At 48.7% G+C, this 57,671-nt stretch carries 50 protein-coding genes, 1 rRNA gene, 1 pseudogene, 1 CRISPR repeat array and 2 riboswitches (1 of these 55 running past the window's edge); of the genes and pseudogenes, 15 read left to right on the forward strand and 37 right to left on the reverse strand.

Annotated elements, in window-relative coordinates:
- Window positions 1-71 (reverse strand): 16S ribosomal RNA (locus KNP85_RS13265); the annotation flags it as partial.
- Window positions 72-417: 346 nt separating this feature from the next.
- Here KNP85_RS13265 and KNP85_RS13270 point away from each other — a divergent pair.
- Entirely contained in the window at window positions 418-1,251 is an 834-nt protein-coding gene (locus tag KNP85_RS13270) for a VanW family protein (RefSeq protein ID WP_029596119.1), read from the forward strand.
- 20 nt (window positions 1,252-1,271) lie between these two features.
- On the opposite strand, the gene KNP85_RS13275 is transcribed toward KNP85_RS13270, so the two are convergent.
- The 6 genes from KNP85_RS13275 to KNP85_RS13300 all read right to left on the reverse strand — a co-directional run bounded on the left by KNP85_RS13275 (window position 1,272) and on the right by KNP85_RS13300 (window position 9,624).
- A complete protein-coding gene (locus KNP85_RS13275) occupies window positions 1,272-2,633 on the reverse strand; it encodes an NCS2 family permease (RefSeq protein ID WP_251128759.1) in 1,362 nt (453 codons plus the stop codon).
- A gap of 88 nt (window positions 2,634-2,721) precedes the next feature.
- A riboswitch (purine riboswitch) is annotated at window positions 2,722-2,823 on the reverse strand.
- A 137-nt stretch (window positions 2,824-2,960) separates the two neighbouring features.
- Window positions 2,961-4,484 (reverse strand): glutamine-hydrolyzing GMP synthase, encoded by a 1,524-nt coding sequence (gene guaA / locus KNP85_RS13280; protein WP_251128761.1) that lies wholly within the window; start codon window positions 4,482-4,484, stop codon window positions 2,961-2,963.
- Between the two features lie 111 nt (window positions 4,485-4,595).
- Window positions 4,596-4,696: riboswitch (purine riboswitch) on the reverse strand.
- A 39-nt stretch (window positions 4,697-4,735) separates the two neighbouring features.
- Complete coding sequence (locus KNP85_RS13285) at window positions 4,736-6,832, reverse strand: transglutaminase domain-containing protein (RefSeq protein WP_029596122.1); 2,097 nt, start codon at window positions 6,830-6,832, stop codon at window positions 4,736-4,738.
- Window positions 6,829-7,896, reverse strand: a complete 1,068-nt coding sequence (locus KNP85_RS13290) for a DUF58 domain-containing protein (protein WP_021065164.1) — start codon at window positions 7,894-7,896, stop codon at window positions 6,829-6,831. The genes KNP85_RS13285 and KNP85_RS13290 overlap by 4 nt, the downstream gene beginning before the upstream one ends.
- Window positions 7,893-8,846 (reverse strand): AAA family ATPase, encoded by a 954-nt coding sequence (locus KNP85_RS13295; protein ID WP_021065165.1) that lies wholly within the window; start codon window positions 8,844-8,846, stop codon window positions 7,893-7,895. Before KNP85_RS13295 ends, KNP85_RS13290 begins: the two co-directional genes overlap by 4 nt.
- A gap of 172 nt (window positions 8,847-9,018) precedes the next feature.
- Window positions 9,019-9,624 carry a flavin reductase family protein gene (locus tag KNP85_RS13300; RefSeq protein ID WP_214803418.1) on the reverse strand — a complete coding sequence of 202 codons (606 nt, stop codon included), beginning with the start codon at window positions 9,622-9,624 and terminating at the stop codon, window positions 9,019-9,021.
- A gap of 261 nt (window positions 9,625-9,885) precedes the next feature.
- Between KNP85_RS13300 and KNP85_RS13305 the strand changes: the two genes are divergently transcribed.
- The 4 genes from KNP85_RS13305 to KNP85_RS13320 all read left to right on the forward strand — a co-directional run bounded on the left by KNP85_RS13305 (window position 9,886) and on the right by KNP85_RS13320 (window position 14,724).
- A complete protein-coding gene (locus KNP85_RS13305) occupies window positions 9,886-11,724 on the forward strand; it encodes an ATP-binding protein (protein ID WP_241764612.1) in 1,839 nt (612 codons plus the stop codon).
- Window positions 11,725-11,972: 248 nt separating this feature from the next.
- Entirely contained in the window at window positions 11,973-13,514 is a 1,542-nt protein-coding gene (istA, locus tag KNP85_RS13310; RefSeq protein WP_131473021.1) for an IS21 family transposase, read from the forward strand.
- Window positions 13,511-14,269 carry an IS21-like element helper ATPase IstB gene (istB, locus tag KNP85_RS13315; RefSeq protein WP_214756978.1) on the forward strand — a complete coding sequence of 253 codons (759 nt, stop codon included), beginning with the start codon at window positions 13,511-13,513 and terminating at the stop codon, window positions 14,267-14,269. Before istA ends, istB begins: the two co-directional genes overlap by 4 nt.
- 137 nt (window positions 14,270-14,406) lie before the next feature.
- Window positions 14,407-14,724: a hypothetical protein gene (locus tag KNP85_RS13320; protein ID WP_125318027.1), complete on the forward strand. Its 318-nt coding sequence runs from the start codon at window positions 14,407-14,409 to the stop codon at window positions 14,722-14,724.
- A gap of 61 nt (window positions 14,725-14,785) precedes the next feature.
- Here the strand turns inward: KNP85_RS13320 and KNP85_RS13325 are convergent, their stop codons facing one another.
- Window positions 14,786-16,048 carry a helix-turn-helix domain-containing protein gene (locus KNP85_RS13325; RefSeq protein WP_214803421.1) on the reverse strand — a complete coding sequence of 421 codons (1,263 nt, stop codon included), beginning with the start codon at window positions 16,046-16,048 and terminating at the stop codon, window positions 14,786-14,788.
- A gap of 264 nt (window positions 16,049-16,312) precedes the next feature.
- Between KNP85_RS13325 and KNP85_RS13330 the strand changes: the two genes are divergently transcribed.
- The 3 genes from KNP85_RS13330 (at window position 16,313) to KNP85_RS13340 (ending at window position 18,834) form a co-directional block, all read left to right on the forward strand.
- Entirely contained in the window at window positions 16,313-16,990 is a 678-nt protein-coding gene (locus tag KNP85_RS13330; RefSeq protein WP_214803424.1) for a hypothetical protein, read from the forward strand.
- A 67-nt stretch (window positions 16,991-17,057) separates the two neighbouring features.
- Complete coding sequence (locus KNP85_RS13335) at window positions 17,058-17,309, forward strand: hypothetical protein (protein ID WP_214803427.1); 252 nt, start codon at window positions 17,058-17,060, stop codon at window positions 17,307-17,309.
- A gap of 196 nt (window positions 17,310-17,505) precedes the next feature.
- Window positions 17,506-18,834 (forward strand): N-acetylmuramoyl-L-alanine amidase family protein, encoded by a 1,329-nt coding sequence (locus KNP85_RS13340; protein ID WP_214803430.1) that lies wholly within the window; start codon window positions 17,506-17,508, stop codon window positions 18,832-18,834.
- 23 nt (window positions 18,835-18,857) lie between these two features.
- On the opposite strand, the gene KNP85_RS13345 is transcribed toward KNP85_RS13340, so the two are convergent.
- Both KNP85_RS13345 and KNP85_RS13350 read right to left on the reverse strand, forming a co-directional pair.
- On the reverse strand, window positions 18,858-19,382 hold the full coding sequence (locus KNP85_RS13345; RefSeq protein ID WP_214803432.1) for a GNAT family N-acetyltransferase: 525 nt from the start codon (window positions 19,380-19,382) through the stop codon (window positions 18,858-18,860).
- A gap of 35 nt (window positions 19,383-19,417) precedes the next feature.
- Window positions 19,418-20,260 (reverse strand): CPBP family intramembrane glutamic endopeptidase, encoded by an 843-nt coding sequence (locus KNP85_RS13350; RefSeq protein WP_214803435.1) that lies wholly within the window; start codon window positions 20,258-20,260, stop codon window positions 19,418-19,420.
- Between the two features lie 161 nt (window positions 20,261-20,421).
- Between KNP85_RS13350 and KNP85_RS13355 the strand changes: the two genes are divergently transcribed.
- Entirely contained in the window at window positions 20,422-22,779 is a 2,358-nt protein-coding gene (locus KNP85_RS13355) for a bifunctional diguanylate cyclase/phosphodiesterase (RefSeq protein WP_251136299.1), read from the forward strand.
- Between the two features lie 69 nt (window positions 22,780-22,848).
- Here the strand turns inward: KNP85_RS13355 and KNP85_RS13360 are convergent, their stop codons facing one another.
- From KNP85_RS13360 to glmS, 8 genes and pseudogenes are all read right to left on the reverse strand, one after another.
- A complete protein-coding gene (locus KNP85_RS13360; protein ID WP_214803437.1) occupies window positions 22,849-23,730 on the reverse strand; it encodes a helix-turn-helix transcriptional regulator in 882 nt (293 codons plus the stop codon).
- A gap of 131 nt (window positions 23,731-23,861) precedes the next feature.
- Window positions 23,862-25,007 (reverse strand): annotated as a pseudogene (locus KNP85_RS13365) (IS3 family transposase).
- Between the two features lie 87 nt (window positions 25,008-25,094).
- Entirely contained in the window at window positions 25,095-26,240 is a 1,146-nt protein-coding gene (locus KNP85_RS13370; protein ID WP_214803440.1) for a mannitol-1-phosphate 5-dehydrogenase, read from the reverse strand.
- Complete coding sequence (locus tag KNP85_RS13375) at window positions 26,240-26,671, reverse strand: PTS mannitol transporter subunit IIA (RefSeq protein WP_214803443.1); 432 nt, start codon at window positions 26,669-26,671, stop codon at window positions 26,240-26,242. The genes KNP85_RS13370 and KNP85_RS13375 overlap by 1 nt, the downstream gene beginning before the upstream one ends.
- A 44-nt stretch (window positions 26,672-26,715) precedes the next feature.
- A complete protein-coding gene (locus KNP85_RS13380; protein ID WP_214803446.1) occupies window positions 26,716-28,137 on the reverse strand; it encodes a PTS mannitol transporter subunit IIBC in 1,422 nt (473 codons plus the stop codon).
- Window positions 28,138-28,303: 166 nt separating this feature from the next.
- Window positions 28,304-30,331, reverse strand: a complete 2,028-nt coding sequence (locus KNP85_RS13385; RefSeq protein ID WP_214803449.1) for a BglG family transcription antiterminator — start codon at window positions 30,329-30,331, stop codon at window positions 28,304-28,306.
- Entirely contained in the window at window positions 30,321-30,590 is a 270-nt protein-coding gene (locus tag KNP85_RS13390; RefSeq protein ID WP_214803452.1) for a PTS sugar transporter subunit IIB, read from the reverse strand. Before KNP85_RS13390 ends, KNP85_RS13385 begins: the two co-directional genes overlap by 11 nt.
- A 144-nt stretch (window positions 30,591-30,734) precedes the next feature.
- The gene (gene glmS / locus KNP85_RS13395) at window positions 30,735-32,531 is read right to left on the reverse strand and encodes a glutamine--fructose-6-phosphate transaminase (isomerizing) (RefSeq protein WP_214803455.1); all 1,797 of its coding nucleotides are present in this window, start codon (window positions 32,529-32,531) and stop codon (window positions 30,735-30,737) included.
- A 414-nt stretch (window positions 32,532-32,945) separates the two neighbouring features.
- Between glmS and KNP85_RS13400 the strand changes: the two genes are divergently transcribed.
- Window positions 32,946-33,281 (forward strand): hypothetical protein, encoded by a 336-nt coding sequence (locus tag KNP85_RS13400; RefSeq protein WP_021065292.1) that lies wholly within the window; start codon window positions 32,946-32,948, stop codon window positions 33,279-33,281.
- 32 nt (window positions 33,282-33,313) lie between these two features.
- On the opposite strand, the gene KNP85_RS13405 is transcribed toward KNP85_RS13400, so the two are convergent.
- Genes KNP85_RS13405 through KNP85_RS13435 form a run of 7 tightly spaced genes read right to left on the reverse strand, consistent with a single transcriptional unit; the run spans window position 33,314 to window position 36,936 of the window.
- Window positions 33,314-34,072 (reverse strand): endonuclease/exonuclease/phosphatase family protein, encoded by a 759-nt coding sequence (locus tag KNP85_RS13405; RefSeq protein WP_214803460.1) that lies wholly within the window; start codon window positions 34,070-34,072, stop codon window positions 33,314-33,316.
- The gene (locus tag KNP85_RS13410) at window positions 34,069-34,614 is read right to left on the reverse strand and encodes a P-loop nucleotide/nucleoside kinase family protein (RefSeq protein WP_251136300.1); all 546 of its coding nucleotides are present in this window, start codon (window positions 34,612-34,614) and stop codon (window positions 34,069-34,071) included. Before KNP85_RS13410 ends, KNP85_RS13405 begins: the two co-directional genes overlap by 4 nt.
- 32 nt (window positions 34,615-34,646) lie before the next feature.
- The gene (locus tag KNP85_RS13415) at window positions 34,647-35,117 is read right to left on the reverse strand and encodes a hypothetical protein (protein WP_214803466.1); all 471 of its coding nucleotides are present in this window, start codon (window positions 35,115-35,117) and stop codon (window positions 34,647-34,649) included.
- Window positions 35,110-35,619, reverse strand: coding sequence for a hypothetical protein (locus tag KNP85_RS13420; RefSeq protein WP_214803468.1), 510 nt, complete (start codon window positions 35,617-35,619; stop codon window positions 35,110-35,112). Before KNP85_RS13420 ends, KNP85_RS13415 begins: the two co-directional genes overlap by 8 nt.
- Window positions 35,620-36,063 (reverse strand): hypothetical protein, encoded by a 444-nt coding sequence (locus KNP85_RS13425; protein ID WP_214803472.1) that lies wholly within the window; start codon window positions 36,061-36,063, stop codon window positions 35,620-35,622. It abuts the gene before it with no gap.
- Between the two features lie 4 nt (window positions 36,064-36,067).
- Window positions 36,068-36,496 carry a hypothetical protein gene (locus KNP85_RS13430; protein WP_214803474.1) on the reverse strand — a complete coding sequence of 143 codons (429 nt, stop codon included), beginning with the start codon at window positions 36,494-36,496 and terminating at the stop codon, window positions 36,068-36,070.
- Window positions 36,493-36,936, reverse strand: a complete 444-nt coding sequence (locus KNP85_RS13435; protein WP_214803477.1) for a hypothetical protein — start codon at window positions 36,934-36,936, stop codon at window positions 36,493-36,495. Before KNP85_RS13435 ends, KNP85_RS13430 begins: the two co-directional genes overlap by 4 nt.
- 199 nt (window positions 36,937-37,135) lie before the next feature.
- On the opposite strand from KNP85_RS13435, the gene KNP85_RS13440 reads away from it, so the two are divergent.
- From KNP85_RS13440 to KNP85_RS13455, 4 genes are all read left to right on the forward strand, one after another.
- On the forward strand, window positions 37,136-37,846 hold the full coding sequence (locus tag KNP85_RS13440; RefSeq protein ID WP_214803480.1) for a GntR family transcriptional regulator: 711 nt from the start codon (window positions 37,136-37,138) through the stop codon (window positions 37,844-37,846).
- A gap of 151 nt (window positions 37,847-37,997) precedes the next feature.
- Window positions 37,998-38,345: a PTS lactose/cellobiose transporter subunit IIA gene (locus KNP85_RS13445; protein ID WP_214803485.1), complete on the forward strand. Its 348-nt coding sequence runs from the start codon at window positions 37,998-38,000 to the stop codon at window positions 38,343-38,345.
- Window positions 38,342-39,130 (forward strand): PTS transporter subunit EIIC, encoded by a 789-nt coding sequence (locus KNP85_RS13450; RefSeq protein WP_214803488.1) that lies wholly within the window; start codon window positions 38,342-38,344, stop codon window positions 39,128-39,130. The genes KNP85_RS13445 and KNP85_RS13450 overlap by 4 nt, the downstream gene beginning before the upstream one ends.
- A gap of 339 nt (window positions 39,131-39,469) precedes the next feature.
- Window positions 39,470-39,652 carry a hypothetical protein gene (locus KNP85_RS13455; RefSeq protein ID WP_211779991.1) on the forward strand — a complete coding sequence of 61 codons (183 nt, stop codon included), beginning with the start codon at window positions 39,470-39,472 and terminating at the stop codon, window positions 39,650-39,652.
- A 48-nt stretch (window positions 39,653-39,700) separates the two neighbouring features.
- Here the strand turns inward: KNP85_RS13455 and KNP85_RS13460 are convergent, their stop codons facing one another.
- The 5 genes from KNP85_RS13460 to KNP85_RS13480 form a co-directional block, all read right to left on the reverse strand.
- Window positions 39,701-40,162, reverse strand: a complete 462-nt coding sequence (locus KNP85_RS13460; protein WP_211779992.1) for a WapI family immunity protein — start codon at window positions 40,160-40,162, stop codon at window positions 39,701-39,703.
- Window positions 40,162-40,665 (reverse strand): hypothetical protein, encoded by a 504-nt coding sequence (locus KNP85_RS13465; RefSeq protein WP_214803491.1) that lies wholly within the window; start codon window positions 40,663-40,665, stop codon window positions 40,162-40,164. Before KNP85_RS13465 ends, KNP85_RS13460 begins: the two co-directional genes overlap by 1 nt.
- A gap of 92 nt (window positions 40,666-40,757) precedes the next feature.
- Window positions 40,758-41,663, reverse strand: coding sequence for an ABC transporter substrate-binding protein (locus tag KNP85_RS13470; protein ID WP_353048943.1), 906 nt, complete (start codon window positions 41,661-41,663; stop codon window positions 40,758-40,760).
- A gap of 193 nt (window positions 41,664-41,856) precedes the next feature.
- Entirely contained in the window at window positions 41,857-42,870 is a 1,014-nt protein-coding gene (locus KNP85_RS13475; RefSeq protein ID WP_214756890.1) for a LacI family DNA-binding transcriptional regulator, read from the reverse strand.
- Between the two features lie 146 nt (window positions 42,871-43,016).
- Window positions 43,017-43,889, reverse strand: coding sequence for a TetR/AcrR family transcriptional regulator (locus KNP85_RS13480; RefSeq protein WP_131472853.1), 873 nt, complete (start codon window positions 43,887-43,889; stop codon window positions 43,017-43,019).
- Window positions 43,890-44,043: 154 nt separating this feature from the next.
- On the opposite strand from KNP85_RS13480, the gene KNP85_RS13485 reads away from it, so the two are divergent.
- Window positions 44,044-45,543 carry an MDR family MFS transporter gene (locus tag KNP85_RS13485; RefSeq protein ID WP_214803494.1) on the forward strand — a complete coding sequence of 500 codons (1,500 nt, stop codon included), beginning with the start codon at window positions 44,044-44,046 and terminating at the stop codon, window positions 45,541-45,543.
- Window positions 45,544-45,726: 183 nt separating this feature from the next.
- A CRISPR array of direct repeats spans window positions 45,727-50,307; the repeat unit is 32 nt; unit sequence ATTTCAATCCACGCACCTACGTGAGGTGCGAT.
- A 180-nt stretch (window positions 50,308-50,487) separates the two neighbouring features.
- Here KNP85_RS13485 and cas2 read toward each other — a convergent pair.
- The 7 genes in view from cas2 to cas3 are tightly spaced (at most 15 nt apart) and all read right to left on the reverse strand, a layout consistent with a single transcriptional unit that may run on beyond the window.
- The gene (cas2, locus tag KNP85_RS13490; RefSeq protein ID WP_214803497.1) at window positions 50,488-50,778 is read right to left on the reverse strand and encodes a CRISPR-associated endonuclease Cas2; all 291 of its coding nucleotides are present in this window, start codon (window positions 50,776-50,778) and stop codon (window positions 50,488-50,490) included.
- 9 nt (window positions 50,779-50,787) lie between these two features.
- On the reverse strand, window positions 50,788-51,819 hold the full coding sequence (gene cas1c, locus KNP85_RS13495; protein ID WP_214803500.1) for a type I-C CRISPR-associated endonuclease Cas1c: 1,032 nt from the start codon (window positions 51,817-51,819) through the stop codon (window positions 50,788-50,790).
- Window positions 51,816-52,475, reverse strand: coding sequence for a CRISPR-associated protein Cas4 (gene cas4, locus KNP85_RS13500; RefSeq protein ID WP_214803503.1), 660 nt, complete (start codon window positions 52,473-52,475; stop codon window positions 51,816-51,818). The genes cas1c and cas4 overlap by 4 nt, the downstream gene beginning before the upstream one ends.
- Window positions 52,465-53,319: a type I-C CRISPR-associated protein Cas7/Csd2 gene (gene cas7c / locus KNP85_RS13505; RefSeq protein WP_214803505.1), complete on the reverse strand. Its 855-nt coding sequence runs from the start codon at window positions 53,317-53,319 to the stop codon at window positions 52,465-52,467. Before cas7c ends, cas4 begins: the two co-directional genes overlap by 11 nt.
- The gene (gene cas8c / locus KNP85_RS13510; protein ID WP_214803508.1) at window positions 53,316-55,190 is read right to left on the reverse strand and encodes a type I-C CRISPR-associated protein Cas8c/Csd1; all 1,875 of its coding nucleotides are present in this window, start codon (window positions 55,188-55,190) and stop codon (window positions 53,316-53,318) included. Before cas8c ends, cas7c begins: the two co-directional genes overlap by 4 nt.
- 11 nt (window positions 55,191-55,201) lie before the next feature.
- Window positions 55,202-55,900, reverse strand: coding sequence for a type I-C CRISPR-associated protein Cas5c (gene cas5c / locus KNP85_RS13515; RefSeq protein ID WP_214803511.1), 699 nt, complete (start codon window positions 55,898-55,900; stop codon window positions 55,202-55,204).
- 15 nt (window positions 55,901-55,915) lie between these two features.
- Window positions 55,916-57,671 carry the 3' portion of a CRISPR-associated helicase Cas3' gene (gene cas3, locus KNP85_RS13520; RefSeq protein WP_214803514.1) on the reverse strand. Its footprint extends 593 nt past the window's final position, so only the last 1,756 of its 2,349 coding nucleotides appear in the window; its start codon lies beyond the right edge, outside the window — the gene reads right to left on this strand; its stop codon occupies window positions 55,916-55,918.

Here is a 57,671-nt window from a genome sequence, read left to right on the forward strand (position 1 = left end):
CTGCGCTCGACTTGCATGTATTAGGCACGCCGCCAGCGTTCGTCCTGAGCCAGGATCAAACTCTCCAAAGAATTTGATATAGCTCTTTAAAAATGACGAAGCTTGCGCTTCATTCAAAAATTGTAAATCGTTTTTGCCTCATCGTTCAGTTTTCAAAGTTCGTCTGTCGCTCTTGGCGACTAAATGATAATAACATTTATCATTATTGTGTGTCAACCAGTTTGTTTACTAAGTTGTAAGCAGCGCTGGCAACAGAGATAACTATAGCATCCCTTTCTATCACATGGCAAGCATTATTCTAAAAAAACTTTAAAAGATTTTTCTCGTCCCCTTACTCGCATCTATTGTATTGGAGAAGGGAATTTTTCCCTGTCGACGAATACTCATCAATACCAACTTATAAGAAGGTGACACTTGATGCTCCAACTGCAGCCAAAGAAACGATCGAACCTGCGCATCTGGGCAGGAACACAGTATTACATATTAAAACGCCGAACACAATGGATGACGGATAAGAAGCGGTACACTTCTAAACGAGATACTGCACCACTGCCCCACCTCATCTATGAGCACCGCACCCCACTCTACCGAAAATTACGAGATATCGATCTCAAAATGCAACAGAATAAAGTCATTAATCTTAATATCGCCATTAAACAGTTAAATGGCATCATCGTTTCTCCAAATGAAGTGCTCTCATATTGGAAAGCCATCGGGCGACCTACAAAACGAAAGGGCTATGTGGACGGAATGATTTTGCATTACGGAAAGGTCACGACTGGAACCGGGGGCGGATTGTGTCAATTATCCAACTTGATTTATTGGATCACGCTCCATAGCCCACTCACAGTGACCGAGCGTTACCGCCACAGTTATGATGTCTTCCCTGATTCACGAAGGGACCAACCTTTTGGGAGTGGCGCCACATGTTCCTACAACTATTTAGACCTTCAAATCACCAATCGGACGGCACAGACGTTTCAACTCCTTCTATATATAGAGGGGGATTATCTCGTAGGGCAATGGCGGTCCAATATCCCACCAACCGTTCAATATGAGATATATGAAGAAAACCACCACTTCACGAATGAATGGTGGGGTGGAACAGTTCGGCATAACCAAATATTTAGAAGCGTCTTCTCCCAAGATGGCACATTCATCCGAAATGAGTTCATCACAGAAAACCATGCTTTAACCATGTACGACCCCTTCTTACCTGAAAACACTGCATACAAAAAAGCCGACTCATAAATCGAGTCGGCTTCATTTCATTACGCGTGCGGCAAGAATATAAAGTAAGCCAAGAAGATCACTAACATGCCGTACATGATTGGATGAATCTCTTTCGTCTTCCCTTTCGCGATCATCATGAGCGGATACAAGATGAATCCGAGCCCAATCCCCGTCGCAATCGACGAAGTGAGGGGCATCATCAGAATCGTCATGAATGAAGGAATCGCGATTTCTAGCTTTCTCCAGTCGATATCGAGTAAAGCCGAAGCCATGAGTACTCCTACGATAATCAATGCAGGGGCTGTGACCGCCGATGTGACGACTGCCAAGAGTGGCGAGAAGAAGAGCGCCAATCCGAAGAACAAACCTGCGAATACAGCCGTCAAGCCCGAACGACCACCGGCCGCTACACCAGCCGACGATTCTACATATGACGTCGCAGTCGATGTCCCAAAGATTGCACCTGCCACTGTTGCTGTTGAGTCAGCCATGAGCGCTTTACTCGCACGTGGCACTTTGTTGTCTTTCATGATTCCTGCTTGACGAGCTACCGCTACGAGCGTACCCGCTGTATCAAAGAAATCAATGAAGAAGAACGTCAAGATGACGACTAGCATTTGGACCGTGAAGACTTCTGAGAAATTGATGAACGCTTGTCCGAACGTCGATGACATGCTCGGTGGTGCCGAGATGATGTCTGAAATGGCAGTCGGTGTCGGTACAAGATTGAAGATCATCCCGACAATTGCCGTGAGAAGCATCCCAATGAAGATACCACCTTTTACATTTCGAACCATTAACAATGCTGTCACTACAAGACCGAACACTGAAAGGAGTGTCGTCCCTGTTCCGAGTGAACCGAGACCGACGAGCGTCGCTTCGTTGGCGACGACGATACCTGCATTTTTCAAACCGATAAAGGCGATAAAGAAACCAATCCCTGCCGCGACCGCCATTTTGAGTGGTCCCGGAATTGCGTTGACGACTGTCTCACGAATACCTGACAGTGTTAAAACGATAAAGAACAAACCAGAAACGAGAACCCCTGATAGTGCCGTTTGCCATGGAATACCCATGCCGAGAACTACACTGTACGCGAAGAAGGCGTTAAGCCCCATACCCGGAGCGATCGCAATCGGATAGTTGGCGAACAAGCCCATCATGACAGAACCGACGAGGGCGACAAGACCGGTTGCCACGAAAACAGCGCCCATGTCCATTCCTGCTGCGCCTAACACGTTCGGGTTAACGAACAAGATGTAAGCCATCGCTAGGAACGTAGTGAACCCTGCGACCAATTCCGTTTTGACGTTCGTTCCAAGTTCGTTCAATTGGAAGTAACGTTCAATCCGGTTTCCTGATGGTTGGTGATTTGGTTCTTGCTTGAGCTGTGTGCTCATTGATTTTCCTCCTTGGCTCGCCGTAAAACGAGAAAAGGTCCCCGATTGATAACCGGAGACCCCACGCGAAACATATAGGGACATACGTCCCCCATCTATGTCTCGCCGTAGTGAAATCATTTAAGGTGATTTCGTAGAGACTCTCGGGCCATATTCCCGATATTATACGGCAAAATAATTTTTAATTGTTCGGATATGATAAGAACGTTTTTATCTTAACAACGACGAAATCGTATGTCAACACAAATAACGGATTTTAATCTTTTATTACGCTTTAATGTTCGGATTTTCCAAATAAAAACAGAGGGGATTATTCCCCTCTGGTGGTTATTCCCACTCGATCGTTGCTGGTGGCTTCGATGTGATGTCGTACAGGACACGGTTGACGTGACTGACTTCATTGACGATACGAACCGAGATTTTCTCGAGTACATCCCATGGAATGCGGGCCCAATCTGAAGTCATTCCATCAATCGAGGTGACGGCACGTACGCCGACCGCATAGTCATACGTCCGCTCGTCGCCCATGACACCAACTGAACGAATTGGTGTAAGGACCGTGAAATATTGCCAAATATCACGTTCGAGACCGGCTTTCTTCACTTCTTCGCGCAGAATCGCATCTGACTCACGCACGATTTCAAGTTTCTCTTCTGTGATTTCACCGAGAACACGAATGCCAAGACCTGGTCCCGGGAACGGTTGGCGCCAAACGATATAGTCCGGTAACCCGAGTTCAGTCCCGAGTTCACGCACTTCGTCTTTAAAGAGCGTGTTAAGTGGCTCAATCAACGTGAAGTTCATGTCTTCCGGTAGTCCACCAACGTTATGGTGCGACTTGATTGTTTGTGCCGTGTCCGTTCCACTCTCGATGATATCGGTATAAAGCGTACCTTGGGCAAGGAAGTCCATATCCACAAGTTTAGACGCTTCTTCGTCAAACACGTAAATGAACTCATTGCCGATGATTTTTCGTTTTTGTTCCGGATCTGAAACGCCGGCAAGTTTCGCCATGAAACGCTCCTGCGCGTCAATCTTGATGACTTTCATATTGAAACCGTCCGCGAACGTCTTCATGACGCTGTCCGCTTCATTTTTACGAAGCAAACCATGGTCGACGAACATACATGTCAATTGGTCGCCGATGGCACGATGAACGAGCGCTGCGACAACCGATGAGTCGACGCCACCTGACAACGCGCAAAGAACTTGCTTGTCACCGACAATCTCGCGAATCTTCTCGACTTCGATATCGATGAAGTTCTCCATCGACCACTCACCTTTGGCACCACACACTTCATAGATGAAGTTTTTCAAGATGTCGTTGCCGTACTCAGAGTGACGGACTTCCGGGTGATACTGGACGCCGTACATTTTGAGTTCATCGTTCTTGATTGAAGCGACCGGACATGACGGGTTCGTCCCATCGACGATAAATCCTGGCGGTGCTTCCATGACGAGGTCGCCGTGGCTCATCCAAACCGTATGTTCCACCGGGAGACCTTTGTAGAGCGCCGACGCTTCCGGTGTCGAGAAGAGCGTCGCTTTTCCGTATTCGCGATGTGCCGCTCGTTCGACACGTCCACCGAAGTGATGCGTCATGAGTTGCATGCCGTAGCAGATTCCGAAAATCGGAATGCCAAGTTCGAAAATTTCCGGGTCACAGCGATATGCGCCTTCCGCGTACACACTGTTCGGTCCACCCGAGAAAATAATCCCGGCCGGAGCCAATTCACGAATCTCAGCAGCGGTCATCTTGTGGGAATGAAGCTCACTATATACGCCAAGGTCACGTACACGACGTGTGATCAACTGGTTGTACTGGCCTCCAAAGTCGAGCACCAAAATCATCTCTTGTTCTATTTTCACAAAACCTCCACCTTTCTGCCTTCTTCTCAAAAAAAGAGCGAGCTTCTCCCACGGATTCACTAAACCGAAGAAGAAGCACGCCCTTTTCTGTGTATACGAAACGTGCTCCTTCATAGTCGGTCCATTTACGGTGGTCCGGTAGAGACTCTCGCGCCAATTCGCGAGTATATACGAAGGATTGCTGTTCAATTATCTAACTAATGCGTCTATCTTACTGTATGCATCCGCCTACTTCAACTCATAATTCGACGAATCATGATTTTCCAATATTCTTTATATTTTGAATTCGGCGTTTTTTCGGCATAGATACTTTGTTCAAACAAACGGGTCAATCTCGTCATTTCCGTCGATTCATAATAAGCATCGACCTCTGCGGCGAGTTCGGACGGCGTGCGCCCGTCGACTTTGAAACCTGCTCCGCGGAGTCGTTTCACTAGATATCGATGCATGGCGACAAGTCGATTTTCATTCAATGGACGCCGTGTCCACCAAAGCATCATGACGAGGCGTTCAATCGATTTTCGGTTCCATACGAGAACGGCGACCGTAAAGACAATCACAATCCAACCCCACACCGGCATATTCCAGTTCTCCGTTGCCGCCTCTCCCGACGTCACATCATCGAGTGCCAAATCTTCTTGCGGACGATTCGTCGGCTCGTCGTCTTGCGACGCTTGTGGATCATTGGCCGCTGGATCGTCTGCATTCGCTTCGTCCTCCGTCTCGACTTGAAGCAAGTTGGCGTCCGAGAAACTGATGGTCGCCTCGAGCGGGACCCAGCCTGCGCCTTCCACGAAATATTCTACCCATGAGTGAGCGTGACGGTTCCGGACCGTGTATTCTTCTTCCCCTTGGATAATCCCGCGAGCATCACCCATCGTGAAACCTTTGACCCAACGCGTCGGCACTCCGCTCGCCCGGAGAAGGACGGCAGCCGAGGTCGAGAAGTTGTCACAGTACCCGATTAACGTATCGAACAAAAATTGATCGACGTAATCCGTATCACCTTCCGGGACGGCTACATCTTCCGTATTGTATTGGAAATCTCCAGATTGGAAGTAGGCTTGGACTGCTTGGGCTTGGTCGTAAGGTGTCTCACTGTCGCCCGTGATATCGGCCGACAAGTCGCGGACCCGATCCGGAAGTGAATCCGGCAATTGTAAGTACGCCTGCCGCTCTTCTTCCGTCAACGTCGTCACCGGCTCATTCAACGCCAGTTGCTCTTCTGTGAAGGAAGGGACACTGTAGCGAAGTTGAATCGTCTGAGGCGTCGTTTGCCCGTCATTGTCGAACACGATTTTCCCGGACGGTCGGATGTGAATCGTCTCGTTCGGAAACGGTTCTTCGATATTCCCGACTCGGAATTCGGTGCCATTGTCCGTCTCCGTCGCCTGTGGGTATTCTCCACCATACGGGACGAACGTTTGGCGCCGGTCAAATCGGAGCAACGCCTGTTCCGGTGTCGTATCGACAGCTTGGTCGACGAGTTGTCCGCGGTTATATTCGGAATCGAGGACCGGGGACTCGACCCAGCCTTTCCCCGTATAAATCTCTTTTGACTCGATGCGCCAATAGCGCGCCGGCACACCACGGGCGATGAAGACGATGCCGTCATCTTGCTCAAACGGTCCGCCGAGTTGTTCATCGTTCACCCCATAGCCGACTCGACCGCTGCCTGAACCTTCATCGTTCCCAGCATTTTGGAAACTCGTCGTCAACCGATCGGACCAATCCCCTTCAATTGTCGGCGACACGCTCGCGAGCGCCAACACGACCGAAGCGAGGAGCGCGATACTGACATAGCGGACGAGCGATTTGCTCGGTCGTTTCGCCAGGTCGGTGACGAAGAGCAATAAGAGCGATGCTAAAATTGCGAGTAAAATCTTCCCTTCCCCGTCATAAAGCGTCCACGTGTCAAAGTAAGCCATCAGTCCGAGCGTCGAAACGATCATCCCGAGAACGAAGCCATAGCTCGGATACGTGCGTCCGACCAGGATGGCGAACAGTACCCCGATGAGTGCCATCGCCGAGAAGAAAATCGCCTCTTCCGGCAAAGCCCCGCTCAGTACCCCGCTCAAATCCTCTAACCATAGACCGAACCAATCCAGGATACTCCCGTGGTACACGTACAAGACGATAAAGAAATTGAAGACGACCACACCAATGAAACCATACCAAGGCAACAAGCTTGCAAACATCGGAACGAGAAGCAGGAACAAGAACGGCCAATTGACATCAAATGTCGTACTGCCCACAATCGGCTCGACCCAAAATGACAACAAGTAGGCGGCAAGCGCCGTATAGACGATTCGTTTCAACCATGTCGTCATGTCGTCACCTCGTTCGCCGTGTACAAATGATAGCTGCCTTGTGTCTCATTCATGATCTCACGCACCCATTTCGTCTCGAGTGGGCTAATCAAAATCAAGTTCCCCACTTCTTGCGGCAGGTTGCGCTTCACTCGTTCGACAAGGCGCCCTTCCGGCTCCGGTGTCGCTGTCAGCAAGTAATGGCCGACCTCTGCGCTTTGGTCCGGCAAATGGAACAGACGGACCTGCTCTTCGATGACATACAGTTCGAACGGCAGATTTTTCCGCTCGAGTTGTCGGATTGCACCGACGAGAAGCGACAATGAACGTTCGAACGCTTCTTCATGCCCAGCCGTTGTCGATGGGACAAAGACAAGCGACAGTTTCTTCTCCTGCTCTTGGTCGAACGTTTTCGTCATTAAGTTTCCGCGTCGAGCCGAGGCTTTCCAATCGATTCGACCGATGCGGTCCCCGGCCGCATACTCACGGACACCACTCGTCGTATTGGCAACCTCGGTATATGTGCGCGTGCGGCGATACTGTTCGCCTCGCCCACCGACTTGCTCGTCACGCGGTAAGTCGAACGGAAGTTCAGCAGGTGAGACTTCAACGACCGTCTCGAGTCGCAACGTCCGTTTGCGGTCGAACAGTCCGAACACGTCTCGCACGTGAAGGACGGTCCGATCGAACACGTGGATGCCGCGTCGAATCTGTTCGATTTCGTAATGGACCGTCTCTGTCCGTCGAAAGAAACGATCGACCGTGGTAATGATGACATCAGTGGATGTCGCGAGTCGCGGCGGCGGTGTCTCTTCTAACGTGACGACCCCGACAAGAAACGGGTATTTCCGCTCCACTTGCAGTTCCACGTCCATCGTTTGGCCCGAGACGAGTCGTTTCGTCGTCACACGGCGCGACACGTTCGCGGCTGTGACCGGATAAATCATGAAAATCGTCCAATAGGCGGCCAGGACGAAAAATGACCACCAGAGCGTCGACGCGACGATACTCCCTTCAATCCGGGCGAATGCGTAAAGTCCGAATGCCGCCGCCCACACAAGGAACAGCTTCATCCAATTTTTCATACTTCTTTGACCTCACGATCCATCGGGACCGGAAGTGTGTCGAGCCAACCTTTGACGAGCTGTTCGGCCGTCTTCCCTTTATAGCGCGCTTCTGCCGTCAGTAAGATGCGATGACCGAGCACACTACCGGCGAGCGCCTTCACGTCATCCGGTAGCACGAAGTCACGGTTGTGGATATACGCCCACGCCTGTGCCGCCTTCATCAAAGCGAGTGTCGCCCGTGGACTGCCCCCGAGATACGTGTTCGGGTCGTTGCGCGACTCGTGAATCAAGCGGACGATATACTGTTTGACGGCACTCGAAACGTGTACATCGCGCACTTCGCGTTGCATCTGTTCGACTTCATGTTTCGTAATGACACTCTGTAACGCCTCAAGCGGTTCTGCTTTCTCAAACCGCGTCAGCAGTGCAATCTCTTCATTGAAAGATGGATAGCCCATCTCGATTTTAAGGAGGAATCGATCCAATTGAGCTTCCGGGAGCGGATACGTCCCTTCATGTTCAATCGGGTTTTGCGTCGCCATGACGAAGAACGGGGACGGTAAAATTTTGACTTCACCGTCGACCGTCACGCTGCGCTCCGCCATCGCCTCGAGCAAGGCCGATTGGGTTTTAGGAGAGGTCCGGTTGATTTCATCGGCCAAGACGATATTACCCATCAATGGACCCGGCCGATATTCGAACTCTTTCGTTTTTTGATTGTACATCGAGATTCCGGTCAAATCAGATGGCAACATGTCCGGTGTGAATTGGACACGTTTGAAATCCAAATCAATGGCTCGACTGAACGTCCGGACGAGCATCGTTTTCCCGACGCCCGGGACATCTTCTAATAACACGTGCCCTCCGGCAAGTAAAGCAGTCAAACTCTTTGCGATGACATCTTCTTTTCCGACGATCACCGTCTCAATGGCATTGATGATCGATTGAATGGCTGGACGATATGACATAGCCGACTCCCCTTTTTTCTCTGATCGCTGACGCGTTAGAAATTAGAATGTTCTGACTTTATTGTGACACATTCGAGCGCTCGTGTGAAAGAAAACCATTATGCCAATGGGCTCTCCATTCTTTACCCGAAAAAAGGTGCCTTGTCTCCGATTCGAGCAGGCACCATGGCATTTATTTCGGTCGTTCGATTTCGAACGTTTCGCCGAGCGTGGCATAGAAGTTTCCAGCGAGTCGACTTACCGGTGCCAATCGTTCGGCGTCGATACGTCCGGCTTCATAAAGCGCCGGGTCAATATGGAAGCGCACGACTCGCGCGATCAATAAGTCAGCCGTCACTTTCCCGTCATGCTCAATCGGAACGTGATGGTGCAGTTTACATTCCATTCGGATTTTGGCTTCTTTCACGCCTGGCGTCTCGATGATATCACTTGGTGCGGTCGTGAACGTCGTCCGATCGAGCTCACTCTCCGCTGGCCCTAAATTGGCCGCGGTCTCGTTGACGAGAGCCACGTTCGTCTCATCGACGATATGGATGACGAGTTCTTCTGTCGCGACCGCATTACGGGCTGTGTCTTTCATGACACCGTTCTTACGTTGAACCGATACCGATAGCAGCGGCGGCTCGGACGCAACGATGTTAAAGTAACTAAACGGCGCAGCATTGATTGTGTCGCCGTTTCGAGTCGTCACGAAAGCGATTGGCCGCGGAACGATACTCCCGATTATAAATTTGTACGTGTCTCGCTCGGTTAACGCTGAAGGTTCAATCGATAGCATAAGAGCACCTCTTCCATAGTCATGTCTTCTCTTTCAAGCTATCCTGTTCCCTTCGCATGTGTCAATCGGAAGCACATTTGAATGTGTAAGATGCTGAAATCCGGGGTATATCCGTCTAGATATGATATTTAAACAGAGAATGCTTGATGGCACATTGTTTGAGCAATTCGGTGTTCATCTAATTTTTCTTTTTGTATATTTCCGTTATACGACAATGGAATTGGAGTTGGTTTTTAGTTAAGGAAGGAAGTAGAGTGTATTATGGGCAAGTGGATTGAACAATTGAACAGTCGTCAAATTCTCGGCATCCTTTATGGTGTTTGTATCACCAGCCTCGTTTTAACAGCAATCGGTGCTTGGTTCGTTCGGGACGATACCGTCTCACCGACCGAACTTCTGACGTTGCGTTGGATCTGGATGACCGGGCTAGTCATGTTTATCACTGCTATTTTATTAATTGGACGTCCTTTGATTACACGAATGGTCAGTCAAAACGAAAATATGCGCGCGAAGCAAACAGAGATGCAGTCCGTGCTCGAGGCGTCGAAACAAAACGAGACCAAACTGCAGTATCGTAACGAATTGATTGAAGTACTCGCTTCGAAGGAATCGTTACTCGACTATTCGGCTGTCATCGAAAAAATCGTCTGGTTGACCGAGGCCGAGTTCGGGGCCGTATTGCTCGTCAAAGACGATGAAATCACGTCCGTCGTACCGAAAGGGATGACCACTGAACAACAAGAAGATTTGAAAGTACAGTCGCTCTTACTCAAACGCGTTATGATTTCAAGAACGCTAGAGGCGAGTTCAAAAAAAGTGGCCGACCAGCTTCACGGCTACCCGTACTATATCCATGAGACCGTCATCCCGGTAAAAGATCCATCAGACGGAACGATGATCGGTTGTTTATATTTGGCCTGTTACGATAAGCCGTTCGATGCGAGTGAAACATCAGAGTTGAACGCGTTCGCGAACCAGTTGGCCATTTCGCTCTTACGGACGCGGCTTTATCGCCAGATGCAACAGGATCGTAAAGAGACGGCACAATTAATCAACTCGGTCCGTGAAGCGATTCTTTATTTCAACTATGAAGAAGACACGATTGTCGGCAACCGCGCCTTTATCCGCATGTTCGATGAACTTCAATTCGAATACGCCGGTTATGAGGAACTGACAACGTTATCGATTGATATCGAACCGTTTGCCGAACGTGTCGATCAACAAGACCTTTTCATCAGTTATATCGAACGTGTCTTCGACCAAGAGCCGCCGGAAGACGGTTTATCGATTTCATTGGATCAAGGCGATTGCTTCCTCCAAGTCTATGCAGAGAGTATTTACCGAGACGGGAAGATTCACGGCACGATGCTCGTCTTGCGCGATGTGACGGCCGAAACTGAAATTGACCGAATGAAATCAGAGCTTGTCTCGACGGTATCTCACGAATTGAGAACGCCGCTGTCATCGATCTATGGATTCACAGAGTTGATGCTCGAGCGTGATTTGAAGGCAACCCGCCGCGAATTGTACTTGAAGACGATTCACGATGAGGCGAAACGTCTCTCGTACTTGGTCAACGACTTCCTCGACCTTCAAAAGATGGAGGCCGGAAAACAGACGTTCGAGTGGGAGACGGTCGATTTGCTCGAGCTCGCCCGCGACAGTATCAGCTTTTATCAAGAGACGACCGATTCGCATCATCTACACCTTGATGCCGATGTCGGACAAGACTTTAAAATCGAGGCCGACTTGGAAGGGATGCGACAGTTGCTCGGTAACTTGCTCAGTAACGCCATCAAGTATTCCCCAGAAGGCGGCAACGTGCTCGTCTCGTTGGAACGACTCGAAGGACAAGTCGTCATGAAAGTCCGCGACAACGGGATGGGTATCCCTTCTTCCGCCTTGCCGAACTTGTTCGGCAAATTTTACCGGGTCGATAACTCAGACCGTCGTAAAATCGGAGGGACAGGACTCGGTCTCGCCATCTGTAAAGAAATCGCGAAAGCGCACGACGGACATTTACACGTTGAATCGATTTACGGGGAAGGTAGCACATTTATTTGTGAATTGCCGACATCGAAAGAAGCGATTCATCAATGAACACGACCGGAGTCGTTCCGGTCGTGTTTTTTACGCCTTAGCTTCTATTTTTAGCAGGAATGTTTTGGGATAATCTAGAAAAAGAGTAACATCGAGAAACGAAGGCAACATCGATTGTGAACGCTAAAATAAAATTGACAGTTTTTGCTCGATACGATTTTACACTATTGCCGAAAAATCAGAACAGAACTCCGATAGAGTAGTTGAGGCTATTTTATCTGGAGGGAATGGATTTGGAGGAAAAGTTAGTGCTACACATCAAGATTCATCAAATGTATCAGCAAAACATGAAAGTGGCTCAAATCGCCACAGCACTGAAGGTATCGAGACCGACGGTATATAAGTACCTGAAGATGACATATGAAGATGCCCTACATGAATTTGACGAGAAAGCCTGCTCACGAAAGAAGAAGCTCGATGCCTACCGAGACTGGATCATTGCATGGTTGGAGGAGTATCCGCATTTGAGCAGCGCACAAGTACATGACTGGTTACTTGAAAGATATCCCGGCCTGTCGGTCGGATCGAGCACGGTCAGGACATACGTGAAGGAAATCCGAGAAATCTATCAGATTGAAAAGAAAAGGATTGTCCGCCATTACGAGGCTATCCCAGAACAACCAATGGGCAAGCAAATACAGGTAGACTGGGGTGAGACCAGACAACGGACTAAAGATGGAAAAATGATAAAGCTTTATTTCATTGCGTTCGTACTTGCGCACTCTCGGATGAAGTATGTCGAATGGAGAGAACGACCGTTCACCACCAAGGACACTATTCACTGCCACGAAAATGCATTCCAATTCTATGGTGGGCGTCCTTCTGAAATCGTCTATGACCAGGATCACCTCATCGCAATCAACGAGAACGCAGGTGACGTCCTATTGACCAATGAGTTTCAAGCCTACGTGAACGAACGAAAGTTTAGAATCCACTTATGTCGTCGGGCTGACCCGGAGTCAAAGGGTATGATCGAGAACGTCGTGAAGTACATCAAACGGAACTTCGCGGACAGCCGAGTGTACCGGCATATCGAGGATTGGAACGACCGTTCCATGAGATGGTTGGAGAGGACAGGAAATCATAACGTCCATCAGACAACGAAAAAAAGACCAGCTGAAGTGTTCTCCGTCGAAAAACAACACTTACAACCGGTCTTATCGCTACTCTCTTTCGAAAGTATCCGTACCGAAAGTATAGCAAGGAACGTCAGCAAGGACAACACAATCCGTTATCGCTCAAACCGTTACACCGTCCCAATCGGGACCTACTCATCGGTCAAGAAGAAAGTGGTGTTCCTCGAAGTGACCGAACAGGAACGGTTATTGATTCGCGAATCTCCCGAGGGAGAAGTGATTGCAGACCACCGGGTCAGCAAAGAGAGCGGAAAACTGATTCAAAGCCGTGACCACCTTCGGGATCGTTCCAAAGGAATCGAAGAACTGAAGCAACAGGTCCTCACCTATTTCGAGGACAGAGAGGCGGCGTCCGATTATCTGGGTGAGCTCTCAAAGCGTTACCCGAGATACCGACGTGACCAGTTCAACATCATCAGGGACGTCGCGATCATGTATCCCAATCACTTAACGAACGCACTGGAAAAGTGTTCGCAAGAGAGTCTGTTCAGCGCCAACGATTTCCGAGACGTGGTCCACTATCTTGCGATCCTCGCGGACGATGGGTGTGATCCAAAACCCGATACCGAACGTCCGAAGAAATCCGGGATACAGGTCGCAACGAGGTCACTCCAAGCCTACACCGACATCCTGAAAGGGGTGGCGACAAAATGAGTCAAAGCGTTTCCGAGTTACAACAGGACTTTCGGCAGCTTCGTCTCGCCGAGACGGCTGACGCCCTCCCACAGATTTTGAGAGAGGCCGAAATGGCCTCCTGGACGTATATCGAATTTCTAAGTGCCATCACGAACCATGAACGCGCCAAACGAGACGCTAAAAGTTTGGAGAGACGAATGAAGTGGGCCCGATTCCCGTTCATCAAATCCCTCTCGGAGTTCAATTTGGAGGAACAGACCGCACTAACCGCCCGACAGCTGAAGCAGTTGAAACAGCTCAACTGGCTCGAACAACAGTACAACCTGATCCTCTTGGGCCCTCCGGGCGTCGGAAAGACGTTTTTGGCCGTGGGACTCGGAATCGAGGCGGTCAACCACGGGTTCAAGGTATACTTCGTCACGATGGGCGAACTCGTCCAACTATTAAAAAGTGAAGAGTTCTCAAGCAAGTCGAAGATCCAGTTAAAAAGGTTGCGAGATTCGGACCTGGTCATCATCGATGACCTGATGTATATGGCCATGGACCAACGAGAAGCCAATCTCTTCTTCCATCTCGTCAACCACCTTTATGAGCGCAGCTCGATCATCCTGACCTCGAACAAAAGCCCCGAACAATGGGGCGAATTGATCGGGGACCAGGGCATCACGACTGCGATACTGGACCGCTTACTCCATCGCGTCGAAATCATACATAGTGATGACGACAGTCATCGGATGAGAAACCGGAAATCATTGTTTTCGGCAGAAGTGTAAAAGGCAAACGAGCAAAAAGTGTCAAAATCAACTTGACGTCTACAATCGATTTACCCTTCCCATTTTTCTCGCAGGTTAAGTCTAGAAAAAGAGCTATACTAGTAAGGAAGAGACAGACAAGATTGGAGGTCATGAAGTTGGATCACCGCGACCCACCGTTTTCAGAACTAGGCGACTTTAAACAATGGGGACGTTTTGATATAAACGTGCCACTTCAAGGCGGGCAAGCCGAACTGCAAGCTGCCGTATCGATTGTTAGACATCATATTCCTTTGCGGTTGGGTGGGTTTTATATCATCGCGAGTGAAGATGGGATTTTGCGAAGCGGCTCTCACGATGCCAATTTGCAAAAACATATCATTCACCTGCTCCAACAAGTTCAAACGGGCCATGTGGAAGACGAAGCATTGATGAACGAACCGATTTGGACGATTCATTATTTCACCACTCCATAAACGACAAGAGACGATTCGGGCGTCTCTTTTTTTGTGCAAAAAAAGAACGCCTGAGGAGGCGTTAATCAATGTGAGACATGATATCAATGACTTTTTCATAGTACTCAGTGGCCAATTTATATTTCCCATTACTTCGAAGTTCTCTAGCTAACCATAAAGAGTATTTTTGCATATACACATAATCATTATTCATCTCAAAATAGTGAACTGCGTCTTTCAGTGATTTAATCAACTCAAGCTTGTCTGGGACTTGATAACAGTTTTTATAAATTTCAAAATGATGATCGAATTCTTCTAATCCCGTTCGATCACCTTTAATCTCGTATCCTTTGGCCAACCAATTTAAGATTTCTTCTGTGTTGTTGTAGTTTGTATATCCTTCAATCAACGACACGACACTATACAATTTACTTTTCACTTCTACTTTGTAATCGAAACTCTGCATAAAATATTCAAGTGCCCGCTCTTGATCGCCTAGTGAAGAATAAATCTCACCCATGTTATTGTAGAGCATTCCATAATAGTTATTTAGACTTGTCGCACTTATTACTTTGACCGCTCTATGGTAATGAGCCAAAGCTTCCGTAAAGCGTCTTCGACGTTTAAAGGCTAGTCCAATGATAATATGACATTCAACGATTCTTTCTAAGAAAAAATGTTCCTGGAAATAATCGAGCGCGAATTTTACATTCTCGATTGCTTGTAGATAATCTGTGAATTTGTAATACAATCCACCCATGATATACCTCATATCCGCCATTTCCCACGTAGGTAAATTTGAATGGGGAAGTTGTTCGTTCAGATCTTCAAGTAACTCTAAGGATTTTTCTTTCTCATTTTGGTTAATCAGTCTAATACATTTTATCAAAGTATATCTTAGTTTATCTTCTCGATTTAACTGTTCTTCAATCCAACCAATCTCAGTGAAGTATTTCCCCTCACCATCGGGCATGATTTCAAACCTAGCCAACGCTATTAACAATGTTATATATAACTCTTTTGATTGATTGACCACAGGATTAGTTAAATATTTGTTGATTTCAATTCGCTTATCTTGATCTTTCCTTGTTAAAATAGCATCTTTCAAAATCTCTTCAATTTCGCTCTTTACTTTCTCGACTTGTTCGCTGAAATCATAGTACAGAGGCACTTCAATTTCAAGCCTCTTAAAAATCATCTCTAGTACTTCTTCACTAGGAGATGTTTGGTTATTTTCAATTTTACTCAAGTAAGATATTGAACAAATCCCTCTAGCTAAGACAGACTGCTTCATATTCCTACGCATTCTCTCAATTTTTATAAGGTTTCCGTAGTTGTATTCCATCCCAAGAAATAGCCCCTTCGCCCTAATTATTAGCGTTTTTTAAAATAAATATAGTCTGGAAACGTGCATATCAGGAAACTTTTAACCTAAAAACGATATTTTTGATGTTTTTCTGCTATGATTTTCCCAACCTATAGCAGTTCGTTAGACTGTTTAATCATGATAAAATTTAACTAGTAAATATAAAACTTTATATTTTTATAGGTAAAATGATTCACTTTAAAACCAGTTGTAGGATTTATATTTCGGAGGTGAATACATCAGATGGGAAAACTAAGTTTTTTACTGGCTGAAGATTATATTAAACCTAAAATCTATTTCCAATCTAAACAAGCCCCGGTATTCAATACATCCTATTCGTATACCGATCACAATCAATTTGAGGGACTAGAACATTTGACCCAATTGTTGCGTTCTCCAAAAGGATTTATCGTAAACGCTTTTCAAATCGATTATTATCAAACTTTGCCACAACTAATTACAAGAACTCTTAAAGAAAATCGGTCATATAAAAAACTATACATTCTTGGACCTGAACTGTCTCTCTCTATTCTAAAGCGCAGTTCAAAAACCGTCTATGAGAAACACTTCCAAGAATATGGATATATCAATATCGAACGAGATTTTCAAGCAGTTCTTCGCCAATGTTTAGCCTTATTGCAGGAAGGACATATCTTGTATATTCTTCCGGAAGCATCAATTTGCTGGCGACCAGAATCTTTTCACTCGTTAGAGAATCTACTCACTCCATTATGTAGCACATTGCTTAGTCAAGAAGCACACGTTCCAATCTTATCTTCTTCTACTAGAGAAGGTTTGGACAAAGTTGTGCTACATGAACCAAACCTACCACAACAATATGTAGGAGATTTGGAATCACGTGTTTACCAACAGTCAGAATCGGTATATAATTTACTAGAATCTCCAGTTTCTGACTACTAACCACTGTCATAACATACTAGGGATCGCTGCTTTATTCACAATAATTTATTCAACGGAGGGATTCACGATGAAAAAGATTACAGGGCTATTATTCATCGCTGCTGCAGTTTTATTACTTGGTAGCTCAATCAAACCAATGGGCGAAGATTTACCACGCTTGACGAAATTTAATGCACCAATTCAAACCTTTGGTGAGGACCTCCCACGTTTGACGAAATTTGAACCAATTATCAAACCATTAGGCGAAGACCTTCCGCGTTTGACAAAAATCGAACCAACAATCAAACCATTAGGCGAAGATTTACCACGCCTTACGTGATTATTAAAAGAGACGCCCTCGTGCGTCTCTTTTTTTATTTCCGAAACTCTGGAAATAAACTTATTGAAAAAAAGTCAAACAATTTACATATTAACCTCCATTTTTTTCTTGTTTCCTTATATAATAACGGAGACATGATGACGATTTCATTTCACAGCTACTTCACCTATCTTATGAATAAAGGAGCGGATCTCGATTGAACCAAACGAAATCATCTTGGAACTTGAAACTGTTGCTTAGCTCTTCCCTCGTCATTGGTGGCATGGCCATCGCCCCATTCGACTTGACGCCGAACGGTTTCGAATCGAGCCGAGTCGAAGCTGCCTCTACATACACGACGACAGCGAACTTGAACCTTCGTTTAAGTGCCGCCACATGGAGTCCTGTCCTTTTAACGATTCCAAATGGGGCGACCGTCAAATATGTTAGCAAGTACGGCTCTTGGTACAAGGTCAGCTACGGTGGAAAGACCGGCTACGTCGCTTCGCAATACGTGAAAGTTTCGACTCCCTCGACGATGACGCCGAGCTCAGCCTCGTACTACAAAACGACGGTCAATTTAAACTTGCGATTGACGGCAGCCTCGTGGAGCTCGGTCTTGACGACGATCCCGAACGGCGCCACCGTCAAGTATGTCAGTCGTTATGGCTCTTGGTATAAAGTCAGTTACAACGGAAAGACGGGCTATGTCGCTTCGCAATACTTAACAGCCACCGGAGCCCCGACTACGACGACTTCTACCACGTCCTACCAAACGACGGTCAACTTGAACATGCGCTTGACGGCAGCCTCGTGGAGCACGGTGTTGCTGACTATCCCAAACGGTGCGACCGTCAAGTACATCAGCAAGTACGGCTCTTGGTATAAGGTGAGTTACGGCGGCAAGACGGGTTACGTCGCTTCACAGTATTTGAAGCCGGCCACGACGACGACACCAACAACATCAACCGGTTCAGGTCGGACAATCGTGATCGATGCTGGACACGGCGGGAATGACCCAGGGGCTGTGTACGGATCAGTGTACGAAAAAGTCATCGCTTTCGATATCGCCGCACGTCTCGCGAGTACGCTCTCGAATACATATGGCTATAACGCACGGATGACGCGCTCGAACGACGTGTACTTGTCGCTCGCACAACGCGTCGAATTGACAAAATCGTATAAAGGTAGCGCCTTCGTCAGCATTCATAACAACTCGTCGACGAATACGTCTTACCACGGTCACGAAGTCCTCATCCCGACCGGTGAAAGTTATACGACGAACCCATACATCTCGGCTAGCCGTAGTTTAGGGGCAGCCATCAACCGTGAACTCGGTGTCCGAATCCCAACGATTCGTAACCGTGGTGTGAAATATCAAAACGTTTATGTCGTCGGCAAGAACAGCGTCCCATCGACCCTTGTCGAATATGGTTTCATCAGCAACTCGAACGACCGCTCGCACTTGACGAGCACCACATACCGGCAACGGATGGCAGATGCCACCGCTTCTGGGATTCATCAATTTATGAGCACTTATAAATAAGCAAGAGACCTGATCGCATGCGATCAGGTCTCTTTTTCATTGGCGGGACAACGCCAAATTTTATGATGCGCCCCCGGACCCCAATAGTGCTCAATCGTCACGAGCGGCGGGCCGAGCCGCTTCTCCCAATAGGCTTGTGACGTTGGAAAGCCGGCATCTAAATAAAATGCCGTTTGTTGATTCGCCACGAGTTGCCGTCTCATATTGTCTATCAAGAAACGACCGATACCTTGGCGTTGGGCACCAGGTGCGACGTACATGCATCCGATTTCAGGAACGTTCGGCTCGATGTCGACGTGTGCGGTAATGATGTCATTCGGAGGCAAAATCGCGGCCGTCCCTACGATGACGTCGTCTTGGAGCACCACGAAAATTTGAACGGTCTCGTCCTCGAAACTGTCTTGAACGGTCGTATTCAACCGTTCGACTTCCTCATCCAACAAGTCGGCATCTTCAAACTGTTCTCGGCGAATCAAATCACTCAGACTCTCCATAAACAGCCGTTGGAGCGGCTTTACATCTTCACGTTCGAGCGGGCGAAAGTTCAATCTCTCCACTTCCCTCTGTTCCTGAATGATACGTGCTAGTCTTTACCCGCGTCCGCTTCTGGCGTAACGTTCGGTTGATGCGACCCTTCCACCGCCTCGAGCTGCTCGAGATGATCGTAACCGAGATGTCCATGCGTTCTCCAGATGAGGACGATTGCAGTCGTGACGAGCAATAACGTCAAATGGAGAAAGCCGATCGGAAACATGCCCGGCTTCATTAGTGGAATGAGTGCGAACGAGACATTGAACATCGTATGGAGCAAGAAAACGGACCATAAATTCATCGTCGTAACATTGTAGAGCCAAGATATGATGAACGTGAAAGCGAGAATCGCCATGGCGTATGCCCAAAACGGGATGAGCGATTGCCCGGTCCCCTCCATCAAAAAGAGTGGTGTATGCCAGACGGTCCAAATGCCCCCTACGAACAAACTCGCTTTGATCGGGGTCGTCTTCAATTGACACGCGTTGAGCAAATAACCGCGCCATCCGTACTCTTCTTGCATCGTGCCGCCAAGGAACAGCATGTAGAAGAACGTCGGCACGACGAGCCACGGACGCTCAAACAGCAACGCCCCTTCCGCATCGGACCACCAATAGGCAATCAGGAAAACGGAGGGAAGGAACAACAGGCCGAACGCATAGTATCTGCCTGCCATCCGCCACTCGAATCCCCGCTTCCATAACGTCGTGACACCTTCCCAACCGTTCTCCCGAAACGCCATGTAACTCCCGGCAAGACTTGGACCGAACGCTCCGATCAGCACAATCGCTTGAATCGGTAACTCGGTCCCAATAAATAGTCCCCACCACGCCAACCATGAGAACCCGAACGCGATGAGGAGAAATAAGATGATTTCTTTCTTTGTCGGTATCATTCGTCTCCCCTCCTTCTATCCGTAGTTTACCCGCTTTCCGAACGACTTCCCTATTTCATGCAAAAAATATTTTTATTATATGAAGCAAAATGATAGATGGACTTTTGAATTCCAAGGTATAATTGAAATTACAAAAAAATTACATTCATAGTGAGGTATATATGGAACCAGTCGTTGAACACTCGATGAGTCACAATGGGTTTCTCGTGATTCTGTCTTATCTGATTGCCGCCGTTTCTGCTTACGCCGCCATCGAACTGGCCCGACGTGTCAATTCAGCGAACCGTTCCACCCAAAATGTCTGGATCATCGCTGGTGGCGCGACACTCGGTCTCGGCATTTGGTCGATGCATTTCATCGCCATGCTGGCCCATGAGGTATTGCGACCGATCACGTATTCGGTCCCGCTCGTCCTATTGTCCGTCGTCATCGCCATGGCCGGTTGTATGTTCGGCTTCTTGATTGTCTCGCGTCGCACGACTCGACCAGCCCTAATCGGTGCCGGACTAGTCATGGGAGGGAGTATCGCCAGCATGCATTATGTCGGAATGGCCGCGCTCCAAGGCATCACGACTTCCTACAATCCATGGTTGGCGACACTCTCGATTTTGATTGCGCTAGGTGCCTCGCTCGTTGCTTTGTGGATCGGCTTCTTTTCGAAGTATACCGAGAAAAAAATGCACATCGAATTGAAAGTGTTCTTCTCCCTCTTGATGGGTGTCGCCATCTTCGGCATGCATTTCGTCGGTATGATGGCGGCAACTTTCACGTTCGTCGAGACAGACAGACCGTTCGCCAATGCGATTGAGCCTTCGTTGCTCGCATGGCTCGTGAGCGCGATCACGATTCTCTTGTTTGCCATCTTCTTTTTATCACTCACGATTGACCGTCATCTTCGAAAACGGGATTTTATCCAAGCAACGATTCTTGACTCCACGACGGATGCGGTCGTCACGACGACGAAAGACGGAATGATTCAATACGCGAACACAGCGTTCTATCGCTTGTTCGACCGAGTGGAGAAGGATGCATTCTTCCAAGACTATCATCCGTCGCTCACCATCAATCAACCGTTTCATGAAACGAGACGCGTCAATTTCGACGACAGGACGATTGAAGTGACGAGCTATCCGCTTAAAGGGGAAACGATGGACCAGGTACTTTGGTTCATGCGCGACGTCTCAGAAACGATCGCCTCACAGCGCCTCGTCGAACATATGGCGTATCACGATACGCTCACTGATTTACCGAACCGGCACAAGTTGGAACAAATTTTGGCTGAGCATATCCGAATCGAAGATCCGGTCGCTTGCCTCTACATCGACATCGATCGTTGGCGCTTCTTGAGCGATATGCTCGGTCATCACGGCTCGGACGAACTGACGATGCAGATTGCCGAGCGCCTGCAACATACGATTCATCCGGATGACATTTTGACACGCGTCGGTTCATCCGAGTTTATCATCTTGCTGTTCGACAAACGCAGCACGCTCGCCAAACAGAAAGCCGAAAAGTGTATCAAGGCAATCTCGCAACCGTTCAATATCGATGGCACGACTGTCGATTTGACGCTCAGCGCTGGAATTAGTCATTATCCAAACGATACGAAGTCGGCTGAAGAGCTCGTCCAGTACGCGCGTCTTGCCGTCCACGAGTCGAAACGGACTGGTAAGAATCAAATTAAAGAATTCGAAGACGAGTCGAAGCATCAAATTCTTCGTACCGTCGAAATCGAAAAAGCGCTCGCGCAGGCGCTCGACCGAAACGAGTTTTCACTCGTGTACCAGCCGAAAGTGTCACTTACGCAAAATCGTCTCGAAGGAGTCGAGGCGCTCCTCCGTTGGAATAATCGGGAACTCGGTTCTGTGTCACCGGACGACTTCATTCCGATTGCAGAGAACACCGGACTCATCCATCCAATTGGCAACTGGGTCATGCGTGAGTCGTGCCGGGCCTGGGTCCGTTGGAAGAAATCCGGCGTGAAACCGTTCACGCTTTCGGTCAACGTCTCGCCGCTCCAGTTCGCGCGTGAGGATTTCGTCGAGTCGCTCCAGGCCATCTTGGATGAGACCGGGATGGACCCGATGTTCCTCGAGCTCGAGGTGACGGAGTCGTCGATGCTATCATATGAAGAATCGACGCAAGAGAAACTCACCCAGCTCCATCAGTTCGGGATTTTAATCTCACTCGACGATTTCGGGACGGGCTACTCGTCGTTCCGTCAATTGCGTGAGCTACCGGTCCAAGTGTTGAAAATCGACCGGTCGTTCATCGTCAACTTGTTCACCGACCGGAACCAGGAAGCCATCGTTCGCTCAATGATTCAACTCGGCCATAACTTGGGCATGAAAGTGCTCATGGAAGGTGTCGAAACATCGGATCAGCTCGAATGGTTACTGAACGAACAGTGTGATTACGTCCAAGGTTATTACTTCAGTCGCCCGCTTCGTGAGAAAGACGTCGTGAAGCACGTGAAGTCGATTACGACATATATTGAGTTCGGGAAGACCCGGGCTTAACACTAAAAAGAGGTGACTCTAACCCGATGTGGATTAGAGTCACCTCTTTTATTGATGCTGAGTGATTGTTTAAATACCAATCTCATCCTCAAACGATAAATTAATTGGTTCATCCTGATGGGTTGCCGCTGTCTCGAGATTCGTAATCGGAATACGAATATCCACCTCGCTAAAATCTAACTGATCTATCCACACCTTACCCTCACCTGATAAAAGCACTCCGAATGAAATCACTTCACTACCTGCTGGTACATCTAGAACGATTGAATAGCGATTCCAATCTGTTGTCCCTTTAATTGGTCGATTGCTCATATTGTCAAACTGAATTACATCTCCATTTTTATGATCCACACGCATCCACAATCCAGTAAATACCTTAACTTCTTCAGTTTTTATAAATCCAGATAGCCGAAGTCTTTTATCAATATACCGATCAGCTTTGAATTGTTGCATCATCGTTCCAAAGCTTTCGTTCGTTACGAGCGAAGTCGCTTTTAAATAACCCGACGCTCTTCCTTGATGAACAATCTCCCTATCGACACCAATTTTATAATGTTGTGCGTCCATACCGCTTAAAAACCACCCTTTGACTGACCCAACCATTTTCCCATCTCCTTGTCGTAGTAATGTCCTCATACTCACCCGATAACGTCCTGGGGGAAGACCATACCGGATTTTAAACGCTCGTGTAAACGACTCTTGTGATTCAAAATTATGTTGTAAAGCGATGTCTAAAATCCGCTCATCTGTATGAATCAGCAGACTCGCAGCATTTGCAAGACGGCGCATTTTTATATACTCACTCATTGTCATGCCAACATGAGCTTGAAAAATGCGGTGAAAATGAAATTTCGAGAACCCACTGTGTAGGAGAAGGTCCTCCTCAGTAATGACTTCATATAAATTAGCTTCGATATGTCGAATCGTCCGTCTTATAGCCTCGTCATACATTTGTGCGCCCCCTTTCATGTTCACTTTACCAAACGGACGTTTTTCCGTTTTGATTTATTTTGCTAAAAAAGGCCTCTCCTGTTTATGAACTGCTCCCCGTCAAGTAGACAGGGCAAATAATGAAAACCAAATTAGGCGGCTTGGGCCCTGTATTCGACAGGGCTCAAGCCGTTTAGTCGTTTCTGGAAACGATCATGGTTGTAGAACAATATGTAGGTCTCGATGGCTGATGTGAGTTCGCTGTAGGCCTGGAACTCACGCAGGTAGTACATCTCGACTTTCAGGGTACCCCAAAAACCCTCGATTGGGGCGTTGTCGAGACAACGTCCGACCCGGGACATGCTGTGGGTCAGCCCCGCGTCTTCTACCATGCGTTTGAACCCTCTGGAGGTACATTGGAATCCTCGGTCGCTATGGATCATCGGAATCGCTCCTGAACGGAGCCCCGCGATGGCTGGGATCATCGTCTGGAAGACGAGCGCGTTGTTGTTGGATTTCCCGATGCGATAGGCGACGATCGAGCCGTCATAGAGGTCGATGATTGCGCTCAGATAGGCCTTCCTTCCGGCGCCATATTTGAACTCGGTGACGTCGGTGCACCACTTCTCGTCCGGTCGGGACGCGCTGAATTCTCGGCTCATCAGGTTCTCGGCCCGCAGGCGCTCGTTCTCCCGCTCGATCTGTTGGATGCGACGTTCGAGCTTCTCCTCGTTGGTCAGTTCCTCTTCTTGCTTCGTCCGTCCGCGCCGGTCCTCGAGCCCGTGCACGCCGTCGGCGTCATATTTTTTCGTCCAACCATAGACCTGTTGGTACGACACGGCGAATTTCTCGGCCGTCCGTTGATAGTTCCGTCCATTGTCCAGACAATACCTGACGATCTCCATGCGTTCCTCGAATGTTGTCTTTCTCCCTTTTGCCATAGCTCGATCCATCCCTTTTCTCGAATCTGTTAATACGCTATGACCAGTATACTTCTTAATCTACTTGTGAAGAACAGACCAGTTACTGATTTGATGTTTGGAGAGGGTTTCCAGTTTAGTGAGACCACCGAGATAGTCACGGACGGCCGCGATCTTCTGTTCCTTGGTGTACGGTCTCCATGTCTTCGATTCCTTCAACGCATCGATTCCATCGGTCTCGAATTTCACTTTCCACAACTGAAGGGTATCTCTAGAGACATCATGGGCCTCCATGATTTCCTTCCACGTATATATCTCTTCCTTCATCATCTGTAGTGCACTCAGCTTTTGTTCAATCGAATGCCGACTTCTCGCCATAAAAACACTCCCCAATAGAATAAACAGATTTGTTATTTCATCTGTCTACCTATTGGGGAGCATATCATTATTAGGAGAGGCCTTACTTTAAGACACACGTGCTTTTTCTTGTTCACGAATCAAATGATATTGTTCGAGAATCAGTTTTGTCAGTGTATCGTCTTCATGCAATTGAAGGTATTTTTCGACCGTCGACACGATACCGTCTTCTTCAATGGATAAGTTAAGTTCAGAAGATTCTGAATCCTCAGGGTTGTAATAAGTTAAAGCAGCTGCAATCCCGTAGGCCAGTTCATTCGGTTCGATGCCGTTATCGATGAGTTCGCGGGCTGGTTTGACGAGCCGATCACTCGGTCCGAGCTTACGGATCGGTGAGCGGGCGACGCGTGAGACTTCATCTTTTAACTTCGGATTCTCGAATCGTTTGATGATCTTTTGAATGTATTGGCTATGTTCTTTCGCCTCGAACCCGTACTTCTCAAGGAGGAGCCAACCAGTCTCATACAACGCGCCTTGGACGACTTGACGGACACGGCGATCTTTCAGCGCCTCGTCAATCGTCGCTTTCCCGAACAAGGAACCGATGTATGACGCAATGGCGTGACCCGTGTTGACCGTGAACAGCTTCCGTTCGATGTATGGCCCAATCTCGTCGACCCATGTCACACCTTGAAGTGGGGGCCGCTCGGCCAATCCTTTCGTCTCAATGACCCACTCGTAAAACGTCTCGACCTCGACGAATAGCGGATCTGCGTGTTGCTGCAGCGGAACGATCCGGTCGACGGCTGCGTTCGGGAACGAGACGTTCGCTGTCTCGACACCGCCTGATGTCTCGATGGCTTGGTGGAGCGATGCGCTACCGCCAATCATGTTCTCACAAGCAATCACATAAACTGGTGCCGACGTCTCGCGTTCACGAAGTCCTTCGCTGATGAGTGGCGCGACTTTCGGCAACAGCGTCGGTCCGACCGCGGTCGTGATGAGATCGGCCTCGGCGATGAGGGCGATGACGCGTTCCGGGTCGGTCAAACTGTTGACGCCGCGGACCCGATCGACGACGACGTTGTCGACGCCTTCTTCGGCAAATCCGACTTCATAGAACCGTTTGTCTTCTAACGCCTGGATGACGGTATCGTTAATATCGACGAACGTGACCTCGTAGCCGCTCTGATTGAGCAACAATCCGATAAATCCACGTCCGATGTTCCCTGCCCCAAAATGTACGGCTTTCATTACGCCACCTCTTCCATGAATAGCGACAAAATCTCTTCTTTCGTCTTCGCCTGTACAAGACGTTCGACATTATCCTCATCTGAACAGATGACTGCGATTTGGGACAGGAGCTCCAAATGTTCGTCATCCACACCGGCAATCCCGATGACGAGTTTCGCCGTTTGGCCACCGAAATCGACGCCGGCCGGCACTTGGAGGATGGAAATCCCCGTCTTTTGAACGGCGGATTTCGCTTCCTCGGTCCCGTGCGGAATCGCGACTTGGTTCCCGATATACACGCTCGAGAGCGCTTGACGTTCGTGCATCGCTTTGACGTAAGCCGGAGATACGCATCCGGCTGCTTCTAACACTTGACCAGCTGCGTCAATCGCTTCAGCCGACGTGTTGAACGATTGGTTGAGTCGAATCATCTCTGTCTGAATGAATGGCATTTTAGTTCCTCCTATACCTTAACCCTTGTCTCTGTCTACTTGTGTTATGAGATTTTGCTGCGTTCTGCTTTAATTTCTTCAATCAATTGATCGTAATAGTCGGCGTTCAAGAAATTCGTGACCGAACGGTGAATCGCATCCGGCACTTGTGCCTCGGCCCGGTCCGTCAAATCCTCATGGGTGATGACGAATTGGGCGTCTTTCGGCAACTGGCTAATCGATGTGTTCGTGACTCGAATCGGCAAGTTCGCTTTATTCACTTTATTGCGAAGCACCGAGGCGCCCATCGCGCTCGAACCCATCCCTGCGTCACAAGCGAAGATGATGTGATCGACTTTGTCGAGACGGTCGTGAACGAGAGCTGACGCATACGACTGTTTGCCTTTCATCGCGCTGACGTTTTGTGTCGCTTCTTCAAGTGACACTTCTTCTGCCGCGCTCGATTTCAAGATGACGCTTGCCACGGCGAACGTGACCGCTGCCGACAACAGGATTCCTGTCACAAGTCCGAGGTACGAACCGCGTGAAGCCATCGCGAGTATCGCGAAGATACTACCTGGTGACGCTGGTGCGACGAGACCGACATCGAACAAGACGAATGTGAAGACCCCTGTTGCACCCCCTGCGATCATCGCAAGGATCAAGATCGGTTTCATCAAGACGTATGGGAAGTAAATTTCGTGAATCCCACCGAGGAAGTGAATGATTGCCGCCCCTGGTGCCGTGCGTTTGGCCGCACCTTTAGCGAACACCATGTAAGCGAGCAGTAAACCAAGACCTGGTCCCGGGTTTGCTTCAAGTAAGAACAAGACCGATTTCCCGGCGTCCGCCACTTGATCGACACCGAGCGGGCTCAAAATCCCGTGGTTGATGGCATTGTTCAAGAACAAGATTTTCGCTGGCTCGATGAATAGACTGGCGATTGGTAACAGTTTCGCACCGACGATCCAGTCGACACCGGCTGCCATGACTTTATCAAGGCCGCTCATGATTGGACCGAACACCTCGAAGCCACCGATCATAAGAAGACCACCGATGATACCGACCGAGAAGTTGTTGACGAGCATTTCGAATCCAGCCTTGACCTTGCCTTCGATGAGGCGGTCAAATTGTTTAATGACATATCCACCGAGTGGACCCATGATCATCGCACCGAGGAACATCGGAATGTCCGTCCCGACGATGACCCCCATCGTGGCGAGTACCCCGACGACTCCGCCTCGTACGTCATGAATCAACTTACCGCCGGTGAATCCGATTAAGAGCGGTAACAGATACGTGATTGTCGGACCAACGAGTTCTGCTAATTTTTCATTCGACCACCAGCCCGTTGGAATGAAGAGGGCGGTGATAATCCCCCAGGCGATGAAGGCGCCGATGTTTGGCATGACCATCCCGCTCAGGAAACTCCCGAACCGTTGTACTTTGACTCGAACCCCGCCCGAGCCAGCTTGCGCATTCGCCATGTATAAAACCTCCAGTCGATTATTGTGAAAGGTAGATTGTTGTAGTATAGCTAACCGGTTTGTGCTCTACACTCGTATTGTAGTCCCAGAGTAAGCGCTTTCTCAATTCAATTCAGTTCATACTTTGGCAACATTCTATGCCAAATAAAAAAATGACCACGGCGGGTCATTTCTCGTGCAGCGTGTCTTGAATCATTTTCTTCATACATTCATGAAGCAAGAGACGCAGTTCTTTCTTTGAACCGTTACTGTATAAGTTCATATGTTGCTCACTCTCAATCAATGATCCACTGACCGCACTAAGGAACTGGAGTTCGACGTCCTCCGCCTCTTCGGGTGCGAGCAGGACAAGCAGACGCGATACCGGCTCGGTCGATTGGTCCATCATGAGGAGCGGGATCGATTGATTCAAGTCGAAAGCGAATACACTCGCCCGTTCAATCGAGGCGTGACGCCCATGGAACAAGGCCAGTTTCGTGCCCGGAATCCCGAGCCCCGCCACTTCATGACGCCGGAGCAGTTGGGCTGATAACTGGATACCGCTTTGGACGAGTCCACGTTCTTCTAGATGCGTCCCAATATCGAGCAAGATGTCTTCGAGTCGGTCACTATTATCGAGCGTGACGAGATCGAACTGCCGGTCCATTCGTTCGAACGTCTCGACGAGTGCACCCAGCTCGTTGAAGTCGAGCATCGTCGAATGGCTCTTCTCTTTCGTCTGGAACGACTGTGGGAGCGACAACAGCAAGTGGCGGACGCGCTGTACTTCTTCGTTCGTCAACAGCGGGTTGACGATGAGCGTCGGTACCGACAACGGCGGCAACGGCACGGTCGACAAGATCACATCATAATCGTCGAGTCGATGCTGCTCAAGACCGAACAATGATGAGTTGACGACGTCCTGCATCTCCGGAAACTCTTGTTTGACCCGGTTGACGAGCATCTTCGAGGATCCGAGACCGGCCGAACAGACGACAAGAGCCCGATATTCCCGACGCCGGACCGGTTTGACGAGCGCGGCGGCGAAATGCATCGCCCAAAACACGGTCTCTTCTTCTGTGAACGTGTTCGTCCCGAAGACAATATCGGCCGCCTGTTGAATGGCCGAACGCAAATGTGGATAGTCACGGTCGATGTGCGGACGGACCGTGTCCGTATCGGGAAGCGCCTGGGTATTCATGCTCGATAGGATGTGAGCGAGGAGCCCTTTCTCGAGCGCGGCATCGTCCGTGAAGGCGAATCCGTGGATGAGCGAGACGTGATGGATGAGCTTATGCACGCGAATCTGCATGACCCAGCGCTCTTCTTCATCTTCTTTCATCTGTTCTTTCAACGACCGGAGCCGGTTCGCTTCCTCGGCGAACCAGACCCGTTCCGCCATCGAGAACGGCGTCCCGAGTGCCGTCTCCATATCGTGTGCGACTTTCAAATAGTCGTCGGAACGTCCTTTCGTATACATCTCTAAGAAGAAGCCGGCGTCCAGACGGGCTTGTTGCACCCCATAAGCGAACGTCACACGCATAATCGTCCGGTCATCCATCCGCTCATACGGATGTTCCTTCAAATAGTCATAGCCGTCACGAAGCGCCTCGAGCATAATGTCACACGGGACGGTCTTCAAAAAGGTCGGGATGTAATCATCCTCCCCGCGCACGAAGCGATAGAACGCGAGCGTGTCCCAATGGGCGAGTAGCGCATTGATCATCAGCTTCCGCTTCTCGGCTTCAAGGCCGAGCACTCGGGCCCCGACCCCTTTCTTCCGTTCGACTTCGAGGTGATACTCGTCGAACCAACGATCGAGTTTCTCGAGGTCTTGTGTGAGCGTACTCGGTGAGACGTGCATCTGTTTCGCGACCGCCTGCAGCTTGAGCGTGTCTTTTTCAAACAGGAGCCGCCAAGCGAGCTCGAAGATGCGGTCTTCGGCCGTCGGAATCGCCTCGGCCGACAAAATCAAGTCTTCGCGCAGCTGTTGCTTCGCATCGGAACGGCCGATGAGACTGAGGCCGTGCCCACGCTGCCAAGCGAGTTCCAACTCGAATTCGCGCAGGATGCCTTCGAGCAGTTGACGCTCCCGTTGAATCGTCCGCTCAGACAAATTGACCGCTTGCGCGATTTCCGCGAGCGGTGTCGACGTCTCCGTTGCCAATAGATGTAGTAAAATCGAGCGCTCTCGGGCGCTCCACTCATGTTTCATATGCATTCACCCATTCCTCGACGAGTTGTCGATATTCCGTGAGCGATAACATGTGTCTGACCGAGTGAACGTGCGCGGTCGGATGATCGATTGTCGCAGTCCCGGCTTGATAGATAATCCAATCCACGTCTTCCGGGATGTTTCGATACGTGCCGTGTTGAATCACACACGACAATTTTCCCGAACACGCTTCGGCAAACAGCTTCGCCGCCATCGCGCTCGTGACGAACCCGCATGGACAGGCAATATATACGTTCATGTCAGACCTTCTTTCATCGCTTATCTTTATCTAACCATACGATGCAACCGCTTACTTCACCTACTATTTTGCTTGTTGGCAAAGATATCGGCAAGCAGTAAAAAGCACCCCTCTGTTTAGAGAAGTGCTTTGATGATAGATTGATTATTCAACCGTCACTGATTTCGCCAAGTTACGCGGCTTATCGACGTCACAGCCACGTGCGAGCGCGGCATAATACGCCATGAGTTGAACCGGTAACACCGTGATGAGCGGGGCGAGAATCGGTTCGACGTGCGGCAAGATGAACTCATCGTTCTCGTGCTCGACGCCTTGCATCGAGATGATACACGCGTTCGCACCACGGGCGACGACTTCTTTGACATTGCCGCGGATGTTCAAGTTCGTCTTCGGTTGCGAGATGAGCGCGATGACCGGTGTGCCGTCTTCAATCAAAGCGATCGACCCGTGTTTGAGTTCTCCGCCCGGGTAGCCTTCTGCTTGGATATACGAGATTTCTTTTACTTTGAGCGCGCCTTCGAGACAGACCGACGCATCGAGGCCACGTCCGATGAAGAACGTGTTCGGCGTCGTCTTCAAGTAACGGTCCGACAAATCTTCAAACAGCTCTTTTTGCGACATGATCGAGTCCATGATCGTCGCGACACGCGCGAGTTCCGGCATCAACTCGAACGGCAACTCTTTCCCGTTTGCGCGGGCGATATCATAGGCGAGGATGGCGAGCACGGCGATTTGAGCCGTGTATGCTTTCGTCGACGCGACCGCGATTTCCGGGCCGGCGTGAAGAAGCATCGTCTCGTTCGCTTCACGTGAGAGGGTCGACCCTGGTACGTTCGTCATCGTGAGCGCCTTGTAGCCGCGCTTCTTCACTTCGACGAGAACGGCCCGGCTGTCGGCCGTCTCCCCAGACTGTGACAAGAAGACGAACAGCGGACGTGAACTTAAGAGCGGCATATTGTAGCCGAACTCTGACGAGACGTGGACCTCGGTCGGGATGCCGGCAATCCGCTCAAGGATGTCTTTTCCGACGAGCCCAGCGTTATAGCTCGTGCCACAGGCGACGATGTAGATGCGGTCCGCTTCCGAGACGAGCGAGCGCACGCCTTCCGTGAGCTCGATGTCACCGGCGTCGTTCTGGTAGTGCTGGATGATGTTGCGGATGACGGCCGGTTGCTCGTCCATCTCTTTCAACATGTAGTGCGCGTACGTTCCTTTCTCGATGTCTGACGCATCGATCTCGGCCGTGTACGGGGCACGTTCGAGGACCTCGCCGTCGAGTGTCTTGATCGTCGCCGATTCGCGCGTCAAGATGACGATCTCGCCGTCGTGGAGCTCGAGGTACTGGTCCGTCACTTGGAGCATCGCCATCGCGTCAGACGCCACGACGTTGAACGTGCCGTCGCCGAGTCCGACGAGGAGTGGTGACTTGTTTTTGCCGATGTAGAGGCGCTCTTGATCCTCTGAGTCGATCATCGCGATCGCGTATGAGCCGTGGAGCTCAGCCAACGTCTTGCGGAACGCCGCCTCAACGTCATTTAGCACGACGAAGTTCTTCTCCATCAACTGGACGATGACTTCCGTGTCCGTCTCCGAGAGGAACGGGACGTCGAGCGTCGCCTTGATCTGCTCGTCGTTCTCGATGACACCGTTGTGGACGAGCGTGAAGCGGCCCGTCGTGCTGTGGTGCGGGTGGGCGTTCGGGACGCTCGGCACGCCGTGTGTCGCCCAACGTGTGTGGCCAATGCCGATGGCGCCTTCCGTTTCGACCGGTATGATGTCACGAAGTGCGGCGATGCGACCGACTTCTTTGAATACATGGACATCATCACCGACGAGCGCGATTCCGGCTGAGTCGTAGCCCCGATACTCGAGCTTCTCCAACCCTTTTAATAAAATCTCTTTCGTTCCGACTTGACCAATCATTCCTACAATTCCACACATAACAATTCTCCTCATCGATTCGATTTCTCGAAAAAGGAAACGGGCTTTTTAGAGTGCTGTCAACGTGTTCCTCATTGTCCGTCCGGTCACCCGAACGTTTTAAAAGAACACTTTTAGTCGTGACAGGCGACTAGGAGGCATCCGCCGAAAACTCGATAACCCCCAACCTCGTCAACTCCGAAGAGTTCTGGCGCTTTTCCCTTCATAGCTGGCCGTTTCTCCAGATACCCTTTCATGCTAGCCGGTCTCGATTGAATCCGAAAGTGTTTATGCCACAACAAAATCCGATACTTTTTTACTGTTCATGTAAAAGTCACCACTTTCACTAAAAAGCTACTTTTTTGAACAGGCTTGTCCCGGCGAGCTCGTTCGGGCATGATGGAAGTATCTATTAGATGGAGTGGAGGAATGGCTATGAATATCGTCTTTCTCGTCATCGGTATCATCTTATCGACCGCATCCAAATGGCTGCAAATCGAAGGACAGAGTGAAGTTGGGGATTTTCTTGTGTTTCCGGCCGCCTTTTTCTTGGCGCTCGCGCTCTTGTTCAGCTTCCCATTCTTTAAAGAATGGTGGGATGACCCGTCGCTTCGCCCGAAAGCGTATCGTTTTGCTGGACTTGCTGCCGGCGGCGTCTTGTCCTTTCAGCTCTTCGCCTGGCTCCTGTTTGGTCAAGGCGAGTGGATCGGAAGTATGTTCTTGATCCCGTTCCTCATCTGTCTCTACTTCGTCATCCGTACGTTTAAATGAAAAAAGGGGAGCGCCTAAGCGTTCCCCCTTTTTTAAGAGATGTCGATGTCGAGTAAGACTCCATAGTGATCACTCGGAAACACGTCGGCGTTCGTAACGGACGTCTTTCCAAACACGTCCACGTTCGAGATAAAGGGGACGTTCCCTTCGTCGTGACGCAATAACATCCAATCGTAGCGTGCCGGTTGTTTCTGCAAAGAATCCTGCTTCAAATACGGATTGTGTCCATAATCCAGCGTCGGCTCATCCCCACCACGATGACATGTGGCGACATCGATCCAACGATGTGCGGTCAAATCACGATAGATTTCCGACTGCGGATTGTCATTGAAGTCACCACATAGCAACTCGTAACGTTCTCCCCCACCGATCCACTCGCGAATCGCTCGCACTTGCGCTTCCCGAATGACCGGCGGCCGCCAATTCAGATGGACGTTCGTCAATCCGAACGCGTGACCTCCTGCTTGAAACGTCACCCGCATCGCACAGTAGTTCGCTTCTTCTACCTCGTGGTGCCAAATCGCATCATTCGTCTCGAGCGGAATATGACTTAAGACAGCGAGCCCTTCATCGGGTGAATCCGGATAGGCGAGAAACACGCAAAACGGATAGCCCGTTTCGTTGGCGATCTGCTCGGCTACACTGATGCCTTGCTCCCCTTCCACATGCGTTTTGACTTCTTGAAGCGCCAGCACATCGGCGTCAATCATCTTCACTGTGGTACAGATGGAATCGATCCGTTTCGACCATAATGTCGGATTGTTCCAGAGGTTGAACGTCGCAATCCTCATGTACTGGCTCCACTTTGTTGCAAATCTGTCAGCACGAATTGTTCGCTTTCTTGAAGCTGTTGAATCATCTCTCTCAACTCACCGACCGTGTTGTCTAAATAGTAACGGTCCGGTGCACCCGAGCTTAGAAACTCGTTCCGCAATATGATGACCCGCTCCCCCATCTGCGCATCGCTCGGCCGGTGTTGATCACGTTGGACGTGAACGTCTTGCTCCGCCCATAAGATGACGTAGCGCACTTCGACACCTTGTTCAATCCAGTGAGCCGTGTAACGCTTCACGTCTTGCCAAAAGGCGACCCAGTCCACGACGACGTCATACCCTGCCTCAAGAAAATTTTCGGTCAACGCGACGATATTCTTCCAAACCAAATCGTTTGCCCGCTCCGATTCCCATGGCCTTTCACGACTAGAGACTGCCATATGACTGATGTCATCCCCCGACACGTATGCACTCTTCTCCATGCTTTGAGCGAGCCATCTCGCCGTCGTCGACTTCCCGACACCAGCCGGACCTGAAATGATCCATACTTTCCGATTCATCATTATCCTCCTTAACATATAAGAGGAAGCGCCTAAGCGCTCCCCCACTTTTGTTCTTCTCGCAATTCGGCTTCCGTGACGTAGTGCTCGTCGAGTTGAGTCATATGACGCTCATAAAGACGATGCTCAAGAATGGCGAGCACGTATGCTCCTAGCCCAATCAAAGCGAACGTTTGGAGTGTAATCAAATCCGTGAGCAATGCATAAACCCATAATAGGAAGAGTGGTAGTGTCACGAGCCCGAAGATGGAGTTAAGATGGATGAGCCGCTTTGCTGCATCCGACTTCAAAAATTGTTTTTTAATATTCTCGCGTTGCCACATCTTGCGAAAATCGGGAAGACCCACTGCGATGCTGAGAAATATGACTGTCATTGGTGAGAGCCAATTATACTTTAATGAGAAAAATAGAAGTGCGGCCAACACCGCTGACAAAAACACTTGTGTGGAATGCTTTCTCTGGTCGAACGCCGTCAATTCACGCATTTGGCTTCGTTTATCCATGACCTTGCTCCTTCTCGATGTCGCGCGCTTCCCGAATCAGTTTTAAATCCTCCCCCGTCAAATAATGGCCGTCATGCTTTTGGATGATGCGATCGAGCCACTTCCCGAAAAAGGCAGCTCCCCAGAAAAAGGCTTGCGACAACAAGAACGCCTGAAATGATTGCGGTTGTGGCGTCTCATAGAATACGACAATCCCGTAGTATCCGATTGCGCTAACCCCAATCAAATAAATCGTATACCGGAGCGTAAGCAGTTTCCGTGCCTGTCCATTTTTCACGAACCGACGCCACATGAGAAATCGAGTCGTTTCGATGCTAATCATCAGAGCGAAAACCGACACTAAGAGCACAAGGATAAATGACTCGGGCATGTCCCAGTACGATGCGTAAATTAACATCCCAACGACCGCAGAAACGACCAGGATGCCGAAGCCCCAACTCGTCCACTTCTCAAATCGAAGAATCGTATCAATCTGTTGCTTTGATTGTGGTGATAGTTCCATTCAACTCATCCTTTCGATCAATTCTTCATACGTCGGTGCATGAGGATCATGCTTTTTCAACTGACGTTCAATGAATCGTTTCCGATGATTTGCAGTTAACCCCCAAATCCCAAATAGAAATCCAATCACAATTCCAAGCGACTCCATTGTTAATAACGCCGTCATAAACGTGCCCATCAACAGCGCGCTAATCCACGTATCCGCATATTCGACCTTTAGCCACTGTAAGCTTTTTGGGTGCGTCGAGACATGGCGAAGGAGACGGTATTGTTTATGCCCTATGAAAGTAAGGAACACAGCGACGGTCCACATTAGAGGAATCAATAACATCTTTTCGAATAGAAGCGCAATAATCATTAATAGAATGTAGGTGCCCAGGACCGCGCCCCCAAAGCGTTGAATTCGTTTAATCGATTGGACTTCTTGTTGAATAGAATACTTCATCCGCTCACCCCTTAAGCTGTTCATATGTAGGAAGCCACACATCCTCTTCTTTCATCCGCTTTTCGATTCGTATCGTCATCCATCCAGCCACTCCAATGACAACAACCCCAACGATGTACCATTCGTTCGACTCAAACAACTCACGACCATTCAAAGCGATAAAGAAGGCGATCGTATTGAAACAGTCACTCCATAGTTGCTGGCGATAGCGATGCGCCAATGGTGGATTCAATGCTTGCCGCATCCGGGACCTTCGCATGTACATAACATTGACGGGGACGAGCGCTAGTCCGATATAGACAATTCCCCAAAACAGATGACCCGTCCATGATATAACTGGAAAGACGACAGTCAACAAGACACCGATGATCCCAAAGATGAGTTGTTGGAATGAACGAAACCACGCCCGTTCCTGTTCGATCCGTTCCTTCATCGTGCTTCCTCCAGCTCGAGGGCGCGTAACATCGGGTCATGCGCTTTTAAAGCCCGGTTCAAGCGGCGCGATACGACCTCGCTCATGATTCCCCAGATGACGACCGCGAACGCCCAATAGATGTTGTCGCGACTAAAAATCAATAGACCACCGACCATGATGACAAGCACGCTCGTATTGACGATGTCGTACACCAACTGCCAACGGAGTAGCTTTTGGGCGGCGGACTCGACCAAAAACGAACGCCTCATCCGATATTTCGCCACGTCTGAAACGAACAGCGCGATGCCGACAAGCCCGAGCGGTACGGCAATCCACGTCGCCTGTCCAATGAACATGAAAACGAACGCCAGAGTGACGATCGTTAATAAGACGTAGCCGATGCGTGTGTGTCGTTGCTTCCATTCTCGTTCCCGTTCCATTCGAACTGATTGTGCCATGACCTTCTCCTCCTCACTCTTCTCCTTTTCTATACGAAATACCTTTCCAATTTGTTTCGCCTATTTTTAGGATTCTCTTTACAATCGTTCGACGTTTTTCAACAATTGCCGAAGGATTGTCCTCCACCCATATATAATTTCTGATATACTGATAGCGTATTCATACCTACAAATTTTCATGTGAAAGGTGCAGACCCTGATGTCCCCAAAGTATAAACAAGTCGCTGAACAGATTGAGACGGATATTATGAATCACGTCTATCAACATACGAACAAGCTCCTCACCGAGGAAGAATACGCCACGAAATACGGCGTCAGCCGCAACACGATCCGAAAAGCGATCGAGATTCTTGTCAATAAAGGCTACGTCTATCAAGTGCAAGGCAGCGGTGTCTTCGTCCGTGACCATTATATGAGCGATTATGTGAACCTCGAGAAGTTGCAAGGTCTCACGAGTGACTTCAGTGGACGGAAAGTCGAGACGTGCGTCCTAGATTTCGAATTGACGACAGCGAACGATGAAGTGGCCGAGCGGATGAAGTGTGATATCGGCACACCCGTCTATTACGTCAAACGCCTTCGTCTCGTCGATGACCATCCGTTCTCGGTCGAGGATTCGTATTTCCGGAAAGACCTTGTCGTCTATCTCGATCGGAACATCACTGAGAAGTCGATTTACAACTACTTCCGCAACGACCAAAAACTCGCCATTGGTTTCGCCGATCGTGTCATTTACGCCGACTTTTTGAACGCAGAAGATGCCAAACTACTCGGGTTGAACGAAAACGATCCGGCCCTCCTCGTCGACAACACCGTCTATTTGACAAACGGTCAAATCTTCGACGTATCGCGCTCGACACATCATTTCCGCCATGTGAAGATGCTCAAAGTCTCAAACATCAAGTCCTAAACGCGCTCGAGAGATTGTTCTCGTGTGCGTTTTTTTATGTTCGCATTTCGGGCAAAAGAAAGGGTTTACATGTAAGCGGTATCGTGCACTATCATCTTTTTATAATTTGTAACTATGAATTTTGGTTATCCATACAAAAAGGAGAGATAATATGGTTTCTGAAACAATTGAAATTACTCCCAAAGATATCTTCGGTTTAATCGCCCTTTTAGGCGACGCGAAAGCAAGCTACCATCATGCGATGCTGTTGATGCAAGAAGGCAAAGCAGAAGAAGCGGCTGAAGCGGTCAAAGCTGGTGACGCGACATTAAAAGAAGCACACGCCATCCAGACGAAATTCGTCACACTCGAGGCACAAGGGAAAACGGCTACGGTCGGAGTCCTCATGGTGCACGCGCAAGACCACTTAATGAACACGATCCTCGTAAAAGAGATGCTCGGCTATATGATGAACATGCAAAACGAAATCAACCAATTGAAAGGAATGGATCAAAAATGATGAAAATCGGACTCTTCTGCGCAGCAGGTATGTCAACAAGTATGTTAGTCGAAAAGATGAAAGCAATTGCCGAGCGTACGTTCACAGAAGTCGTCTATGACGTGCTTCAAGCACCACTTCAAAACTTGACAGACACACTTGCCGGAGCCGTCATCATCGTGGTGCTCATGTCAGTCATGTGGTGGTGTGGAATTCACGGTGCTGCCATCCTCATGGGGATTAAGGGACCACTCCTTACAGCTAACGCGCTTCAAAACCAAGCACTCCTCGATGCGGGTGAAACACTCCTTGCCGGTGAGAACGCGAAAATCGTTACAATCCAGTTCCTCGACGTGTTCACGAAGCTCGGTGGATCAGGCATCACAATCGGGTTCATTATCGCAACACTCATCGTCGCCCGCTCGGCTCACTTGAAGCAACTCGGTAAGCTCTCGCTTGCACCAAGTCTCTTCAACATCAACGAGCCGGTCATCTTCGGGATGCCGATTGTGTTCAACCCGATCATGTTCGTACCGTTCGTCATCGTTCCTGCCATCGCATCGTTCATGGTGTACTTCCCAATCCTTTGGGGCTGGGTCGACCCGTTCAACGCGCTTCAAGTGCCATGGACGACACCACCAGTAATCTCCGGTTTCTTAATCGGCGGATGGCGTGCAGCGCTCTTGCAGATTGCAACGATTGCCATGGCCGTAGCCGTCTACCTCCCGTTCGTCCGCATGCAAGACCGCGTGTCGTATGGTGAAGAGTTGAAAGCACAAGAAGACGCAGACAAAGCGTCAGCCTAAGCAAAAAACGACAGCCCTTCTCAGCGATGAGAAGGGCTGTTATATTTAGGGAAACAAGTAATAATGTGGATGGTCCTCAAACATTGTCCGCTCAGTCGCCACGACTTAGAAATGAGGAAAGATCTCTATGACAAGAAAAAATATGCAATGGATCGCGTTTGCTATCGCTATTTTGCCTACGTTCGCTCTAGCGATGGCTATGATTGTCGGATTTCAGTTATCAAGAGAAGACACGAGAACTATCTTGTCTATAGCTTACGGGCTATCGGTGGCCCTACTCTTGATTTCTCTTCTTCTACCTAAGATAGTTACTAACAAATAGATAAGGAGTAACTGGATATGAAAAACTACACCCCTAGCTTCATGATCTTATCGAGTGCAGCGCTCACCTTCGGGCTTGGGTTCAAATCCATCGTCCCGTATGCGATGTTGATCGGCATCGGGCTACATATGATTTTTCTTCTATGTGCCGCCTACTCGTTAGGCAAGTACCGGGCCAATAAATCACAACTCGATTCGTAACGCCATGACACTTACTGTCACGGCGTTTTTTTCATCTGTTTCATCTTATTACAAATCACTCTCACGTTCCCGGATCGGAAATTCAGCTGCGATGTCCCGCAAGCCTTTTAGGAAGCGTTCCACGTTCGCTACAGAGGTTTCAAAGTTAATATCAAGTTCTTCCACCTCGTCCCCGAGCGGGTGCTCCAGATGGCCTCGCACGTCCACTTCGTCCCCATCCGCGTCCCGTCTCGTCACCGTCAAGCGGATATACGGTTCTGTCGGTTCGAACTCAACTTGTTGCATGTCACCGGCAACGAACGACTCGAATACCGGTATGTAGTGTGCGACGAGCAAACTGTCGAGCATGATGTCATCGAACGTGATGCGATGGTCCGGCGTATGGAGCCCGACCCAATTCCGATGCCACGCCGCATCATGGATGTCATCGGCGTCAGGATAGGCATACGCATAGCTCTCGATCGTCACATCAATCGTTTCGTCGCGCGACATCAGTTTCGTGATTGCCATTACTTTTCTTCCTTCCGCAACGAATATCCGTCAATTTCCAAGAGACGCATCCGTTTCTGATCGACGGCCGCATGGATGATAACCGTCACGCCTGGATTGAGTTCCATCATCTTCTTGATTTTCGTCAAGTCGTCGCCTTTGATCTCGACCGGCAAGACGAACTCGCCTTCCTTCAAGTGAATGAACTTGATTTTTCCTTTGTCGTCATAGCCTGTAACTTCGTACGTCGCATATTCACGTTTCATCAACATCTCCCCTTCTTCCGAATCAATCTCCACACCGAGATCACAAATTTCCCGTTCCCGTTCAATCCGTTTGTCCCGTTCCATCAGTCCTCTCACGCCTAAAAAAGAAGAGAACAACACAATAAAGATCATGAGGACATTCGAATAGACAAACCCATAGAGCAAACCGTACATGAACCAGCACAGCAACGACATCATCATAAGCGTGGTCGTCTTACCCTGTTCCCGCTCTTGATCCGTTCTATGGTGTGACGCCATCATCCGTCCTCCTCTCCATACTTCATACGTTCCCCGCTTGAATCGGTTCCACACAAAAAATCCACCCCTGTAGCGGCAGGGATGGATCCAGCTTACGCCTCGACGCTATCCGCGTGTTTGGCTTTCTGGTCCGCGATGACGCCTGCGTACCATTTCGCGCTGTCTTTCAAGACGCTGTGAAGACCCCATGTCGGGAGGACGTAAGAGAAGACTTGTGTCTCTGTCTCTTTGCCGCCTTCTTTAACTTTGATCGGCTTCGACATCCCTTCGAACCAAGATGGTGACCATTCTGGAGCGAGTGCCATGTATTGTTTCTCACGAAGCTCCTTCGCGTAGTCCATGTAGTTGATCTTGTCTTCTGTCAAGACGAGTTCGTTCTTGTCGTTTACCCATGCTTCTGGGTTCGCGCCTTGTGAGAACCAACGAATCGCGCCTTCGTCCGGGAACATTTTGTAGCCTTTTTGCTTCATCTTCTCTGCAACTTCGAAGACGCCGTCCATCGAGCTCATCATGTTGCCGATTTCAGCCGGATCGTCCGTACCGAGCACTTCTTTCGCTAAGCTACGTTTGTAGTAGACGCCACCTGGTGTCGTTTGCCACGAAAGCGCGCGCACGTTGCCATCTTTATCTTTCCCGAGGTCGAAGACGTAAGGGATGTAATCGTCTGAGATATCGTCGACGTTATAAGGCTCGTCTGAAAGGTTTTCCCAGTATCCTTCGTCAACCCATTGCTTGAGGAACGCGATTTCTCCTGTGAAGACGTCCGGTGCCCCAACGCCGCTTTCAAGTGCCGGCTTAAGTTTTGTCGGATAGTTCGCGATTGGAACGATTGTCAATTCAACCTTAAGGCCGTTCTTCTCTTCGTATGTTTTGATTGGCTCTTTAAGCTCGTCCGTGAACGACCAAACTTTAAGTACGTCGTCTTTGCCGCCTGTCGCTTCTGAAGATCCTTCGTCGTTTGAGCACGCGCCTAAGACGCCGACTGATAGTGCTCCGATCGAGAGTAAGCTAACTAATTTTTTCGCATGAGTGAACCGTCCTTTATAAGTAGTTTTTAGAAAGCGTTTTCAAGAAGAGGTAATAATTCATCGAAAGCGGTTTCGGTTCGAGGTAAATGATTTTCGAAATCGCTCTCTCCTCTCCATTCCGCTGAAGCGAACAAAGCGACTTCGAAACATCATCGTGACTTCTTTACTTTTTAATCGGTGCGCATGACGCCCGTTCAATCAAGCGGACTGGGATGACGCGTCGTTCCGTGCGTCGTTCTTTGGCCGTCATCTGTTCAATCAACAGCTCGGCCGCCGCTTCCCCGATTTCGTCCGTATCTTGACGAATCGTTGTCAGCTTCGGAGTGATGTACTTGATCATCTCGATATCGTCGTAACCGATGATCGAGATGTCTTCTGGCACCCGGAGGCCATGTTTATGAACGGCTTCGATCGCGCCGATGGCCATTTGGTCACCTGCGACGAAGACGGCAGTCGGCGGAGATGGGAGTTGCAATAGCTGCTCCATCGCTTGTTTGCCTTCCTCGACCGAGAAGAACCCGGCGTTCACCAAGTATCCTGGTTGAATCGGTAAATCGAGCGCGTGCATGGCAAGCTCATACCCCTTGACCCGGGCCGCCCCAGCGTCAATCGACGAATCGCCGGCGATATGTGCGATGGCGCGATGGCCTAACTCATACAAGTAGTTCACAGCCATGCGGGCACCTTCCGAGTTGTCGGAATAGACGACGCTACAGTTAGCGCTGTCCATATCGACCACGACGATCGGGATATCGCTTTGCATGAGTTCTTGTACTTGTTCATCCATTCGGTCCGAGCAAATGACGACAATGCCGTCGACCGCTCGGTGTTTGAAGTGCTCGAGGTAACTCATGTCGCGGTTGCGGAGGTTACGCGAGGCGAAGATCAAATCATATCCGTGTTCCTCAGTGGCGTGACGGAAACTTTCAATGATGCCATTGAAGAACGGATGCTTCATTCCGACTTCGTTCGCCTCCGAGAACATGACGCCGATCGCCCATGACTTCTTTGTCGATAACGACTGTGCGTGTGCGTTTGGCAAATAATCCATCTCAGCGGCAGCTTGTAATATTTTGGCTCTCGTCTTTTCGCTGACGTCTTTATAGTTATTCAACGCTTTAGAGACGGTCGTAATCGAAAAGCCCGTTTTTTTTGCTAAATCATAAATCGTACCCATGTCAGTCTCCTCTTCCCGAAAGCGCTTTCGGTAATTTGATTGTAGCGCACGAATTTGTAGGAATCAATTCTTTTTCGTGGAATATTTTGAGATTTATTTTCGTACCGTGTTTCTTCTATATTAACGGATAAAATCACTTTTTGTCGTTAGTGTGTCCGCGTGTATAACCAAACGAGGTTCGTGAACTTTTGAACTTCCGTCTCTCCCGTCTCACCTTTGAACAAACGTTGGAACGGTTTCAGCAACTGTTCAAGGACGATTTTCCGGAGCCGGTCTTGATGGAGCTCGTACGTGATTGCTTCGAATAAATCGGCTTGTTCCTCGGTCATCTTCACGTGCTCATGGATGCGCGCCGCCATCCCAATCAACTCATCTTTCGTGACGAGATTCTTATCCGTCGTCCCCCGCATTTGATCGACAGTGACCGGGTTCAAGATATGTTCTCCGGTGTCGACCATACGCGCCGCCATCAACTCGACGTAGGCGTACAAATTACGAATCAATCGCTGAATCGAGTAGGCCGTGTTCGTGATGCGGAGTGTGAACAGGATATGTTGCAACATCCCGTTGAAGAGTACTGTCAACTCGACCGAATACGGGCGAATCTCCTCCCCGATAATTTCCGTCAGGCGCATGGCGAGCCACTCGATCTCATAGACGCGGTGTTGTAAGACGAGCTTTTTCAATTCAGGCTCATTCGCTGACATAATCGACTCGAACAAGGCGTGGAGGTTCCGCTCCTCGTTCAATTGAATGAGAATCGAAATCTGCTCGATAAAGACGTCCTTGTCGCGCTTGTCACGTCCCATCTGCATCTCAATCCGGCGTTGTCCAGCGTCATAGCGCAAGTTCTCGAGAATGTTGGCGACACAGTCCGTCTTCGAGGCGAAGTAGTTATAGAACGTGCCTTTTGAGATGTTGGCCCGTTCGATGATTTCTTGGACCGACGTCTGCTGCACTCCGTTCTCAATGAACAAAGCCATGGCGACGTCAGCAACTTTTCGTTTCTTATCCTTCATATATTGATTGCTCCGTTCTGTCTGGTTTCTGGCTTAAGTATACCATTTTGAACCGACAGTACAAAATGGTTGATTTATTTGTACGGCGGGTATAAAATCACTACATCGACACTTACTAGTATATAACTATTCAGAACATAAAGGAGCAACTCGTATGAAACCAGAATTCCAAAAGAAACCGCCGTATCTCATGCTCGCGGTCCTCTTTGTCGGGGCGTTCATCGCCTTCCTCAACAACTCTTTACTTAACGTCGCGCTCCCATCGATCATGGTCGATTTGGAGATTGCTGACTACTCGACCGTCCAATGGCTCGCGACAGGATTTATGCTCGTCACAGGCGTGCTCGTCCCAGCATCGGCCTACTTGATCACCCGGTTCTCGAACCGCGGGCTCTTCATCACGTCGATGGCGATTTTCGCTCTCGGGACGGCCATCGCCGCTTTCTCTCCGAACTTCGGTGTCTTACTCGCCGGTCGGATGATTCAAGCGGTCGGGGCGTCGACGATGGGACCGCTCTTGATGAACGTCATGCTCGTCAGTTTCCCGCGTGAAAAACGCGGAACGGCGATGGGGATTTTCGGTCTCGTCATGATTTCAGCACCAGCAATCGGTCCGACACTCTCGGGCTACATCGTCGAATACTATGACTGGCGCGTCTTGTTCGAGATGATTCTCCCGCTCGCCATCATCGGTCTCGGTCTCGCCATCTGGAAAGCCGAGAACGTCATGGTCCAAAATAAAAAGCAATCGCTCGATTACTTGTCACTCGTCTTATCAACGCTCGGGTTCGGTGGCGTCTTGTACGGTGTCAGCTCAGCGAGTTCAGATGGCTGGGATAACCCAATCGTCTTGACGACGATGATTGTCGGGTTCGTCGCGTTGATCGCCTTCGTCATCCGTCAGCTCAACATGGAGAAACCGCTCCTCGACTTACGGGCATACAAATACCCGATGTTCGCGCTCGCCTCAATCATCGCGATTGTCAACGCCGTCGCCATGTTCTCCGGAATGATTTTGACACCGGCCTACGTACAGAGTGTCCGTGACATCTCGCCGCTCGACTCTGGGCTCATGTTGTTACCGGGTGCGATCATCATGGGGATCATGTCACCGATCACAGGGAAACTGTTCGATAAGTTCGGACCGAAGTTACTCTCGATCACAGGTCTCACGATTACCGCGATCTCAACGTACATGCTCGCCAACGTCCAACTCGATTCGACGTACACGTACATCGTGACGACATACACGCTTCGCATGTTCGGGATGTCGATGGTCATGATGCCGATCATGACTAACGGTCTCAACCAGTTGCCGACGAGCCTCAACCCGCACGGAACGGCCATCAACAACACGGCCCAACAAGTATCCGGTGCGATCGGGACGGCAGTCCTCGTCACAATCATGAACTCGGTCACGAAGACAGAGGCCGAGTCGCTCATGACCGGCGTCGACCCAGCGACACTCACCGAGAGTGCGATGGGTGCGTTGACGCAACAAGCGTTACTGTCAGGGATTCAGTATTCGTTCTACGTGGCACTTGGAATGAACATTTTGGCGCTTATCCTCGCGTTCTTCGTGAAACGAGTTGATGTTCGGAACATTGATTCCAAACAAGAAAATATAGACAAAGAATTGAAACACGCAAACTAAACAAATATGAAATTAATGTACATTAAATGGACGAACCTCCTCCGAGGTTCGTCCATTTCTTTGTTACAACAATGTAAACCACTCAGAAATGTCAATGCTTATGATATCAATTATGACTTTTCAATCCACGCATTCATGTGGAGTGCGATACGTTGACACCTCCATAGAAGAAGGACGAGCGTTATTTCAATCCACGCAACTACACGAGGCGCGATGCTGTTGTTCGTGACGAATTCGTTCGGTGTTACCGTACTGCAATCTACGCACCTACATGAGGTGCGATATCGAGTTTTTTCACGTCGACGCGCTTCACGAAATTTCAATCCACGCACCTACGTGAGGTGCGATGGAGGCCGAATTCATGGCCGAGAGTGCGAGAGAATTTCAATCCACGCACCTACGTGAGGTGCGATGCAAGCAAAATCGAAATCGAGAGGGTGTAACCGATATTTCAATCCACGCACCTACGTGAGGTGCGATCGTTGACCTGCCCGTCGAGTTGCACCTGCTCCTTATTTCAATCCACGCACCTACGTGAGGTGCGATGCCGCATGATTTCCTCGTCCCCGACTTCATACGAATTTCAATCCACGCACCTACGTGAGGTGCGATCGGTCTCGACGCGGCCTACGTACTCTGCGTTTTTATTTCAATCCACGCACCTACGTGAGGTGCGATAGGAATGGTACTACCCACGACGTATGTGCCGTATATTTCAATCCACGCACCTACGTGAGGTGCGATATCGTCACATGCAGCGCCCGCGTCACTTGGGACATTTCAATCCACGCACCTACGTGAGGTGCGATTCGGAGGTGACCTATGATCCAGTCCGCTCTACTTATTTCAATCCACGCACCTACGTGAGGTGCGATCAGGGTTGGTGACCAGGTGGTCCTTCACTTCTGGATTTCAATCCACGCACCTACGTGAGGTGCGATCCTCCTGACGAGACAGGAGAAGCGGGCATTGAAACAATTTCAATCCACGCACCTACGTGAGGTGCGATGTGATGCCGGTCGGTACGGTGTAACGCTTATGTTATTTCAATCCACGCACCTACGTGAGGTGCGATGCGAAAACTTCGATTACATGCCAGTAAAAAAGCCTATTTCAATCCACGCACCTACGTGAGGTGCGATTGAGGTCTGCCAGATGATAGCGATTCTTTGCCGCATTTCAATCCACGCACCTACGTGAGGTGCGATTCACGAAACTTTTTCTTCTCCTCTCTATCTTGATATTTCAATCCACGCACCTACGTGAGGTGCGATCTTCGAGTTTGTCGCCCAACTGCTCGCGCTCTATTTCAATCCACGCACCTACGTGAGGTGCGATCGGTACGGATACCAGTAGGGATGCGCGCCCAGATATTTCAATCCACGCACCTACGTGAGGTGCGATTGGTGCGAACTTGATTGCCGCCGGAAGCGACGCTATTTCAATCCACGCACCTACGTGAGGTGCGATTCGGTACGCACATAATCGGTAAATGCGTACGTGGTATTTCAATCCACGCACCTACGTGAGGTGCGATAGCAACAGCAACATGGACGCCGCTCAAAGGATTATTTCAATCCACGCACCTACGTGAGGTGCGATTGAAAGCCCAGATGACGAAGCTCACGACCACGAAATTTCAATCCACGCACCTACGTGAGGTGCGATCATTGACGGCGCAGCGTAACGACTTGTTTGACGAAATTTCAATCCACGCACCTACGTGAGGTGCGATCATTAGAGGAGTTAGAGAGCAACTTATCTCCTAAATTTCAATCCACGCACCTACGTGAGGTGCGATTTTCCGCGACATACTTGTTTCGGACTGCGTACGAATTTCAATCCACGCACCTACGTGAGGTGCGATTTACGTTGCGCCCCGTCATACGGCGACGCAAAGTATTTCAATCCACGCACCTACGTGAGGTGCGATAGTCGCTCGTGTAATAGTCCGCATTGGCAAAGGATTTCAATCCACGCACCTACGTGAGGTGCGATCATGCCAAGCAGTAGAAGCGCGTTCGCGTGGTTATTTCAATCCACGCACCTACGTGAGGTGCGATTCGGTCATGCGCGGGTCGCTCGCCGGGATAATGTATTTCAATCCACGCACCTACGTGAGGTGCGATCTTGGCAGCTGGCACAATCGAGCGCGCTGACGAATTTCAATCCACGCACCTACGTGAGGTGCGATAGTGTGACCCTCCTTTTGAGACGGTAACGGACAATATTTCAATCCACGCACCTACGTGAGGTGCGATCAGGGACGGCATACACCGATGGCGGTGCTCATCAAATTTCAATCCACGCACCTACGTGAGGTGCGATTGAACCAATGACGCGGGCTTTTAGGGTTACAGTTATTTCAATCCACGCACCTACGTGAGGTGCGATATCAAGCCCGAACTGGTGCAGTTGAGCAAGCCGATTTCAATCCACGCACCTACGTGAGGTGCGATCGTGGCATGCGGGAGATGGCGCTTTCGGCAAAGGATTTCAATCCACGCACCTACGTGAGGTGCGATAGGAAGAGGATCGTGTCCGCGTCCTGCTCGATGATTTCAATCCACGCACCTACGTGAGGTGCGATGCCGCTGAGCAGATTCTTTACGGTGTCGTGTATATTTCAATCCACGCACCTACGTGAGGTGCGATCGCCTCGACGCGGAGTTGCTTGATATGGTGGTGATTTCAATCCACGCACCTACGTGAGGTGCGATCATGACGACCAATGGGTGGTCGGGTGCTCCTAAATTTCAATCCACGCACCTACGTGAGGTGCGATAAGAGGGAGCGTATTGAATATGAGTAGCATTGGAATTTCAATCCACGCACCTACGTGAGGTGCGATTAGATGTCGCGGTCACGGCCCGTCTTCGTCGGCGTATTTCAATCCACGCACCTACGTGAGGTGCGATGTCACGGCAATCTCGCCGTTCGCATACGCCTGCTCATTTCAATCCACGCACCTACGTGAGGTGCGATTGCAATAGTTCCTTGACCTCTTCCGCCGTGCCTTATTTCAATCCACGCACCTACGTGAGGTGCGATTAAGACGGCGACGCTCATGCCATCACCGTCCCGAGATTTCAATCCACGCACCTACGTGAGGTGCGATGGCGACCCGCAAGATTATTGTTAGTCTTCCATATTTCAATCCACGCACCTACGTGAGGTGCGATGAGTGGACTGCGAATATCCGAGTTTGCTAGCGATATTTCAATCCACGCACCTACGTGAGGTGCGATAAACGCAACGCGTCGAAAGAGACTTGCGGGATGGTATTTCAATCCACGCACCTACGTGAGGTGCGATCAGTCCCCGAGTTACCAGACACTTCGTGAGAACTGATTTCAATCCACGCACCTACGTGAGGTGCGATGCCATCCAGCGAAGGGTTGCTAGCCTCGTACCGATTTCAATCCACGCACCTACGTGAGGTGCGATTTGGTAAGTAAAAAACTCAACTACACGGAGGTAATTTCAATCCACGCACCTACGTGAGGTGCGATCAAACCCGATAAAGGCGCTTGCTAACCTAGAAGCATTTCAATCCACGCACCTACGTGAGGTGCGATATTTACTTATTAAGGGGGCCATACGATGGCAAAATTTCAATCCACGCACCTACGTGAGGTGCGATTAATAAGCAAATCAACGCGATTGCCGCACGAGAATTTCAATCCACGCACCTACGTGAGGTGCGATAGCGGTGCTCGACGTCCACCAAAAACAGTACGGCATTTCAATCCACGCACCTACGTGAGGTGCGATGTTGAACAAATCTTCGAGTTCTGCCCGCTCCGCTTGATTTCAATCCACGCACCTACGTGAGGTGCGATATATGTGACGCCGCTTCCGGCGACTGGCATGGCATTTCAATCCACGCACCTACGTGAGGTGCGATTGCTTCGGTCTTGGCTACGGCTTACAGCGATCAATTTCAATCCACGCACCTACGTGAGGTGCGATTCGCGGATACCGGGGAGGGCATCCTCGGCAAACTATTTCAATCCACGCACCTACGTGAGGTGCGATTCCTCGTCAAGTCCTTCGTCATCGCCGCCGAAACATTTCAATCCACGCACCTACGTGAGGTGCGATCGGGCGTGAGGTTGAGCGTGCCGCCATTGACTTGATTTCAATCCACGCACCTACGTGAGGTGCGATCGCCCTCGGTGTTCCACTCGAACTCGCGCAAGTTATTTCAATCCACGCACCTACGTGAGGTGCGATCCCGCTCTGTGTCGTATACAGCGCACCGTTCAAATTTCAATCCACGCACCTACGTGAGGTGCGATCTCGGCGGCCTCATCTTCAAGAATTACGAGGTATTTCAATCCACGCACCTACGTGAGGTGCGATGGTGCTCCAAAAGTTGATGGGATTCAGTGACGAGATTTCAATCCACGCACCTACGTGAGGTGCGATGAGTGGTTTCCCTATAAATTCATCAGGGACATTGATTTCAATCCACGCACCTACGTGAGGTGCGATCCTTCGGTGTTCCAGCGGAGTTGCCGCAGATTGTAATTTCAATCCACGCACCTACGTGAGGTGCGATGTCTTGTCGTCCGGCGTAAACCACTCCATCGGACTATTTCAATCCACGCACCTACGTGAGGTGCGATACTTCTTGCCGACGTTGAGCGAGCCGGATACTTGATTTCAATCCACGCACCTACGTGAGGTGCGATTTGGGACACGCAGGAAGCGATGCAGCTACTCAACGATTTCAATCCACGCACCTACGTGAGGTGCGATAGCCGATTCCAAATAAAAAACCGACTAAAAATAAATACAAGAAACAATATTATCCTTTTTAGGATTCAAACCTTTAAAACCATTAGTCTCTCGTCTAGGAATATGCTGAAAAAACGGTGCGAACCTTTCTAGAAAATACTGTGCGCTACATGTTCGCACTCACTAAAAACAACTTCCCCTTTAAAAAATGAGAGGTCCTTCCAAATCTAAAGATTCTTTTGTTCCATAATGCTCCACTTTTGTGGCATGTTGATTGCCTAAACGATAAAACCGGAGACTGTCTTTATCCTCATCAACAATATCTTTTAACTTCAGCTTTAACGCTGTAAATTCAGTTTGATCAACGATGCATTCAAACACACTGTTCTGTACGCGCTGACCGTATTGCTGACAAACTTTCGCAACTTGTCTAAGCCGCTTCGTGCCTCCAGGTGAAATGGTATTCACATCATACGTCACTAAAACCAGCATATACACCCCTCACTTGTATAGGAAAGTTGGATATTCTTCTAAGTCCCCACGCAAATGCCTGGCCAAGAGCAACGCTTGTGCGTAAGGCACGAGTCCCCACATCATTTTTTCTTTTAAGTAAGGATGCTGAATCATCTCCTGCTTTTTCTTCTGCCAGGAAAAGAGAAAAACTTTACGTCCTTCTTCCGTCATGAGTACAGCTCCGTTCTCCTTCTGAATAAAATGCTTCGCTTGAATGACTTTCATATTGATTAGCGAAAGTACGAATCGATCTGCATAAATTCCGCGAAGCTCTTCCATCAAATCAAGCGCCAGCGAAATCCGTCCTGGACGTTCACGATGCAAAAAACCTACGTACGCATCGAGTCCAACCGCTTCGAGTGCCGCGCCAGTATCTCTTGCTAACAAGCTATAAGCGAATGACAACATTGCATTCACGCGATCAAGAGGTGGCCTTCTCGAACGTCCCTTAAACATGAAATCTTCTTTTTGCTGAAGAATCATATCGTCAAATAGTTGATTGTAGTGAACCGCTACTTTTCCTTCAAGTCCTCGTAACCTCTCCAAATCTTCGCATTCCCGAATTTCGATTAACTTTCTTGAAAAGTATTGTGATGTCTCTTTGAAACGCGCTACATCAATTCGCATCGGATAGTCTCGAGTCGTTCGTTCAAGCATCCATTTTTGGTTGTACACTTTACCGAGGATGAAGTTCCTTGCAAGTCGCGAAGATTGGATTTCACAGTCAGATTGGCGATATTGAGTTTTACGTAGCACGACATTGCCTTTACTTTCTCCAATGACACGTGCTAAAAATCGACCATTCTTTGTCATAAACGTCAAAGGTACATTGTTTTCAGCGCAATATCCCATTAATGCAGGACTGGCACCGGTATACCCGAATGTAACGATTCCTTCGAGATTGTGGAGAGGCACTCGACCTAGAATTTCGTCATCCTTTTTTACGACTATATTCCCACCCTCAAGAGCAAGGTATGCATCCGATTGGTTTACAAATAGCGTATTTAGCATCTTTTTCAATCTCGAAGCCTCCTCTCCATATACTCACTAACACTTTCTCGAACCATCAATTCTGGTAAACAGATATTTTGGAGCGAACAGCTTTTACAATGCGGCCCAGTTCTTACCTTCGGAGTGTGTTGCCGTTTATAATAATCATTCATTTTTTCAATAATTTCTCTCACTTCATACTTTAAGGTTTCCGATAACAGTACAAGGTGACGATGCTTCGTTTCGTTATAATACAGATAGCCCTCAGTAATTCGACATAAGAACATTTCTTCAAGACAGATTGCTTGCGCAGCTAACTGAAGCTCATCTTCTTTTCCGACTTTCGGCTTCCCTCGCTTATACTCGATTGGAACCGGACGATACAGACCAGGGTTTCCATATAAAGAAACCCCAGCCGAATCCTCGACGAATTCAACGACGTCACATTGTCCACTGATGTTCAACGCTTCTGACTTGATTGCCATCCCACGTACAATTAGTCGATCTTTCCTTTTTTCGCGCACATGCGAATCATCCGCTTTTTTATGCAAATGCTGTCCTTCAACAGTTCGAGTGTTTTCTTCCCATTGTTGTTCGATGTGGATAAGTGCCCACTGTCTCGGACAAAACTGAAAATGTTGAATGCCCGACAACAACAAATAGGAATCATCTTGTTTATAATCCATCCAAAATTTCAGGCTCTAAACCATCAAGTGTAGCAACATGAATTTCATAATCCGAAAAAGCTTTTGGTTCTTCTGTCGTTGGTTTTATCGAGATGGACCGATGCACTTTCGCAGACGAGTACTGTCCAAGTTTTGAACTATGTTCCCACCAATAGACTTTATGCACTTCCATACTTCCTTCTGGGCGAGCCGAAGAAGCATCATTCTCAAACAATGACACTAAAACCAGTTTTAGTTTCTTAGCATCTTCTTTCGTAAAATTTGTTTTTTCGGCAAGTTGAGTGTTAATACTTCCGTTCAATACATAGACCCCATGATCGACGCGATGTTTCATTCCCATCGTGTCAGAGCCACGTTCTTTGCCGCTCTCAGAGTTCACACTTTTCGTAATCTGCATACTTGTAATATCGATTGGGGCCACACTCGTTGCCGTGTGTATGGAGACAGGGCCACGCACACCAATGGACACTCCAGATTTCTCCCCTTTGAAAGCAAACACCTGACCAAACGAACGGACGTCCATCCATGCTGCACACGCTTCTTGTGCAAATTGATCTCCCATCCCTTTGCCCTTCATCAACTTCTTCAATTCTTCATTTCCTTCAGCGCGATCCCGCAGACTGTCATAACTATCTGAACGACGATCATTCGATTGTACAAAAATCGACTCGCCCATATCTTGGAGACGGTTCCGAATCTTACGTTTAATGGCGACATCTGAAATCTCGCCATAACCATCGTAGTTTTGACGAGGCCGGTTACCGTTAAGCGGATCTCCATTCGGATTTGCTTTAGAAACAGACAGAATGACGGTGAAATCGATTTTGTGGTCTAGTACGTTCATGCTTCAACACTCTCCTCATTAGATAAGTTGGCTTCTTCACGTTTTTGGTACAAATCATGTCGCTGACTATAAAAACCTAAAAGGTACTTACCAGATAACGGTTTGTTCGTAAAATCACTCGGATCAAGTTGTGATCCTACCTCGTCAATCAATTTGTTAATGTAGGTCACTTTCCTACCAAGTTTCGCTTGGTATGGTTGAAGTGCACTTTGAATCGTCATCCATGTCCGTGCAGGATTTTGAGAAAATGCGTTCATGTAACGAATCGCGTTGGTTGCACGATTTTCTTTTCCTAATGCTTTTCGCTCCAAATAGTCAGCAAGTGCTAATAATCGTCCAAATAAATAATCTCGATCTTTTAAATTTGAATCTAATGCCACATTCATCCCTTCTTTCTTGTTAATCATTCCACAGGCGATTTGTAACGTTTTCTCCCACTCCCAATCTTCCATCCCCACCGGATTCGATGCGCGTTGAATTAAACTGCGGCGAACATCATCTGGTACGATACGTCCGTCCACTACACACGGAATCAGTCTTTCCACAGTGGCCTTTATCAATTTTTCATTAGCACGCGGACCATAGGCCATCGTTGCGATATCGTGCAAAGATGGCGCACCGATGAAAGTTCGACGTTTTTTCTCACGATCAAAGTAAACGTATTCCCACGGATGTTCGGTGTGCCAGGATTCGAGTCGATTAAAGTATTGTTCTTGATTGAATGAACGATAGTACAAAATCGCTAAGCGTCCTGTCGTTGCCGCGTCCAGTATTAATATGTTCACTGTTTGTTGAGGTAATTTTCTTTTATAACCGATAAGTGCGTCAGAAAATGCTCGTGCACCGTCTCGGTTCGTATCGAATACTTCTTTCTCCTCCACATCGTCAAACAACGCAGCAAGTGAAAAAGTCGAATCAACCGCACTTGGCATTTCGGTCACTTGGCTCCCCCAGACAAGAAAGACACGTTGATCAATCAGTTTCCCTTGTCTTTGAATAAGCCACTTAAGTGCATTGTGTGCTTTTTGCGATACTTCGTAACTAATCGTCGCTGCTTCAGAGGCTTTATCAAAGCGGCCACGATATGTGAACCCACTACTGTCGTTCGCTGAGATAAGCTTTGCTTTATCTCCAGCATTACGGATTTTATTCGCATGTTTGGTGGAACCAACTTTTTGTTCTCCCGTTACAAAACATAATGTAGAGTCCCCTGCCTGTTCAGCATAGTAAGCAATAAAAGATTGATAAAACTCTGAATCTTGCCATGGCTCTTTATAAAGCTGTTCTGATGAATGAACATGAAAGCGTATAAACGCTCCTTCCATTCCACCGGTAACTATGGAGTAGATTTGCGGCTTGTCTTCTTTATCCTTCCACGTCCATTTCAACGTGCCATCAGTCTCTGTAAAAAGTACTTTCTCGTTCACTAAATCTTCAATGAGTCGTCCCTTTTGTAAGTACGTATAGATACTCTTCAACCGATCAAATCCATGAGAGGATTCAGACCATTTTTTTAGGTTATCAATGTACACTTGGTGCGCATTGTCTTTTTTATACACTCCGCCAAATGCTTCATAATCTCCAGCCACATAAGGTAATTTGTCATGTAATGGATACGGGGCTATCACACTCCCTGCTCGACTGGATGAATCTTCGGTGCTTGGAATTAATGTATTTCCGCCCCCCTTCTCAATCACTTCAGCCGTGTGGAATTCGCCATTTGGGGTTATGTTGACAGTTATATGAGCTGTTTGTGTCGTATGAGAAATCGGAAGCAACGTGAACGTCTTTCCTTCCCAACGACTTTCTGATTTACCTACTTCATCGAGATGTTGATTATATGTCTCGTATAGCTGTTGCCAAACGCTCATGCCATCACCTCCTATAGTTGTTCATGCAACAAATCTACTGGTTCAATATCATCTGCTGTAAATTTTTTTGCTTGCATGTTTTTAATCGGTTGGACAAGTGAACAGTCTTCTGGTCTTGTGAACGTAATCACCCCATTTTTCATCACTGGATGCCACAAACGAACGGCAAGTTCATTAACCCCTGTCTCATCTGGATAATTGAATCCGTGAACCATGGTTCCAAAATGAAGATCCACTCCATCGTAAAAACCTTCTCCTTGATCAAATTCAATGGGCTCTACGTATGCTTGGCATTCTCTTGCCCCCAGGAAAATATCTCTTCGACCTCCCGCTTCCAGCGAACGTTTCAGAATGGCATAATGCTTTCCTTCATTTCGATCAAACGCTAAATCAGGACGGTGTGGATTGAATTCGAAATGCGCTCGAATGTGATAGCACACGTCCCGCAAATACGTGTAGTGCGCTAGAGAATTCCCACCACTATACTCAATTGGCCGCATCCCCTTTGACTCCATTTTAATCGGCTTCATGATCCGAATCGCATCGACGACCATGACAATCGTCGGCTTCCAGTAAATCGATTCGACAATCCCTTTGATGGCCTGGTACGTAGGGATTTGATAGGACATTTTCTCGCCACCTAGTTTAGTCAATGGATCCGTAAACAAGGCGTAATCCCCATAAACTTTAAATTCAATCGTATTTCGCATAAGGGTCTCCTTTCATCACATGAATAAATTTTGCATCTCAGAATCTTGAGAAAGATTTAGCCCGTACTGTTCATCGTATGCGGTTGGTTGTAATGCGAGCAATCGACCATCTAGCAAAGAAACAATCCCCCCACTTTGCTCAAGTGCTTGTCGTTCATGGTTATAAATGCTGATCGTGTATTGTTGAGATTCCTTTAACCACCTTCGAGCATCTTCCCAATTGATGTCGCCATTCAAGAGTGCAATCAATTCTTCTCCCTTATCTCCATAAGGGACGAGCACGTCGTCTGTTTGCTGATCGATTACGTGAAAGTTGTCAGCAACTGTTCGATGACGAGCGACCAACAGTAGAGGAGTGTCACTCACTTGATGTTGATTTTTAGCTCCTTTAAACAGCATGGGCGCCAGTGTTTCGGTAGTAGAACCTTTTATTGGATAATCTAAATCAACTTCGCGAAGTTGGTAAAACTCTTGGAAATATCGCTGCATCGCAAGCTGGGATAGCAACTCTCCGCCATAAGCGTTCGAATCTCGCTCCAAATCGACAACCAATCGTTTAACAATCTCCTGTCCTTTTGCAATGTCGGTTAATTTGGAGACACTTTCCTCAACATGATCAATCAAATAAACGGTTCGCTTATCGACTTCCCCATGTCGGTTGCAACGCCCGGCGGCCTGAGCGATTGAGTCGAGTCCCGCGAACGAGCGAATGACACATTGGAAACTCACATCTACACCCGCTTCAATTAGCTGAGTGCTTATGCAAATGACTCGTTCACCACTTTTGAGTCGTTGATTAATTTTTTGCAAAATGATTTTACGATGTGCCGGACACATGGAAGTACTCAAGTGATATACTTCGTCTTCAGAAAACGAGGGTTTCAAGGATTCGTATAACTTACGTACAACTGTCTTTGTGTTTAAAATGATTAAAACGCTTTGATGGACATTGGCTTTGTCTCGCACGAATAAGTCGAGTCGATGTGTATCAAATTCGTCTGGAACAACTTCAATTTCAGTCCGTTTAAACGCTTCAATGACGGTCGGTAACTCTTGAATCATTTCTCCATCACTCGTTAACCGATGTTTAACAAAATCTAGTGCGGGTTGCGTAGCCGTGCATAGAATCACACTTGAACTTAGTCCGTCTTTTAAGAAATTAAGCGATTCATTGAATAGCGATACGCATTTGGTAGGAACTTTTTGCACTTCATCAAAAATGACGACCGCTTCACTTAAATGATGAAGACGACGTGTATTGCGATTTCCCTTCGCATAGAACGTATTCAAATATTGCACCATTGTCGTAAAGATGATGGGGGCGTCCCAATTGTCTTTCGCTAAATTCAATTTTGCCTGTAAACTCATTTCATCTTCCGAAGCATCATCTAATTGAATGACATTAGAATGGTGCTCGACGATTTCTTCAGTGTCTAACACTGCTCTCGCGACTTGAGCGTTTTGCTCAATAATTGTCGTAAAAGGTACAACATAAATAATTCTTTTTTTCTGATGATGAGAAGCGTGGTGTAGAGCATAGCGTAGACTTGCCAACGTCTTGCCCCCACCTGTCGGAATCGAAAGTGTATAAACCCCGCTCGGTCGTTCAGCATACTGCATGCACTTCTCAGACATTTGCTGCCGAAGAACATTTATCGGGGAAATAGTTGAACGATTGTCTTTCAAAGAGGATAAATGTCGCTCTAAATTTTCTTTTAACACTTGTAAATCAGCAACTAAACTGGAGTCGACCCCCTTCTCTTCAAACTGT

The organism is Exiguobacterium sp. s194, from assembly GCF_018618275.1.
Classification (GTDB): Bacteria; Bacillota; Bacilli; order Exiguobacteriales; family Exiguobacteriaceae; genus Exiguobacterium; species Exiguobacterium chiriqhucha.

Bases quoted from the DNA above. Each gene is read 5' to 3' on its own strand.
- KNP85_RS13360 (WP_214803437.1), bottom strand. From the start codon at position 23,730: ATGTATGACGAGGCTATAAGACGGACGATTCGACATATCGAAGCTAAT.
- KNP85_RS13450 (WP_214803488.1), top strand. From the start codon at position 38,342: ATGATGAAAATCGGACTCTTCTGCGCAGCAGGTATGTCAACAAGTATG.
- KNP85_RS13485 (WP_214803494.1), top strand. From the start codon at position 44,044: ATGAAACCAGAATTCCAAAAGAAACCGCCGTATCTCATGCTCGCGGTC.
- KNP85_RS13460 (WP_211779992.1), bottom strand. From the start codon at position 40,162: ATGGCAATCACGAAACTGATGTCGCGCGACGAAACGATTGATGTGACG.
- KNP85_RS13410 (WP_251136300.1), bottom strand. From the start codon at position 34,614: ATGAATCGGAAAGTATGGATCATTTCAGGTCCGGCTGGTGTCGGGAAG.
- KNP85_RS13390 (WP_214803452.1), bottom strand. From the start codon at position 30,590: ATGAACGTATATATTGCCTGTCCATGCGGGTTCGTCACGAGCGCGATG.
- KNP85_RS13385 (WP_214803449.1), bottom strand. From the start codon at position 30,331: ATGAAACATGAGTGGAGCGCCCGAGAGCGCTCGATTTTACTACATCTA.
- KNP85_RS13445 (WP_214803485.1), top strand. From the start codon at position 37,998: ATGGTTTCTGAAACAATTGAAATTACTCCCAAAGATATCTTCGGTTTA.
- KNP85_RS13285 (WP_029596122.1), bottom strand. From the start codon at position 6,832: ATGACGACATGGTTGAAACGAATCGTCTATACGGCGCTTGCCGCCTAC.
- KNP85_RS13300 (WP_214803418.1), bottom strand. From the start codon at position 9,624: ATGCTATCGATTGAACCTTCAGCGTTAACCGAGCGAGACACGTACAAA.
- KNP85_RS13465 (WP_214803491.1), bottom strand. From the start codon at position 40,665: ATGGCGTCACACCATAGAACGGATCAAGAGCGGGAACAGGGTAAGACG.
- KNP85_RS13325 (WP_214803421.1), bottom strand. From the start codon at position 16,048: ATGGAATACAACTACGGAAACCTTATAAAAATTGAGAGAATGCGTAGG.
- KNP85_RS13400 (WP_021065292.1), top strand. From the start codon at position 32,946: ATGAATATCGTCTTTCTCGTCATCGGTATCATCTTATCGACCGCATCC.
- KNP85_RS13275 (WP_251128759.1), bottom strand. From the start codon at position 2,633: ATGAGCACACAGCTCAAGCAAGAACCAAATCACCAACCATCAGGAAAC.
- KNP85_RS13440 (WP_214803480.1), top strand. From the start codon at position 37,136: ATGTCCCCAAAGTATAAACAAGTCGCTGAACAGATTGAGACGGATATT.
- cas8c (WP_214803508.1), bottom strand. From the start codon at position 55,190: ATGAGCGTTTGGCAACAGCTATACGAGACATATAATCAACATCTCGAT.
- KNP85_RS13455 (WP_211779991.1), top strand. From the start codon at position 39,470: ATGAAAAACTACACCCCTAGCTTCATGATCTTATCGAGTGCAGCGCTC.
- cas2 (WP_214803497.1), bottom strand. From the start codon at position 50,778: ATGCTGGTTTTAGTGACGTATGATGTGAATACCATTTCACCTGGAGGC.
- KNP85_RS13270 (WP_029596119.1), top strand. From the start codon at position 418: ATGCTCCAACTGCAGCCAAAGAAACGATCGAACCTGCGCATCTGGGCA.
- KNP85_RS13480 (WP_131472853.1), bottom strand. From the start codon at position 43,889: ATGAAGGATAAGAAACGAAAAGTTGCTGACGTCGCCATGGCTTTGTTC.
- KNP85_RS13435 (WP_214803477.1), bottom strand. From the start codon at position 36,936: ATGGCACAATCAGTTCGAATGGAACGGGAACGAGAATGGAAGCAACGA.
- KNP85_RS13375 (WP_214803443.1), bottom strand. From the start codon at position 26,671: ATGCCATTCATTCAGACAGAGATGATTCGACTCAACCAATCGTTCAAC.
- KNP85_RS13370 (WP_214803440.1), bottom strand. From the start codon at position 26,240: ATGAAAGCCGTACATTTTGGGGCAGGGAACATCGGACGTGGATTTATC.
- cas7c (WP_214803505.1), bottom strand. From the start codon at position 53,319: ATGAACGTACTAGACCACAAAATCGATTTCACCGTCATTCTGTCTGTT.
- guaA (WP_251128761.1), bottom strand. From the start codon at position 4,484: ATGATTTTGGTGCTCGACTTTGGAGGCCAGTACAACCAGTTGATCACA.
- KNP85_RS13305 (WP_241764612.1), top strand. From the start codon at position 9,886: ATGGGCAAGTGGATTGAACAATTGAACAGTCGTCAAATTCTCGGCATC.
- KNP85_RS13475 (WP_214756890.1), bottom strand. From the start codon at position 42,870: ATGGGTACGATTTATGATTTAGCAAAAAAAACGGGCTTTTCGATTACG.
- KNP85_RS13415 (WP_214803466.1), bottom strand. From the start codon at position 35,117: ATGGATAAACGAAGCCAAATGCGTGAATTGACGGCGTTCGACCAGAGA.
- istB (WP_214756978.1), top strand. From the start codon at position 13,511: ATGAGTCAAAGCGTTTCCGAGTTACAACAGGACTTTCGGCAGCTTCGT.
- KNP85_RS13405 (WP_214803460.1), bottom strand. From the start codon at position 34,072: ATGAGGATTGCGACGTTCAACCTCTGGAACAATCCGACATTATGGTCG.
- KNP85_RS13420 (WP_214803468.1), bottom strand. From the start codon at position 35,619: ATGGAACTATCACCACAATCAAAGCAACAGATTGATACGATTCTTCGA.
- cas4 (WP_214803503.1), bottom strand. From the start codon at position 52,475: ATGGATTATAAACAAGATGATTCCTATTTGTTGTTGTCGGGCATTCAA.
- KNP85_RS13330 (WP_214803424.1), top strand. From the start codon at position 16,313: ATGGGAAAACTAAGTTTTTTACTGGCTGAAGATTATATTAAACCTAAA.
- KNP85_RS13425 (WP_214803472.1), bottom strand. From the start codon at position 36,063: ATGAAGTATTCTATTCAACAAGAAGTCCAATCGATTAAACGAATTCAA.
- KNP85_RS13350 (WP_214803435.1), bottom strand. From the start codon at position 20,260: ATGATACCGACAAAGAAAGAAATCATCTTATTTCTCCTCATCGCGTTC.
- KNP85_RS13380 (WP_214803446.1), bottom strand. From the start codon at position 28,137: ATGGCGAATGCGCAAGCTGGCTCGGGCGGGGTTCGAGTCAAAGTACAA.
- cas5c (WP_214803511.1), bottom strand. From the start codon at position 55,900: ATGCGAAATACGATTGAATTTAAAGTTTATGGGGATTACGCCTTGTTT.
- KNP85_RS13355 (WP_251136299.1), top strand. From the start codon at position 20,422: ATGGAACCAGTCGTTGAACACTCGATGAGTCACAATGGGTTTCTCGTG.
- KNP85_RS13335 (WP_214803427.1), top strand. From the start codon at position 17,058: ATGAAAAAGATTACAGGGCTATTATTCATCGCTGCTGCAGTTTTATTA.
- glmS (WP_214803455.1), bottom strand. From the start codon at position 32,531: ATGTGTGGAATTGTAGGAATGATTGGTCAAGTCGGAACGAAAGAGATT.
- KNP85_RS13290 (WP_021065164.1), bottom strand. From the start codon at position 7,896: ATGAAAAATTGGATGAAGCTGTTCCTTGTGTGGGCGGCGGCATTCGGA.
- KNP85_RS13295 (WP_021065165.1), bottom strand. From the start codon at position 8,846: ATGTCATATCGTCCAGCCATTCAATCGATCATCAATGCCATTGAGACG.
- KNP85_RS13430 (WP_214803474.1), bottom strand. From the start codon at position 36,496: ATGAAGGAACGGATCGAACAGGAACGGGCGTGGTTTCGTTCATTCCAA.